The sequence below is a fragment of the Halococcus thailandensis JCM 13552 genome (genome assembly GCF_000336715.1).
Classification (GTDB): domain Archaea; phylum Halobacteriota; class Halobacteria; order Halobacteriales; family Halococcaceae; genus Halococcus; species Halococcus thailandensis.
This window is the reverse complement of the sequence record NZ_AOMF01000155.1, coordinates 1-56,369: the sequence shown is the minus strand read 5'-3', so window position 1 is coordinate 56,369 and position 56,369 is coordinate 1. Positions and strand designations below refer to the sequence as shown.

The 56,369-nt window shown below is 66.2% G+C and carries 55 protein-coding genes and 1 tRNA gene (1 of these 56 running past the window's edge); 34 read left to right on the top strand and 22 right to left on the bottom strand.

Going from position 1 to position 56,369, the window contains the following annotated elements; all coding sequences use genetic code 11:
* The 6 genes from alaS to C451_RS24065 form a co-directional block, all read left to right on the top strand.
* On the top strand, positions 1-2,776 hold the 3' portion of the coding sequence (alaS, locus tag C451_RS10240) for an alanine--tRNA ligase (RefSeq protein ID WP_007740298.1). Its footprint begins 5 nt before the window's first position; the window shows 2,776 of its 2,781 coding nt (coding positions 6-2,781); its start codon lies beyond the left edge, outside the window; the stop codon is at positions 2,774-2,776.
* A gap of 64 nt (positions 2,777-2,840) precedes the next feature.
* Complete coding sequence (locus C451_RS10235; protein ID WP_007740297.1) at positions 2,841-4,352, top strand: NADH-ubiquinone oxidoreductase-F iron-sulfur binding region domain-containing protein; 1,512 nt, start codon at positions 2,841-2,843, stop codon at positions 4,350-4,352.
* A 1-nt stretch (position 4,353) separates the two neighbouring features.
* The gene (locus C451_RS24410; protein WP_007740296.1) at positions 4,354-5,304 is read left to right on the top strand and encodes a 2Fe-2S iron-sulfur cluster-binding protein; all 951 of its coding nucleotides are present in this window, start codon (positions 4,354-4,356) and stop codon (positions 5,302-5,304) included.
* Positions 5,297-7,645 (top strand): formate dehydrogenase subunit alpha, encoded by a 2,349-nt coding sequence (gene fdhF / locus C451_RS10225; RefSeq protein ID WP_007740294.1) that lies wholly within the window; start codon positions 5,297-5,299, stop codon positions 7,643-7,645. Before C451_RS24410 ends, fdhF begins: the two co-directional genes overlap by 8 nt.
* Positions 7,645-7,914 (top strand): hypothetical protein, encoded by a 270-nt coding sequence (locus tag C451_RS10220; protein WP_007740293.1) that lies wholly within the window; start codon positions 7,645-7,647, stop codon positions 7,912-7,914. The genes fdhF and C451_RS10220 overlap by 1 nt, the downstream gene beginning before the upstream one ends.
* Before the next feature lie 55 nt (positions 7,915-7,969).
* Complete coding sequence (locus C451_RS24065; protein WP_007740291.1) at positions 7,970-8,104, top strand: hypothetical protein; 135 nt, start codon at positions 7,970-7,972, stop codon at positions 8,102-8,104.
* An 18-nt stretch (positions 8,105-8,122) separates the two neighbouring features.
* Here the strand turns inward: C451_RS24065 and C451_RS10215 are convergent.
* A tRNA-Gln gene (locus C451_RS10215) sits at positions 8,123-8,195 on the bottom strand.
* Positions 8,196-8,331: 136 nt separating this feature from the next.
* On the opposite strand from C451_RS10215, the gene C451_RS10210 reads away from it, so the two are divergent.
* The 3 genes from C451_RS10210 (at position 8,332) to C451_RS10200 (ending at position 9,859) form a co-directional block, all read left to right on the top strand.
* Positions 8,332-8,538, top strand: a complete 207-nt coding sequence (locus C451_RS10210) for a hypothetical protein (RefSeq protein WP_007740289.1) — start codon at positions 8,332-8,334, stop codon at positions 8,536-8,538.
* 63 nt (positions 8,539-8,601) lie between these two features.
* Entirely contained in the window at positions 8,602-9,174 is a 573-nt protein-coding gene (locus C451_RS10205) for an IMP cyclohydrolase (protein WP_007740288.1), read from the top strand.
* 25 nt (positions 9,175-9,199) lie between these two features.
* On the top strand, positions 9,200-9,859 hold the full coding sequence (locus C451_RS10200) for a metallophosphoesterase family protein (RefSeq protein ID WP_007740287.1): 660 nt from the start codon (positions 9,200-9,202) through the stop codon (positions 9,857-9,859).
* Here C451_RS10200 and C451_RS10195 read toward each other — a convergent pair.
* Positions 9,856-11,034: an aspartate kinase gene (locus C451_RS10195; protein WP_007740285.1), complete on the bottom strand. Its 1,179-nt coding sequence runs from the start codon at positions 11,032-11,034 to the stop codon at positions 9,856-9,858. The two genes, C451_RS10200 and C451_RS10195, sit on opposite strands and share 4 nt — an antisense overlap.
* Positions 11,035-11,189: 155 nt before the next feature.
* On the opposite strand from C451_RS10195, the gene C451_RS10190 reads away from it, so the two are divergent.
* From C451_RS10190 to C451_RS10180, 3 genes are all read left to right on the top strand, one after another.
* Positions 11,190-11,573, top strand: coding sequence for a hypothetical protein (locus C451_RS10190; protein ID WP_007740284.1), 384 nt, complete (start codon positions 11,190-11,192; stop codon positions 11,571-11,573).
* A gap of 260 nt (positions 11,574-11,833) precedes the next feature.
* Positions 11,834-12,211 carry a hypothetical protein gene (locus C451_RS10185; RefSeq protein ID WP_007740281.1) on the top strand — a complete coding sequence of 126 codons (378 nt, stop codon included), beginning with the start codon at positions 11,834-11,836 and terminating at the stop codon, positions 12,209-12,211.
* Position 12,212: 1 nt separating this feature from the next.
* Positions 12,213-12,563, top strand: coding sequence for a hypothetical protein (locus C451_RS10180; protein ID WP_007740280.1), 351 nt, complete (start codon positions 12,213-12,215; stop codon positions 12,561-12,563).
* A gap of 26 nt (positions 12,564-12,589) precedes the next feature.
* Here C451_RS10180 and C451_RS10175 read toward each other — a convergent pair whose 3' ends face one another.
* Positions 12,590-14,140, bottom strand: a complete 1,551-nt coding sequence (locus tag C451_RS10175; protein WP_007740279.1) for a DNA-directed DNA polymerase II small subunit — start codon at positions 14,138-14,140, stop codon at positions 12,590-12,592.
* 84 nt (positions 14,141-14,224) lie between these two features.
* Here C451_RS10175 and C451_RS10170 point away from each other — a divergent pair, with 84 nt between their 5' ends.
* Positions 14,225-15,241 (top strand): S26 family signal peptidase, encoded by a 1,017-nt coding sequence (locus C451_RS10170; protein WP_007740278.1) that lies wholly within the window; start codon positions 14,225-14,227, stop codon positions 15,239-15,241.
* Between the two features lie 9 nt (positions 15,242-15,250).
* Here the strand turns inward: C451_RS10170 and C451_RS10165 are convergent, their stop codons facing one another.
* The gene (locus tag C451_RS10165) at positions 15,251-17,026 is read right to left on the bottom strand and encodes a Cdc6/Cdc18 family protein (RefSeq protein ID WP_007740276.1); all 1,776 of its coding nucleotides are present in this window, start codon (positions 17,024-17,026) and stop codon (positions 15,251-15,253) included.
* An 835-nt stretch (positions 17,027-17,861) separates the two neighbouring features.
* On the opposite strand from C451_RS10165, the gene C451_RS10160 reads away from it, so the two are divergent.
* The 5 genes from C451_RS10160 (at position 17,862) to C451_RS10145 (ending at position 20,602) form a co-directional block, all read left to right on the top strand.
* Positions 17,862-18,494, top strand: coding sequence for an Era-like GTP-binding protein (locus C451_RS10160; protein WP_007740275.1), 633 nt, complete (start codon positions 17,862-17,864; stop codon positions 18,492-18,494).
* Positions 18,494-18,892 carry a DUF2073 domain-containing protein gene (locus tag C451_RS10155; protein ID WP_007740274.1) on the top strand — a complete coding sequence of 133 codons (399 nt, stop codon included), beginning with the start codon at positions 18,494-18,496 and terminating at the stop codon, positions 18,890-18,892. Before C451_RS10160 ends, C451_RS10155 begins: the two co-directional genes overlap by 1 nt.
* A 70-nt stretch (positions 18,893-18,962) precedes the next feature.
* Positions 18,963-19,649, top strand: a complete 687-nt coding sequence (locus tag C451_RS10150; RefSeq protein ID WP_007740271.1) for an OapC/ArvC family zinc-ribbon domain-containing protein — start codon at positions 18,963-18,965, stop codon at positions 19,647-19,649.
* Positions 19,650-19,732: 83 nt separating this feature from the next.
* Positions 19,733-19,822 carry a hypothetical protein gene (locus C451_RS24605; protein ID WP_449271510.1) on the top strand — a complete coding sequence of 30 codons (90 nt, stop codon included), beginning with the start codon at positions 19,733-19,735 and terminating at the stop codon, positions 19,820-19,822.
* On the top strand, positions 19,823-20,602 hold the full coding sequence (locus C451_RS10145) for a DUF7089 family protein (RefSeq protein WP_007740269.1): 780 nt from the start codon (positions 19,823-19,825) through the stop codon (positions 20,600-20,602).
* On the opposite strand, the gene C451_RS10140 is transcribed toward C451_RS10145, so the two are convergent.
* Entirely contained in the window at positions 20,599-21,177 is a 579-nt protein-coding gene (locus tag C451_RS10140; protein ID WP_007740265.1) for a DUF7090 family protein, read from the bottom strand. The two genes, C451_RS10145 and C451_RS10140, sit on opposite strands and share 4 nt — an antisense overlap.
* Before the next feature lie 57 nt (positions 21,178-21,234).
* Complete coding sequence (locus C451_RS10135) at positions 21,235-21,660, bottom strand: DUF2391 family protein (RefSeq protein ID WP_049913075.1); 426 nt, start codon at positions 21,658-21,660, stop codon at positions 21,235-21,237.
* 97 nt (positions 21,661-21,757) lie between these two features.
* Between C451_RS10135 and C451_RS10130 the strand changes: the two genes are divergently transcribed.
* The 3 genes from C451_RS10130 to uvrB all read left to right on the top strand — a co-directional run bounded on the left by C451_RS10130 (position 21,758) and on the right by uvrB (position 25,834).
* Positions 21,758-22,435 (top strand): class I SAM-dependent methyltransferase, encoded by a 678-nt coding sequence (locus C451_RS10130; RefSeq protein ID WP_007740263.1) that lies wholly within the window; start codon positions 21,758-21,760, stop codon positions 22,433-22,435.
* A gap of 238 nt (positions 22,436-22,673) precedes the next feature.
* A complete protein-coding gene (locus C451_RS10125) occupies positions 22,674-23,561 on the top strand; it encodes a sulfurtransferase (RefSeq protein ID WP_007740262.1) in 888 nt (295 codons plus the stop codon).
* Between the two features lie 203 nt (positions 23,562-23,764).
* Positions 23,765-25,834 carry an excinuclease ABC subunit UvrB gene (uvrB, locus tag C451_RS10120; protein ID WP_007740259.1) on the top strand — a complete coding sequence of 690 codons (2,070 nt, stop codon included), beginning with the start codon at positions 23,765-23,767 and terminating at the stop codon, positions 25,832-25,834.
* Here the strand turns inward: uvrB and C451_RS10115 are convergent.
* Complete coding sequence (locus C451_RS10115) at positions 25,831-26,052, bottom strand: hypothetical protein (protein ID WP_007740257.1); 222 nt, start codon at positions 26,050-26,052, stop codon at positions 25,831-25,833. The genes uvrB and C451_RS10115 overlap by 4 nt on opposite strands.
* Before the next feature lie 226 nt (positions 26,053-26,278).
* Between C451_RS10115 and C451_RS10110 the strand changes: the two genes are divergently transcribed.
* The 4 genes from C451_RS10110 (at position 26,279) to C451_RS10095 (ending at position 30,489) form a co-directional block, all read left to right on the top strand.
* Positions 26,279-28,714, top strand: coding sequence for a ribonucleoside-diphosphate reductase subunit alpha (locus C451_RS10110; RefSeq protein ID WP_007740256.1), 2,436 nt, complete (start codon positions 26,279-26,281; stop codon positions 28,712-28,714).
* The gene (locus C451_RS10105) at positions 28,714-29,709 is read left to right on the top strand and encodes a ribonucleotide-diphosphate reductase subunit beta (RefSeq protein ID WP_007740255.1); all 996 of its coding nucleotides are present in this window, start codon (positions 28,714-28,716) and stop codon (positions 29,707-29,709) included. The genes C451_RS10110 and C451_RS10105 overlap by 1 nt, the downstream gene beginning before the upstream one ends.
* 104 nt (positions 29,710-29,813) lie before the next feature.
* Positions 29,814-30,227: an acyl-CoA thioesterase gene (locus C451_RS10100; RefSeq protein ID WP_049913084.1), complete on the top strand. Its 414-nt coding sequence runs from the start codon at positions 29,814-29,816 to the stop codon at positions 30,225-30,227.
* A 40-nt stretch (positions 30,228-30,267) separates the two neighbouring features.
* A complete protein-coding gene (locus C451_RS10095; RefSeq protein ID WP_007740253.1) occupies positions 30,268-30,489 on the top strand; it encodes a hypothetical protein in 222 nt (73 codons plus the stop codon).
* Positions 30,490-30,527: 38 nt separating this feature from the next.
* Here the strand turns inward: C451_RS10095 and C451_RS10090 are convergent, their stop codons facing one another.
* The 3 genes from C451_RS10090 to C451_RS10080 form a co-directional block, all read right to left on the bottom strand.
* Complete coding sequence (locus tag C451_RS10090) at positions 30,528-32,264, bottom strand: excinuclease ABC subunit C (protein WP_007740252.1); 1,737 nt, start codon at positions 32,262-32,264, stop codon at positions 30,528-30,530.
* 103 nt (positions 32,265-32,367) lie between these two features.
* Positions 32,368-33,537 carry a helix-turn-helix transcriptional regulator gene (locus tag C451_RS10085; protein ID WP_007740250.1) on the bottom strand — a complete coding sequence of 390 codons (1,170 nt, stop codon included), beginning with the start codon at positions 33,535-33,537 and terminating at the stop codon, positions 32,368-32,370.
* 209 nt (positions 33,538-33,746) lie between these two features.
* Positions 33,747-34,109: a hypothetical protein gene (locus C451_RS10080; protein WP_080503534.1), complete on the bottom strand. Its 363-nt coding sequence runs from the start codon at positions 34,107-34,109 to the stop codon at positions 33,747-33,749.
* Between the two features lie 427 nt (positions 34,110-34,536).
* Here C451_RS10080 and C451_RS10075 point away from each other — a divergent pair, with 427 nt between their 5' ends.
* Positions 34,537-35,490 carry an ABC transporter ATP-binding protein gene (locus C451_RS10075; RefSeq protein WP_007740247.1) on the top strand — a complete coding sequence of 318 codons (954 nt, stop codon included), beginning with the start codon at positions 34,537-34,539 and terminating at the stop codon, positions 35,488-35,490.
* The gene (locus C451_RS10070; protein ID WP_007740246.1) at positions 35,487-36,326 is read left to right on the top strand and encodes an ABC transporter permease; all 840 of its coding nucleotides are present in this window, start codon (positions 35,487-35,489) and stop codon (positions 36,324-36,326) included. The genes C451_RS10075 and C451_RS10070 overlap by 4 nt, the downstream gene beginning before the upstream one ends.
* Positions 36,327-36,338: 12 nt before the next feature.
* Here C451_RS10070 and ligA read toward each other — a convergent pair whose 3' ends face one another.
* Both ligA and C451_RS10060 read right to left on the bottom strand, forming a co-directional pair.
* Entirely contained in the window at positions 36,339-38,456 is a 2,118-nt protein-coding gene (gene ligA / locus C451_RS10065) for an NAD-dependent DNA ligase LigA (RefSeq protein ID WP_007740245.1), read from the bottom strand.
* Positions 38,457-38,606: 150 nt separating this feature from the next.
* Positions 38,607-39,749 (bottom strand): FAD-dependent monooxygenase, encoded by a 1,143-nt coding sequence (locus C451_RS10060; RefSeq protein ID WP_007740244.1) that lies wholly within the window; start codon positions 39,747-39,749, stop codon positions 38,607-38,609.
* A 131-nt stretch (positions 39,750-39,880) separates the two neighbouring features.
* Here C451_RS10060 and C451_RS10055 point away from each other — a divergent pair, with 131 nt between their 5' ends.
* Positions 39,881-41,047 carry a pyridoxal-phosphate-dependent aminotransferase family protein gene (locus tag C451_RS10055; protein ID WP_007740243.1) on the top strand — a complete coding sequence of 389 codons (1,167 nt, stop codon included), beginning with the start codon at positions 39,881-39,883 and terminating at the stop codon, positions 41,045-41,047.
* Positions 41,048-41,055: 8 nt separating this feature from the next.
* Here the strand turns inward: C451_RS10055 and C451_RS10050 are convergent, their stop codons facing one another.
* Entirely contained in the window at positions 41,056-41,520 is a 465-nt protein-coding gene (locus C451_RS10050; protein WP_007740242.1) for a hypothetical protein, read from the bottom strand.
* 131 nt (positions 41,521-41,651) lie between these two features.
* Between C451_RS10050 and C451_RS10045 the strand changes: the two genes are divergently transcribed.
* Positions 41,652-42,935: an O-acetylhomoserine aminocarboxypropyltransferase/cysteine synthase family protein gene (locus tag C451_RS10045; RefSeq protein ID WP_007740241.1), complete on the top strand. Its 1,284-nt coding sequence runs from the start codon at positions 41,652-41,654 to the stop codon at positions 42,933-42,935.
* On the top strand, positions 42,932-44,140 hold the full coding sequence (metX, locus tag C451_RS10040) for a homoserine O-acetyltransferase MetX (RefSeq protein WP_007740240.1): 1,209 nt from the start codon (positions 42,932-42,934) through the stop codon (positions 44,138-44,140). The genes C451_RS10045 and metX overlap by 4 nt, the downstream gene beginning before the upstream one ends.
* A gap of 1 nt (position 44,141) precedes the next feature.
* Here metX and serB read toward each other — a convergent pair whose 3' ends face one another.
* Positions 44,142-44,774: a phosphoserine phosphatase SerB gene (gene serB / locus C451_RS10035; protein WP_007740239.1), complete on the bottom strand. Its 633-nt coding sequence runs from the start codon at positions 44,772-44,774 to the stop codon at positions 44,142-44,144.
* A 111-nt stretch (positions 44,775-44,885) separates the two neighbouring features.
* On the opposite strand from serB, the gene serA reads away from it, so the two are divergent.
* The 3 genes from serA to C451_RS10020 are packed head-to-tail and all read left to right on the top strand — an operon-like array spanning position 44,886 to position 48,353.
* Entirely contained in the window at positions 44,886-46,472 is a 1,587-nt protein-coding gene (gene serA, locus C451_RS10030; protein ID WP_007740237.1) for a phosphoglycerate dehydrogenase, read from the top strand.
* Positions 46,473-46,518: 46 nt separating this feature from the next.
* Entirely contained in the window at positions 46,519-48,090 is a 1,572-nt protein-coding gene (locus C451_RS10025) for a Na+/H+ antiporter NhaC family protein (protein ID WP_007740234.1), read from the top strand.
* The gene (locus C451_RS10020) at positions 48,087-48,353 is read left to right on the top strand and encodes a DUF7513 family protein (RefSeq protein ID WP_007740233.1); all 267 of its coding nucleotides are present in this window, start codon (positions 48,087-48,089) and stop codon (positions 48,351-48,353) included. Before C451_RS10025 ends, C451_RS10020 begins: the two co-directional genes overlap by 4 nt.
* 37 nt (positions 48,354-48,390) lie before the next feature.
* On the opposite strand, the gene C451_RS10015 is transcribed toward C451_RS10020, so the two are convergent.
* Both C451_RS10015 and thrC read right to left on the bottom strand, forming a co-directional pair.
* Positions 48,391-48,591: a hypothetical protein gene (locus tag C451_RS10015; protein WP_007740231.1), complete on the bottom strand. Its 201-nt coding sequence runs from the start codon at positions 48,589-48,591 to the stop codon at positions 48,391-48,393.
* 111 nt (positions 48,592-48,702) lie between these two features.
* On the bottom strand, positions 48,703-49,956 hold the full coding sequence (gene thrC / locus C451_RS10010) for a threonine synthase (RefSeq protein ID WP_007740230.1): 1,254 nt from the start codon (positions 49,954-49,956) through the stop codon (positions 48,703-48,705).
* An 88-nt stretch (positions 49,957-50,044) separates the two neighbouring features.
* Between thrC and C451_RS10005 the strand changes: the two genes are divergently transcribed.
* A complete protein-coding gene (locus C451_RS10005) occupies positions 50,045-51,136 on the top strand; it encodes a S1C family serine protease (RefSeq protein WP_007740229.1) in 1,092 nt (363 codons plus the stop codon).
* 13 nt (positions 51,137-51,149) lie between these two features.
* Here the strand turns inward: C451_RS10005 and C451_RS10000 are convergent, their stop codons facing one another.
* The 6 genes from C451_RS10000 to argC form a co-directional block, all read right to left on the bottom strand.
* Entirely contained in the window at positions 51,150-51,542 is a 393-nt protein-coding gene (locus tag C451_RS10000) for a helix-turn-helix domain-containing protein (RefSeq protein WP_007740228.1), read from the bottom strand.
* A 62-nt stretch (positions 51,543-51,604) separates the two neighbouring features.
* Complete coding sequence (gene argF / locus C451_RS09995; protein WP_007740226.1) at positions 51,605-52,510, bottom strand: ornithine carbamoyltransferase; 906 nt, start codon at positions 52,508-52,510, stop codon at positions 51,605-51,607.
* Complete coding sequence (locus C451_RS09990; protein ID WP_007740225.1) at positions 52,507-53,568, bottom strand: [LysW]-lysine hydrolase; 1,062 nt, start codon at positions 53,566-53,568, stop codon at positions 52,507-52,509. Before C451_RS09990 ends, argF begins: the two co-directional genes overlap by 4 nt.
* Positions 53,565-54,701: an aspartate aminotransferase family protein gene (locus C451_RS09985; protein WP_007740223.1), complete on the bottom strand. Its 1,137-nt coding sequence runs from the start codon at positions 54,699-54,701 to the stop codon at positions 53,565-53,567. Before C451_RS09985 ends, C451_RS09990 begins: the two co-directional genes overlap by 4 nt.
* The gene (locus C451_RS09980) at positions 54,698-55,531 is read right to left on the bottom strand and encodes an acetylglutamate/acetylaminoadipate kinase (protein WP_007740221.1); all 834 of its coding nucleotides are present in this window, start codon (positions 55,529-55,531) and stop codon (positions 54,698-54,700) included. The genes C451_RS09985 and C451_RS09980 overlap by 4 nt, the downstream gene beginning before the upstream one ends.
* On the bottom strand, positions 55,531-56,369 hold an 839-nt coding region (argC, locus tag C451_RS09975; RefSeq protein WP_049913082.1), incomplete at its 5' end, for an N-acetyl-gamma-glutamyl-phosphate reductase. The genes argC and C451_RS09980, both read right to left, overlap by 1 nt.

The following is a 56,369-nucleotide window of genomic DNA, read 5'->3' as shown; positions in this document are numbered from 1 at the left end:
TACGCTCGAAGCGGAGTACCGACTGCAGTATTTCGAGGAGGAGGGGTTCGTCCGGAAGGAGTGCCCCGACTGCGGCGATTTCTTCTGGACGCGCGATACGGACCGCGAGAACTGCGGCGAACCACCCTGTGCGGAGTACGAGTTCATCGGCAATCCGAGCCTCGACGAGGAGCGGAGTCTGGAGGAGATGCGCGAGGCGTTTCTCTCCTTTTTCGAAGAGCACGATCACGAGCGCATCGAGCCCTACCCCGTCGCGGCGAACCGCTGGCGCGACGACGTCCTGTTGACCCAGGCATCGGTCTACGACTTCCAGCCGCTAGTGACGAGCGGCGCGACGCCGCCGCCGGCGAACCCGCTGACGATCTCCCAGCCCTGCATCCGAATGCAGGACATCGACAACGTGGGCAAGACCGGCCGACACACGATGGCCTTCGAGATGATGGCCCATCACGCCTTCAACGCGCGCGAGGAGCTCGACGATCCCGATCAGTACGCCTACGAGGGCGAGGTCTACTGGAAGGATCAGACTGTGGAATACTGCGACGAATTCTTCGAGGCGATGGGTGCGAACCCCGAAGAGATCACCTACATCGAGGATCCGTGGGTCGGCGGCGGCAACGCCGGCCCGGCGATCGAGGTCATCTACCGCGGCGTCGAACTCGCGACGCTCGTCTTCATGTCGATGGAGCAGGACCCCGACGGCGAGTACGAGCTGAAGGACGGCAACACGTACTCGAAGATGGACACGTACATCGTCGATACGGGCTACGGGCTCGAGCGCTGGACGTGGGTCTCGCAGGGAACGCCCACCGTCTACGAGGCGATCTACCCCGAGATGATCTCCTTTTTGAAAGGGAACGCCGGCATCGACCACACCGACGAACAGGAGGAACTCGTCACGCGTGCAGCGACCCTGGCCGGTCACATGGACATCGACGAAGCCGAGGACGCCGAACGCGCCCGCGGGACGATCGCCGAGCAGCTCGGCGTCGACGTCACCGAGCTCCGCGAGCTGCTCGAGCCGTTGGAGGCGATCTACGCCATCGCCGATCACTGCCGCACCCTGGCCTACATGCTCGGCGACGAGATCGTCCCCTCGAACGTCGGGACCGGGTATCTCGCCCGGATGGTGCTCCGGCGGACGAAACGGCTCTGTGATACGGTGGGTGTGGACGCGCCGCTCGACGAACTGGTCGACATGCAGGCCGAGCGCCTCGACTACGAGAACCGCGACACGATCCGCGATATGGTACGGACGGAGCTCGAGAAGTACCGCGAGACGCTCGAACGCGGCGGGCGACGTGTGCGCCAGCTCGCCGAAGAGTACGCCGAGCGCGACGAGGACATCCCCACTGAAGAACTCATCGAGCTGTACGACTCCCACGGGATCCAGCCCGACATGGTCGCCGACATCGCCCACGAGAAGGGGACCGACGTCTCGGTGCCCGACGACTTCTACAGCCTCGTGGCCGGCCGTCACGGCGAGGGGGACGTCGTCGAGGACGCGGGAGAGGGGACCGACGAGCGCGTCGCCGATCTGCCCGAGACCGAGTTGCTCTACTACGACGACCAGACGCGCATGGCGTTCGAGGCGATGGTGCTCGACACGTTCGAGCGCGATGAGGGCTACGACGTGGTGCTCGACCGAACCCTGTTCTACCCCGAGGGTGGCGGCCAGCCGGCCGACACGGGCACGCTGAGCACCGAGGACACGACCGTCGACGTCGAGGACGTCCACCGCGAGGGCGACGTCGTCGTTCATCACACCGACGGGGACCCCGGAACGGGCGAGTTCGTCCGTGGGCAGATCGACGCCGGGCGACGACGCCAGCTGATGCGCAACCACACCGCGACCCACATCGTGATCCACGCCGCGCGGCAGGTGCTCGGCGAGCACATCAGACAGGCCGGCGCGCAGAAGGGAACGGATCGCTCGCGGATCGACGTGCGCCACTACGACCGCATCGACCGCGAGCAGGTCCGCGAGATCGAACGGATCGCCAACGGGATCGTCACCGACAACGTCTCGGTGGGATCGGAGTGGCCGGACCGACACGACGCCGAGGAGGAGTACGGGTTCGACCTCTATCAGGGTGGGATCCCGCCGGGCGAGCGCATCCGACTGATCCACGTCGCCGACGACGTCCAGGCCTGCGGGGGCACGCATGTCGCCCGGACGGGCGACATCGGCGCGATCAAGATCCTCAACACCGAGCGCGTGCAGGACGGCGTCGAGCGGCTCTCGTTCGCGGCCGGTCCGGCGGCCATCGAGGCGACAGAGGACACCGAGGACGCGCTCGCCGAAGCGGCCGCAACCCTCGACGTCACGCCCGAAGAGGTGCCAGAGACCGCCGCGCGCTTCTTCACCGAGTGGAAGGAGCGCGGCAAGCGCATCGAGGAACTAGAGTCCGAACTCGCCGAGGCGCGCGCCAGCGGCGGCGTCGAGGGCGAGGAGGTCACCGTCGGCGAGGCGAGTGCCGTCGTCCAGCGCATCGACAGCGACATCGAGGAACTCCGCGCGACGGCGAACGCGCTCGCAGAGGGTGGGCAGGTCGCGGTCGTCGCCAGCGGAGCCGACGGCGCGCAGTTCGTCGTCGCCGTGCCCGACGGAGTGGCGATCGACGCCGGCGAGGTCGTCGGCGAACTCGCCGGGCGCGTCGGTGGCGGTGGCGGCGGCCCGGCGGATTTCGCGCAGGGTGGCGGTCCACAGACCGAGGCGCTCGACGAGGCACTCGACGACGCGCCCGACGTGCTGCGGCAGGTGCTGAACGCCTGATCGAGGGGCTCGTGTTCGGTAGCTGTGAACAACCCTTTTGGTTCTCACGGCGAAAGTTCGTCCGATGGTAGGTACCGAAGCAGCAACGACACCGGCGATCCGCGTCGCCGTCGGTTCCGCCGAGTACGACCGTGCGGCCGCCGTGCTCGAAGCGGCGCGCGAGGCGGCGACCGACGTTCGCGTCGTCGAGACCGGCCCGACCGGTGCGGCAGCGCTCGCCCCGGTGGTGCTGGCCACCGCCGACGACCGAACCACCGTCCACGCGAACGTCTCGCCCGACCGTGCGCGAGAACTGGTCGAAACGCTCGACGACGGGGAGCTGGCGACCGACGACGCACACGCGGTCGTCGAGAGCGACGAGGGAGTGTCGATGGCCGAGACGGGACCGCTCGCGATCGGCCAACGACGCGCCCTCGCACGCTGTGGCTGGGCCGCACCGGCAGCGCTCGACGAGTCGCTCGCCGAACGGACGCGCGACGAGCCGGACGATCTCCGCGAGGCTGTGGCCGGCGCAGGCCTACTCGGGCGCGGGCGCGGCGACGGCCACACAGACGAATCGATCGCGGAGGGCTGGGCGACCGCCCGCGAGAGCGATGGCGAGACGGTGGTCGTCGTCAACGGCAACGAGAGCGATCCCGCCGTGGACGGCGATCGACTGCTGCTCGAAAGTCGTCCGGCGGAAGTGCTCGACGGCGCGCTGGCGGTCGCGGCGGCCGTCGAGGCGACCGACGTCGTCGTCTATCTGAACGAGGACGACGAACTCGCGGCACAGCGGGTCCGCGAGGCCGTCGAGAGCGTCGATGCGGACGGGACGGGGATCGACGTCGTCGCCGGGCCGGATCGGTATATCGCCGGCGAGATGACGATGGCGCTCGAAGCGATGGAGGGGGCCGACCGCCTCGAAGCACGCCTCCGCCCGCCGGGACCGAGCGAGGTCGGGCTCTACGGCCGGCCGACGGTCGTCCACACGCCGCGAACGCTTGCACAGATCAGGGCGTTCGCGGCCGCTCCGGACGAGTTCGAGACGAGTGCCGCCGATCCCGGCAGCCGACTGCTCACCGTAACGGGTGACGGTGTGGCCGGGCCGACGACCGTCGAACTGGCCACCGACACCGCGCTCGCGGAGGCGGTCGCCAGTAGTGAATACAAGATGGCCTGCGTCGGCGGTCGGTTCGGCGGGATCACGCGCTCGCTCGACGTACCCGCGAGCGCACCTGCATTGACCGGCGCGCGCCTCGGCACCGAAGGGGGGATCGAACTGTTCGACGGCGCGACGTGCGCGCTCGAGTTCGCCGGCTCGCGCGCGAAGTTCGCCCGCGAGAAAAACTGCGGGCGGTGTGTCCCCTGTCGCGAGGGGTCGAAACAGCTCGTGGACCTGCTGCGCGACGTCTACGAGGGGCAGTTCCAGCCGAGCGAGCTACGCGAGCTGAGTCGTGTCGTCGCGGAATCGAGCACCTGCGAGTTCGGACAGGCCGCCCCGCGGCCGGTGACGACGGCGATCGACACGTTCGAGCGCGAGATCGCCGCCCACGCCGAGGGGCGCTGTCCGAGCGGCGTCTGCACGGAGACCAACTGATATGAGCACCGATCACACAGGACGATCCGAATCGCTCCCGAGCGTGCCGTCGATCGACGATCCGCGGCCACATCCGCCGCTGACCGAGCACTTCAACACGGGCACCGCGACCGATCCCGACGTGGGTGCGCGCGAAACGAGCAGCCTCACCGTCGACGGCGAGGAGGTGAACGTCGGCGAGGAGGCGACGATCATCGACGCACTCGAAGAGGTGGGAGCCGACGAAGACCTGTCGGCGCTGTGCTACTACGACCGCGAGGACACCGACCGAATCGGCCCGCGCAGCGAGTGTCGGACCTGCATGGTCGAGACCGACGAGCACGGGCTGGTGCCCTCCTGTAGCCACCCTGCCGAGGACGGCATGACGGTGCGGACGAACAGTACGGAAGCCGAGGAGGCGCGATCGGTGAATCTCGACCTCGTGCTGTCGGACCACAACCTCCGGTGTACGACCTGCGGGAAGAACGGGAGATGTGAGCTCCAGGACGCCGCCATCGAGGCGGACGTCGAGGTACCCCGGTACGGCGTGTTCGACAACCGCGACGAGTACGAGCCGATCGACGAGTCCTCGCCGTTCATCCAGATCGACCGCAACAAGTGCATCCTCTGTAATCGCTGCGTCGAGGCCTGCAACGACGTCCAGGTCGAGGGCGTGCTGCGCATCGAGGGGAGCGGCCCGGACACGCGCATCGGCTTTCAGAACGGTGCCGACGAGATGATGGACTCGACGTGTGTCTCCTGTGGCCACTGTGCGACGGTCTGTCCCACTGGATCCTTGGTCGAGCAGGATTACACCGACGCGGCGACGATCCCGCTGCCGGGATTCACCCAGGAGAACTCCATCGGGAAGACCATCGGCGAGGACTACGACGGGCAGCCGAACCCGGCGACGCCGATGAAGGGGAACCAGACTTACGAGGACGACGCGCTCGGGGAGGCCGACGATGACTGAACACGAGAGCGGCGGGAACGACGGTGAGGAAAACGAAAAGAAAGGTGTCGCGGGCTTCATGCAGCGCGCACGCGACCAGGCCAGCGCGGCGAGCGAGAGTGACGTGACGAAGACGGCCCCGTTCAAGGCGTTCGAGCACGCGACCGAGTCGGTCGCGCTGAACACGATGACCGAGGGGCGACTGTTCGACGTGGCCGACGCACTCTCGGACTATCGCCTACAAGATGTCGACGTGACCGACACGACCTGTGGCTACTGTGCCGTGGGCTGTCGGTTCGATCTCCACACGAAGGACGGGGAGGTGCTCGGCGCACGACCGACCGATCCCGAGAAAGCGCCGATCAACGGCATCTCGACCTGCGTGAAGGGGAAGTTCAGTTATAATTATGTGAACAGCGACGACCGCCTCACCGAACCGCTCGTCAAGGAGGACGGCGAGTTTCGGGAAGCGTCGTGGGACGAGGCGCTCTCGCGGGTGGTCGACGGGCTCGGCGACATCATCGAGGAAGACGGTCCCGATGCGCTCGGGCTGATCTCCTCGTCGAAGGCGACCAACGAAGACAACTACGCGATGCAGCGGTTCGCCCGTCAGGTGATCGGGACGAACAACGTCGACAACTGCAATCGGCTCTGTCACGCGCCGACGGTCGCGGCGCTCAAACAGACCGTCGGCTACGGCGCGGCCTCGGTGGGAATGGACGATCTCGAGAGCGCCGACTGCTACCTGCTCTCGGGCTCGAACACGACCGAGGCCCACCCTGTGCTGGCGACACGGATCAAACAGAACGTCGCCGACGGGGCCGAGATGGTGGTGTTCGACCCCCGAAAGGTCCAGATCGCCGAGTACGCCGACCAGTATACCAGAACGGAACCGGGCTACGACACGGCCTGGATCAACGGGCTCACTCGGTATATCATCGAAAACGACCTCCACGACGAGGCGTTCATCGAGGAGCGCACCGACGGCTTCGACGATCTGAAGGAACATCTCGATCAGTTCACCCCCGAGTATGTCGAGCGGGTATCGGGAGTGCCACCGGAGGAGCTGGCGTCGGCCGCCGAGACCATCGCCGACGCCGACTCGTGTTGTTTCTGCTGGACGCTCGGGCTGACCGAGCACACCAACGGGACGGAGAACGTCATCTCGATGTCGAACCTCGCGCTCGTCACGGGCAACATCGGCAAGCCCGGCGCGGGGCTGTCGCCGTTCCGCGGGCAGAACAACGTCCAGGGCGGCGGCGGGGATATGGGCCCGCTGCCGAACAACTTCCCGGGCTACCAGCCCGTCACCGACGACGAGATCCGCGAGAAGTTCGAGGAAGCGTACGACACCGAGATCCCGAGCGAGGAGGGCTGGCGGACGACCGAGCAGTTCCTCGCGGCCGACCGGGGCGATCTCCGCGGGATGTACATCATGGGCGAGAACGCCTCGCTCTCGGAACCCGGCGTCGATCACGCCCAGGAGGTCCTGGACGATCTCGACTTCCTCGTGGTGCAGGACATCTTCCTCACCGAGACCGCCGAACACGCTGACGTCGTCCTGCCGGCGACGACCGCCGTCGAATCGAACGGGACGTTCACGAGTTCGAGCCGGCACGTCCAGCTGGTGAAGCGGGCGATCGAGCCGAAGGGCAACACGCGTGGAGACTGGGAGATCCTGCAGGCGCTCGCCGGGCGATTCGGCCACGACTGGGACTTCGACTCGCCCTCCGAGATCATGGACGAGATCGCCGAGCTGACCCCGATCTACGGCGGGATCAGCCACGAACGGCTCGAAAACGGCGCGGAGCTCCAGTGGCCCTGCTGGAACGACGACCATCCGGGCACCACGCGTCTCTACGAGGATGAGTTCAACACCGAAGACGGCAAAGCGTCGCTCATCACGACGGGGCCGAACGAGCCGGCCGAACTCACCGACGACGAGTTCCCGCTGACGATGACCACGGGGCGGGTGCTCTACCAGTACCACACGGGGACGATGACCCACCGCGAGGAGGGGATCATGTCCTACGTCGGCGAGGATTTCGTCGAGATCAACCCGGAGACGGCCGCCAACGCCGGCATCGAGAACGGTGACGACGTCCGCGTCGAATCGCGCCACGGGACGATCCGCGTCACGGCGCAGGTCACCGAGCGACCGGGAACGGACACCGTGTTCGTCCCGATGCACTTCGCCGAGTCGGCCGTGAACACGCTTACCGACGAAAACGACCTCGACACGGCAGCGAAGACGCCCGAGTACAAGGTGACGAGCGTCCGACTCCGACCGGGCGAGGAGAGCGACCCGGCGCGCACGACCCGTGAGAGCGGCGATCGAACGCTCGCGGAGTCCGACGACTGATGACGCTCACACGACGCATCAAGCAGGTGGCGGGGCTCGGCGACGGCGAAATCGGTGTCGAGAGCGATCGCGAACACGACGTCCGGGAGTGTACGGTCTGTGGGGAACGCTTCGACACTGGCAAAACGACGTGTCCAACGTGTGGGAGTCAGCTGAGCCGGACGAAGACGGTCGTCCCGCACGCACTGCTCAACCTCGTCGTGGTGCTCGCGGCGACCGGCCTGCACGCGATCCGGAACGTGCTCACCGGCAACGTCCCGCCGGAGTAGCCGTCGGTTTCGCCCCGGCCAGCGCTCTTATCCGCGTTCCGCTCCAAGAGAAGGTATGACACGCCACGAGGACCAACCGACGCCCGACGGGAGCGACGAGCTGTTCATCTGCCTTGACTGTGGCTACGAGAGCGTCGAGGAAACCGAGAGCTGTCCGAAGTGTGGCGGGGAACTGGCGGTCAAACACTGACAGCGGATCGGAAAGGAGTAGTCCCACCAGGATTCGAACCTGGGTCGAAGCCCCCAGAAGGCTTCAGGATTGGCCACTACCCCATGGGACTGTAGGCGTCAGTAACAGCCGTCTCTACTTATCCCTGTTGGAACGGTTCCGTCCCGAACATCGAGATCGGTGGTTATTCGTCATGATTCCAGCCGTCTCGCCCGAAAGAACAAGCGAACCACCGCCGATGGTCGCGTATGGACACGCTTCGATTCGTCGGCGGGGTCGTAGTGGCGTATCTCGGATTCGTTCTGGTCATGGGTTCGTTCTCGCTCGTCTCGGATGCCGTTCCGGCCATCACCTCGTTCGTCGCAGCGAACGCGACTCATCCGATAGTGCTGTTGAATCTCGGGTTAGTGGGAGCAACGGCTCTCATCGTCGCGCTCGCGTGGCGCAAACAGTGACGAAAGATCGGAACCGATCGGCGATTTCGACGGCTATTTTCGGTTCCACGAGCCAGTGCGGGCATGTACATCGGACGGTTCCTCGTCGTCGGTCCCGACACCGCTGCCTACCGCGTCTCCTCGCGATCGTTCCCGAATCGGCAGATCATCGAGCGCGACGACCGCCTCACCGTGGTGCCGACCGACGCGGCCGACGAGACGGACAACCCCTACGTCTCCTACAACTGCGTGCGACCGGTCGACGATCGGGTCGTCGTCGGCAACGGCTCGCACACCGATCCGATCGCCGAGAAACTCGCGCTGGGCTATCCCGCCCGCGACGCGCTCGCGCTCTCCCTCCTGGCACTCGATTTCGAGAAGGACGACTACGACACGCCGCGCATCGCCGGCGTCGTCGGCCCGGAGAGTTTCGTCGGGACGGTCCGGCGCGACGGGCTCGTCGTCGAGGAGGTGACGGAGCCGACGCTGGTGGCGACCTACGAGAAGGACAGTCCGGAACCGACGGAGATCACAATCGAGAGCGCCGCTGGGGCTGCGAACGCGGTCTACGACGCCGACTTCGAGCACGCGGTCTGTGCGGCCGGCGTCGCGCGGGCGGGCAACGGGTTCGAGACGGCCATCGAGAACGGCGATTGAAGGAGGGCGAGGTCGTAACCGGGGCATGATCGTCGGTGTCATCGCGGATATTCACGGGAATCGAGTCGCGCTCGACGCCGTTCTCGACGACATGCCGCCCGTCGACACGCTGGTCTGTGCCGGCGACGTGGTCGGCTACAACCCGTGGCCTGGCGCGTGCGTCGACGCGCTCCGGGAGCGCGAGGTGCCGACCGTGATGGGCAACCACGACCGCGCGGTGGCGACCGGGACGGATTTTTCGTTCAACAGCATGGCCGGCGCCGGCGTCGCGTACGCCCGCGAGCAGCTCGACGACGAGCAGCTGGCGTGGCTCGCCGGGCTCCCCGACGAGCGCACCGAGTTCGACGGTCGGATGAAGATCGTCCACGGCCATCCCGACGATCCGGACCGCTACACCTACCCCGACATGTTCGCCGCCGACATGCTCGACGACGAGGACGTGCTCGTGCTCGGCCACACGCACGTCCAGCATCACGAGAGCTACGACGACGGGATCGTCCTGAACCCGGGCGGCGTCGGCCAGCCCCGCGACGGCGACCCACGAGCGGCCTACGCGACGCTGGATCTCGATGCGATGAACGTCAATGAGCACCGCGTCGAGTACGACATCGAGCGCGTCGAGCGCGCGGTGAGCGAGGCAGGATTGCCGGAACAGATCGGAAGTCGGCTACGAAAGGGTCGTTAGAAGGTGTCCTGAACGATCGACAGCGCGCGCTCGCGATCGTCCCAGTCGACGAGCACCGCCACCGAGGTCGCGCTCGTGATGACGTCGTGGGCGGTGACGTGCTCGTCGCTGAGCGTCTCGATCATCCCCTGGACGACGCCCGACTGGGTCGGGAGCTCGCCGCCCGAGACACGGAGCGCGGCGAACTCCCCGTCGACGGTCACGCTCGACAGGGCGTCCTCGTCGATGACGCGCTCGTGGAGCACCGTCTCGGCCTCCGTCGCGTCCTCGGTGTAGAGGTAGAACGTGATCGAGTCGAGACCGCTCGCCGCCGCGTCGATGTTGATCCCGACGTCACCGAGCGCGCCCGAGAGCGTCGCGAGAATGCCCGGCCGATTTCTGATCGCCCGCCCGGCGACCGTGAGACAGGACAGCGGCGTCTCCTGGAGATCGATGAGCGTCTCGAAGGTACCCTCGATGCTGGTCCCGCCCTGGAGCAGGTCGCCGTGCTGATAGTGGACGACCCGAACTCCGAGCTCCGGCTCCTTGTAGTTGAGCGCGCTCGGCGCGATGACCTCCGCTCCCCGGAAGGAGAGGTTGCGGAGCTCGTCGACGCTGATCTCGCCGACGTTTCTGGCCCCCTCGACGACCCGGGGATCGCCGGTCATCACGCCCTCGACGTCGGTGACGATGACGACCTCCTCGGCATCCATGTAGTTGCCGAGCATGACGGCGGTCGTGTCGCTGCCACCGCGGCCGAGAGTGGTGACCGAGCCGGCGTGATCCTCGGCGAGAAAGCCCGTCAGGACGGGGACGACCTCGCCCATGCGATCGGCGAGCGCCTGCGCGCGGCGGGTGGTCTCCTCGACGTCGACCTCGCCGTGTGAGTCGGTGATGACCGGCCAGTGCTCGCCACCGGGCTCGACGAACGCGGCGTCGACGCCGCGCGCCGAGAGGGCGGCCTTGACCATCCGGGCGGAGGTGCGCTCGCCCATGCTGACGATCTCGGCCTTGTCGCTCTCGGCGACGTCGAACTGGATCCCGTCGAGGAGGCTGTCGGTCGTCGAACCCATCGCGCTGACGACGACGGCGATCTCGTGGCCGGCCTCGACGGCGGCGGCGATCGAGTCGGCGGCGCGGTTCACCCGATCGCCGCTGCCGAGACTCGTCCCGCCGAACTTCGCTACGACGCGCATCCCTGCCTCCGTCGTCGATACCGCCGCGTGAGAGTGTCGTGCATGGGTAGCGCTGGTATCGCCCGGGGATAACTGCTTTCATCCATTCCATCGGTGACGTGTCGGGCGCAATCGACCGGTCGAAGCTTTAACTGCCTGCATCCCGACGGCGAGGCATGGAGGTGCGCGATGCCGTCGAAGCCGACGCCGGACGGCTGGCCGCGCTCGGCGACGCGCCGGCGGAGACGATGCGGAACCTGGTCCACGACAGGACCGTGCGCGTCGCGGCCGAGGACGACGATCTCGTCGGGTTCGTGAGTTTCGATGCCCGCCGCGACGCGGTCCACGTCACCCAGTTCGACGGCCGACCGGAAGCCGTCGAGCGACTGCTCGACGAGCCGGCACGGTTCGCGCGGAGCGAGGGGATGGCCGCCGAACTGCTCGTCGAGGCGTCGCGGGAAGAACTCAGACGCGCCGCGACCGACGCCGGCTTCCGGGAGGTCGGCCCGGGACCGCGCTTCGACGGCGCACCGACGGTGAAGTTTCGACTCGAAACGTAGGGGTTGCGCAGACGAGTATCACACACTACGATATGAGGATGAGTGGATCGGGACGGTCCCGTCCGGTGGATTTTTCGTTCGCGTTAGGAGAAGAGCGATCGCTCGGATCGTTTCGGATGGAACAATATTCGACGAGGGATGGAGCGTGGTGTCGCCCGAGAAAGGGAAGGCGAAGGGATAATGGAAGCAGTAGACGAAGTGAAGTCGATAGTGGCACGACCAGCACAGCTATATCGATCCGCACCGTACGCACGACAGGCATGCCCATCGATATCGCTGCGTTCGAGCACGATGACCGTCTCGGTGAACCGTCGATCGGCGAGCGGGTCGTCACCTATCTCGCCGCAAACGACGACAAGGCGTTCACGCGCGGCGAGATCGCGGCTGCCATCGATGCCGCACCGAACGCCGTCGGCAGCGCGCTCACGCGGTTGAAGAGTCGGGATCTCGTGCGCCATCGCGAGCGGTACTGGGCCATCACCGACGAGCAGGAGCGGCTCCAGGCCGCTGAGGGGCTGCACGACCTGCTGGAAACGCTCGCCGTCGACGACGAGGAACCGTTCGATCGGGAGGCATGGCTGGCGAACGCGACACCGGTTGGAAGTCGATCTGGCGAAAGTCGATCGGACGGGGAGTGAGATGGACGACGCAGCCGGAATCGGTCGTGGTCATGTTCTCTGGGCAGCCGACCCGTTCAAGCGCGCAGCCGACACGGAGCGTCCATTCGTCGTTTTGAACGACGATACGCACCCGTTTGCCGACGAGCAATGGATCGCCGCCGCCGTTTCGACCACACCGCGGCCACACGCACTCGAAATCACTGAGGAGAACTGGACACACGGCACCCTTCCACAGCAGAGCCACGCGTACCCGTGGGCCATCGTCTCGCCCCGAATCGAAACGATCGATTACGTCGTCGGAAGCGTGACGAACGGGTTCGTGAACGAGCTCGTCGCCGAGGTGGGTAGCTACATCGGACTGGACGAGTGAGTCGGCCGTGAGACGGAAACGCCCGCTCAGTAGAACTTCTGGATCGTCAGATCGAGCGTGTCGAGATCGACGATCGGTGCGTAGCCCACGTCGGGATCGATGTTGACGCTCTGCTGGAAACTCGTCTGTTCCTGCCAGCAGCCCGAGTTGAGCGCGAGCACGTTGTGATACTTGCCGTAGCCGAGTTTGTGGACGTGACCGGTGTGGAAGATATCCGGCACCTCCTCCATCACGAGGTAGTCGCGCTCCTCGGGCGCGATGCGCGTGTGACCGCCGTACTGGGGCGCGACGTGGCGCTTCTTGAGGAGCTGATACATCGGTTTGTGCGGCTCGTCGTAGCTGGCCTTCTCCTCCGGGAGTTCGGCGATAACCTCGTCGAGGCTCACGCCGTGGTACATCAGGATCGAGACACCCTCGATCGTCACGGTCGAAGGGTTGCCCGAGATGCGCGCGTCGTGGACGTCCATGATCTCCCGGAGGTCGTCGTCGAACCCGGGCTGGGGTTCGGCGAGGCGGACGGCGTCGTGGTTACCCGGGATCAGGAGGATCTCCATGTCGCCGGGTACTTCCTTCAGATACTCCGAAAACTGCTCGTACTGTTCGTAGATATCGACGATGTCGAGCTCCTCGTCCTGGTTCGGGTAGACGCCCACACCCTCGACCATATCGCCCGCGACGAGGAGATACTCGACGGCGCTCGCCTCCTCGGTGTGGAGCCAGTCGGCGAACGCCGACCACGCGTCGGCGGCGAACTCCTGGCTGCCGACGTGGACGTCCGAGATGAGCGCCGCGCGGACGTGGCGATCGGCCGTCGAGGGCGTGTACGTGCGGGGCACGTCGGGGAAGTGGAGATCGTCGACGAACAGGATGCCGCCGTCGCCCGCGAGCGTCCCCTCGACCGCAATGACCTCGTCGAGCAGGAGTTCGTCGACGACGCTCGCGAGATCGCGATCCTTCATGATGAGACACGGGAAGGTGCCGGTGGTGTCCTCGAGTTCGACCAGCCAGTGGCCGTTGGCCGTCGAGCGGATGTCCGAGATCATCCCGACGATGGCTGCGTCGCTGCCGCCGGCCATCGCCTCGACGGCCTCGGTGGGACGGTGGTTGATCCGCGAACGGAGCAGTTTCGAGAGCCGTTCGTATCGGTCGCGGAAGGTCCGCACGAAGTCGGCGTACTCGCCCGTCCCGGTCGAGCGCCCCGTGATGTCGCCCGCGATGGCCAGCGAACGGAGCTCGGGATCGACCGAGCGCTCAGGTTGGTCGGTCGTCCCGCCGTCGGCATCTCCGGACCCCTTCGTTTCGACTGGAGCGTCGGGTTCGGTATCGGGTCGTGTGTCGGGGTCTCCACCCGAAACAGAGGGGTTGTGAGTCGCTGTCGTGGCGTCGTTCGCGTCGATGCTCCGTCGGACGTGTTCGGCCGAGAGCGTGAGTGCGTCATCGGAGACCGACTCGACGACGCGCTCGATGGCGCGCTCGGGATCGTTCGCCCCGGCGATGAGCGTGACGGCCTCGCGCTCGGCGTTGTAGCCGCGGCTAGCGAGTTCGGTGACGATGCGGACGGAGCTCGAACGCGGCACGGAGACGGATTCCACGGCGGGAACCAAAAGGATAGCGGAGGTGGGAAGGAAACGTTGAAACGACCGCCGGCGGTATGGGTGTCAATGGATTCCGGAGACGGTGACGAGGGATGGCCCGGACGCTGGGACGACCGGGAATCCGACTCCGGAACGGACGAAACGACCGACAGCAGCGCGACCCCCGGAGACGAAACCGGGGCCCGTGACGACGGGAACGTTTCGGGTGGAGACGATACGAACGGGAGTGATTCGGGTGCAGGCGGTTCGAGCGCGAACGATCCGAGTGCGGGCGATTCGACCGGCGGGGAACCGCTCGCACGCGTGCGCTGGTTCATGAACACCGACGAGGAGTGGGTCGCGTTCGTCCGCGAGGTACTCTCGAGCGTCGCGGTCGTGGCGATCGTCGGCCTCCTCCTGTTCGCGATCAGCGGGCTCTGGCCGCCGATGGTCGCCATCGAGAGTCCGAGCATGGAGCCACACATGGAACGTGGCGATCTCGTCTTCCTGATGGAGGAGCACCGCTTCCCCGGCGGGGCGGCCTACGACGGAACCGGTGTCGTCCCCTATCAGGCGGGCGCTGCAGCCGACTACAAGGAGTTCAGCGAGTACGGTGACGTCATCGTCTACCAGCCCGACGGCAGTACGCAGGAGACGCCGATCATCCACCGCGCGCGCTTCTGGGTGAACGACAGCGAGAACTGGTACACGAAGGCCAACGAGGAGTATCTCGGTGGGGCCGACAGCTGCGAAGAATTGGCGAACTGTCCGGCTCCCCACGCCGGGTTCATCACCAAGGGCGACAACAACGGGCTCTACGATCAGGTGGATACCGGTGCCGGACCGATCAGCAGCCCCGTCAAATCCGACTGGGTCACCGGGACCGCCGAACTCAGGATCCCGTGGCTCGGCCGGATCCGGCTGCTGTTCGGGACGGTCGGGACCGGTGATCTCGGTTCGCCTGCGGGTTCCGTCTCGGCCGCGAACACCGCTGTACCCGGGAGTGCCGCCGGAGGCGCCAGTTGGCAGGCGGGTCCCGCCGCTGTCGGAGCCGGGATTGGCCTCGGAATCGGCGGTGGGAACGGAAACGGTGTCGGCGGCTGAAAAGGCGAATCAGCTGTCGAAGCGTGCCTGGACGAACGGTTGGACGTCTTCGATATCGCCCAGTCGGGAGTCACTCGTCAGGACGGCTTCGGTGTCGTCGATCGGGACGGAGAGGTTCATCTCCTTGGTGCGGCCGTATCTCCCCTTCGAGACGACGACCGCGTTGACGATGCCGAGCATGTCGAGTTCGGAGATGAGATCGGTGACGCGGCGCTGAGTCAGCACGTCGGCGTCGATCTCCTCGCAGAGCCGGCGATAGATGTTGTAGACTTCACCGGTGTTGATGTTCTGTGCACCGTTGCGTTCGAGCAGGATCACGGCGAAGAGGACGACTTTCGATTGGGTGGGAAGCGTGCGGACGACCTCCACGACTCTGTCGAGTTCGATCTTCTCCTGAGCATCGCGAACGTGATCCTCGCCGACGCGCTCGGTCTGGCCGCGCTCGGCGAGTTCACCGGCAGTACGGAGGAGATCGAGCGCGCGCCGGGCGTCGCCGTGTTCCTGGGCGGCGAACGCAGCACAGAGCGGGATGACGTCCTCCGAGAGGGCGTTTTCGACGAAGGCGATGTCCGCGCGCGCCGAGAGGATGTCCCGGAGCTGGGTCGCGTCGTACGGCGGGAAGACGATCTCCTCCTCGCCCAGGGAGGATTTGACCCGCGGATCGAGGAACTCGGTGAACTTGAGATCGTTCGAGATGCCGAGAATCGAGACGCGCGAGTTCTCCAGTTCGGAGTTCATCCGCGAGAGGTTGTAGAGCGTGTCGTCACCGCTCTTCTCGACGAGTTTGTCGATCTCGTCGAGCATGATGACGACGACGCGCTCGTGGTAGTCGACCGCCTCGAAGAAGGTGGAGTAGACGCGATCGGTCGGCCAGCCGGTCATCGGCACGGGTTCGAACTCGTCGAGATCGGCTTCGAGCTGTTCGATGCGGCGTTCGATCTCGTCGACGGAGTCGAACTCGACGGCAGGGGAGTCGGCATCGTCGGGTTCGGCATCGTCAGGTGCGGCGTTGCCGGGTTCGATGTCGTCGAGATCGGTGTCAGCGAACGCGGCACCGTTGGGGTCGAGGTCGTCGAGCATTCCCGGATCGGAGCGGGCACGCTCGGCGAGATCGCGGAGCTCGGCGAGGCGCTCCTCGATATGTCGTTCGTTGGCGTCGATGAACGTGTTCGCGAGCTGGGCGAGCACGCGATACTGAGTATCCGTCACCTCGCAGTTGATGTATTCGACCTCGCAGGGGACGGTGTACTTCTGTGAGGTGGTTTCGAGTTCGTTACTGACGAACTTCGCGCTCGCGGTCTTGCCCGTGCCGGTCTTCCCGTAGATCAGGATGTTCGATGGAGTTTCGCCGCGGAGTGCGCCGACGAGCACCGTCGCCATGTTGTTTATCTGCTCGTTGCGATGGGGGAGTCGTTCGGGCGTGTACGAAGGTCTGAGGACGTCCTTGTTCTCGAAGATCGGCTCGCCGCTGAGGAGATCGTCGAACAGTCCCGGTGCGGCGTCGGTTCGCGATTCGTCCGCGTCCGCGGGCGCGTCGGTATCGGTAGTGGCGGTGGCGTCCGTCGCGTCTGTCTCGTCTCTCGCATTGTCACTGTCCGGTACCCCGCCATCACTGTCGGCATCGGTCGAGACGGTTGCCCGGCCGGTGATCGGGTCTGTCGAGACACTGTCGTCAGTGTCGACGGCGTCATCGGTACCGACGGTATCGTCGGAATCAGCGCTGTCTGGCGGTGCCGACGAATCGTCGGCGGTTCGGTCGTCGGATGATCGATCGTTTCCTGTCATTGCCGTTCGGTTCCCGCATTCCGACCCCTTCCTTTCGGATGGAAGAGTTCCCGCACACCAGCGAAGAATGGCGTATATCCCCGAGAGAAGGCAGCTACGTCGATATAGGACGATGGTGTGCGTGGGTCTGCTCTGTTAATCGTGCAGCGGAACCAGAGGTTGGGTATATATTAATTTGTTGATTCGGGCGGCAACGGGGAGGAAACGAACGACGGTTGCGACCTGACCAGAACAAAACAGGTCGTCGAGGAACCAGTGATGAGGATAGTCACACCAACCTTCCACCTCTCCACCCCCCCACCCCTTCGTTTCAGGTGGAACGGCTGGGAGGGGTGGGTAGGGGACGAGAGGTGCGTCTAGATTAGGAAACTATTAAGTAAAGAGGCTGAGAACAACATCCGAAGAGTAGAGAAAACACTCTATAGACGACATNTTCTTCACTGACGATGCATGTTATTCTAGCACATCCTAGATGATTCATCGTCCTGTCGTGGCTTCGTTCGCCGTCTCGTCCCACGAGATCCACCTCGCCACACACCGCCCTATCCCTGTTCCACTCGAAACGAAGGGGTGGGGGTACGGAAGAATGTGCTAGAATAACATGCATCGTCAGTGAAGAAAGGAAGAGAGAAGAAAGGGAGAGTGGAGTGGAGGAAGAAGCGGCGATCGATCGACGGTCGGTACGATGAGAACAATCGTCGATCGGACTGTGTGAGCTCGGACAGGGCGACCGTTCGATCGAATCAGCAAGCCTGATACGTGTCTGACGTGGGTTTAAGTGTATGCGATATCGTTGTACGTCCGGATTCGCCCGGCGGGCGGGTGGGAGAGAATAATGGGACTATTCGCAGGACTCAGAAAAAGCATCTCGAACCTCTTTTCGAGCGGGCAGCAACAGCAGCGAATCGGTATCTACGGGCCGCCGAACGCCGGCAAGACGACGCTCGCGAACCGCATCGCACGCGATTGGACCGGCGATGCCGTGGGGCCGGAGAGCCATATCCCCCACGAGACGCGGCGTGCGCGCCGGAAGGAAGACATCGAGATCGAGCGCAACGGCAAGTCGGTGAACATCGACATCGTCGACACGCCCGGCGTCGCGACCAAGGTCGACTACGAGGAGTTCATCGAACACGACATGGAGAAGGACGACGCCGTGCGCCGCTCGCGCGAGGCCACCGAGGGCGTCGCCGAGGCGATGCACTGGCTGCGCGAGGACGTCGACGGCGTCATCTACGTGCTCGATTCCGCCGAGGATCCCTTCACGCAGGTGAACACGATGCTCGTCGGCATCATCGAGAGTCAGGATCTCCCCGTCCTGATCTTCGCCAACAAGATCGATCTCGAGGACGCGAGCATCCAGCGCATCAAGAACGCCTTCCCCCAGCACGAGACGGTCCCGCTGTCGGCGCTCGAAGGTGAGAACATGGACGAAGTCTACGAGAAAATCGCGGAGTACTTCGGCTGATGTCCGAAGCAGACGACTCCACCGGCGACGCCGACGGCAGCGGCGTCCAGCTGGACATGATCAGCGGCGAGCGGATGGACCAGCTCGCGAGCATGGAGAAGATCCGCCTGATCCTCGACAGCGTCCACGACGGCAACATCGTCATTCTGGAGGAAGGGCTCGACCCGGAAGAGGAGTCGAAGCTCATCGAGGTGACGATGACCGAGATCAGCCCCGACGAGTTCACCGGCATCGAGATCGAGACCTATCCCGGTTCGTCGAAATCGAGCGGCGGGTTCTTCGACCGACTGATGGGCCGCGAGACGGAGACGAAGCTCACCGTCATCGGGCCGGCCAACCGCCTCGAAACGCTCCACAAGGACGAGACGCTCATCTCGGCGCTCGTCACTCGTACGTGACCGTACCGACCATCCTTTCCCCTGCAACGCCGCCGACGCCCTCTTTGCACTCGGCGGCCACGTCCCGCTAATGCCCCACCAGTGTACGGAGTGCGGCCACACGTTCCCCGACGGCTCGAAGGAGATGCTGTCGGGCTGTCCGGACTGTGGCGGCAACAAGTTCAAATTCGAACCGGCGGCCGATGCGCGCGAAGCGAGCGCCGCTCGGTCGGCGGACGAACGCACCGACGCAGCAGCCACGGACCACCCTCCCGACGATCCAGCAGCCACACAGCCACCGCCGGCCACCGATGGGCCGAACGACGCACCGCCCGACGGACCGCCGACTACCGACTCCGATGCTCCCGCTGCAGTCGAAACCGAGGACGGCGCACAGGCGAACGCCCGTCGCGACGTGGCGTCGTCGGACGATCCCGCAGTGGGTGCGGCCCCGAACTCCGAGCACACACCGGCCAGCGACGACTCCGCCACTAGCGACGACTCCGCCACTCTCTCCGCAGGCGAAACGGACCCCTCCGCCGATCCCACCGATCCCGCTGACGACGGCGATGCCAGCGACGCCGACGGTGCGGACGATGCAGAGATGGCGGCGCTCCGGCAGGAGCTCGACGACCAGTTCGAGAGCATCAAGATCCTCGAACCCGGCCAGTACGAGCTCAATCTGATGGAGCTGTACAACCGCGAGGAGTACATCATCGCCCTCCAGGAGGACGGTCAGTACGTGATCGACGTGCCCGGCTCCTGGCACGGTGAGTGACCACAAAAGAATCGGCGAACAAACCGTCCGGCGAGCCGCGACAATTGAAGCACTTAACAGGGGGCCGCGAGAAGCAACTCCCCATGAGTCAGGCAACCAAAATCGTGCTGGGAACGGTCGGTCTCTCCGCGCTGCTCGCCGTGGGGATCATCGTCGCGCTCGCGCTCGTGTAGATGTTCGATCGTCGAGCACTCTCGGACGATCTCGCGGCGGTCCGCGACGAGCACGCCCCCGACGCGCTGGTCCTCGACACCGAACGTGACTTCGAGACGCTCGATCCGGCGGTCGCCGAGTCGCTCGGCCCGCTCTGTGAGTCGCTCGATCCGGTCTCCCATCCCGCCGAGTGGCTGCCGGCCGACGCGCCCGAGATCCTCGCGAACTACGCCAGCGACTCGTTCACGATCGGTATGCCCGGCGACGGCGGCGTCGCGTGGACAACCCAGACCGTGCCGTCCACGGTACTGGTCAAACCCCGTCTCGCGGGCTCGCCCGAGCCGTTCATCGAGTTTCTGATCGCCGAAGCACTCGTCGAGATCGGGTTCGACGAGCCAGAACAGTTCCTCGGCTTCTTCGGCGAGCGCTACCGCGATCTCGACGAGGCGACCTCGCTCGGCTCGGCGGGCACGTATCAGCTCGCCGCCGCACTCTACGACGCTTTTCTCGGTCGTGCGACCCGCGATGTCTTCGCCGATTGGGACGACGACCACCCGGATCTCCACGCCGCGTGGGTCGATGCGGGCGAGCGCCTCACGCCCCGACTCACGAACCTGTCGAGCGAGATCGCCACCGGCGAGACCACCTTCGCGGCGGCCGCCGAACTCGCCTGTAGCGCCGTCAAACACGATCTCGACATCCCAACTCCCTTCGGCGCGCTCGACACGCGCGCCTACCGCGAGTACGGTCCCGAGTACGCCGTCGAGTGGGCCGAGAAGACCTTCGCCGAACTCGATTAGAACTCGCCGCGCACTTCGCCGTCGACGTCGAGCGAGATGATGCCGTCGAACAGTTCGCGGTACTCCTCGACGACCGACTCGTCGTGGACCTCCTCGGCGAGATGGAACAGACCGACGGCGTCGTGTTCGGCGAGCAGTTCGAGCAGTGCGTCGACGGTCTCGCGGGCGCGCTCCTCGTCGGCGTAGTAGGCCATCTCCGTGACCGAATCGAGGCTCACGCGGAGCTTGCCGTCGTTCTCCTCCAGGAACTCCGCGACGGTGTCGACGATGCCGTCGACGTCGTCCGGCGCGGCGACGTAGTGGACGCCCTCGCCGGAGCGTCGCGAGTAGCCGCGTTCGATACTCAGCGTGTCGAGGATCGTCGCCTTCTCGCGGTCGACGTCGTAGTGTTCGAGTTTCTGTTCGACCTCGCGGGCGGTCGTCCGCGTCGAGACCACGAGCAGGCTGTCGGTGTCGGTGTTGAGGAAGTCGGTGTCGATCCGATCGGTTTCGCCGGTGCTCGGGTGTATCAAGAGTATGCCGGTCCCACCGGGAATCGTCTCGGGGGTATCCTCGACCGTGAGCGCATAATCCATGCCCGAAGCGCGGCGGCAGGCATCTTAATCCCTGCGACACGCCAGACGGTCAGGATGTCAGAAGACGCTGTCGGCGGTGGCCGCGCCGACGACGCTGAACAGCGCCCCGACCGACACCGCCTGTAGTGTCGTCACGAACCGCTCCATCGGTGCCATGGATTCGAGAAACGTCTCCGGTGCGTCGAACATCACCGCGAGGATCACCACCGAGCCGAAGGAGATGGCCATCAGCGAGACGAACCGCACCGGCACCCCGGCGACGGCCCGCTCGTGGTCGGGGTTGCGCTCGTCGTCGGCTTTGTAGAGTGCGCCGTAGCCGATCGCGAGGACGACGGCGACGGTCAGCACGGCGTTGATCGTCTCCATGTTCGTCGCGAGCGTCCAGACCTCCTCGGTGACGACGAACGGTCCGGCGAGCAGGAAGCCGCCGACGACCTGCTGGGCGATGTCCGCCACCTGGAAGTGGGGTCTCCATCTCGTCATGTCGACCGCTCGCCGCCGGCGAACAAGACGCCTGCGCTCGGGTGAGGTCGGCCCGGTGGCCCGAACGGGTTTTCACCTCGGCACCGTTTCCCCCGATATGACCGTCAAAGAGGAGTTCGACGCATGGGCTGCAGAGGGGCGCGATCGCGGGATGGAGGATCGTCACTGGCACACCGCCAAACACGCTCTCGCGCGTATGCCCGTCGAGGCGGGCGATCGCGTGCTCGATCTCGGTACCGGCAGCGGCTACGCCGGCCGGGCGATCAACGACACGACCGGCGCGCTCGTCTGTGGGCTCGACGGCTCGCCCGAGATGGCCCGAAACGCGCGCTCGTACACCGACTCGGATAGCATCGAATTTCTCGTCGGCGATTTCGATCACCTCCCGTTCGCCGACGACAGCTTCGATCACGCTTTCTCGATGGAGGCGTTCTACTACGCCGCCGATCCGCACGAGGCACTCGCCGAACTTCGGCGCACGCTCCGTCCGGGCGGCACGTTCTACTGCGCGGTCAACTACTACGAGGAGAACGTCCACAGCCACGACTGGCAGGACTCCATCTCCATCGAGATGACCCGCTGGGACATGGACGAGTATCGCGACGCGTTCCGCGCGGCGGGCTTTCACGTCGCCGCTCAGGACACGGTTCCCGATCGCGAGACCGAGATCCCGGCCGAAAGCGAGTTCCCGACCGACGAGTTCGCGACCCGCGAGGCGATGGTCGACCGCTACCGCACCTTCGGCACGCTGCTGACCGTCGGCGTCGTCCCCTGAGTCGTTCCCGACACCGCTCGATCGGTCTTCCTCTCCCTCCCCTCCTGCCGATACCAGCAACGGTGTCCTCCTTTCTCGTCTCCAGTCGAAGCAACGCCGGCCTCATCCCCGGTCTGGCTCTGTGGAACCACCCCGACTCGAACGAAAGAGGCAACAAACTCCGCAAACTGCGCAGTAGTGGCGGAACCTGCCGAATGTATCGGTAATATATGCCCCCGCATCGTAGTTGCGAGCGGCCATGAGTGATTACGCGAACGACGTGCTCGTTTCGGCCGACTGGGTCGACGAGCATCTCGACGAGTTCCAGAGCGACGATCCCGACTATCGACTGCTCGAAGTAAACAATCCGACCGTGACCGCGGATTCGGAGTACACCGCCTACGAGGAGGGTCACGCCCCGGGTGCGGTCTTTCTCGACTGGGAAGAGGACTTCACCGATCAGACGACTCGCGACATCCTCTCGAAGGATACCTTCGAGGAGACGATGGGCGAAGCGGGCGTCTCCGAGGACAGTACAGTCGTCTTCTACGGCGGCGGCCGCGTTCCCAACTGGTTCGCGCTGTTCGCCTACTGGCAGTTCAAATACTACGGTCACGAGGACGTCCGCGTGCTGAACGGTGGGAAGGACTACTGGGTCGCGAACGACTACCCGCTCACCGACGAGGAGCCCGACTTCCCGAGTCAGGACTACTCCGCACGCGGGCCGTTCGAGAGCATCCGCGCGTACCGCCAGGACGTCGAGCAGGCCGTCGAGGGTGGGCTGCCGATGGTCGACGTGCGCTCGCCCGAGGAGTTCAAAGGCGAGATCATCGCGCCCGAGGGGCTTCAGGAGACCGCCCAGCGCGGCGGCCACATCCCGGGTGCGAGCAACGTCCCGACCGCCACGGTGCTCAACGACGACGGTACCTTCAAGACCGCCGACGAACTCAGCGAACTCTACGCCGATGCGGGTATCACCGAGGACCAGTCGGTCGTCACCTACTGCCGGGTCGGCGAGCGCTCCTCGATCGCGTGGTTCGCGCTCGTCGAACTGCTGGGCTTCGACGACGTGCAGAACTACGACGGCTCGTGGACCGAGTGGGGCAACATCATCCGCTCGCCCATCGAGAAGGGCGAAGCGGAGTAGGCACCACGAACCCCGCCTCGTAGCGGAGCAGCGAGTAGCCGCGAGCCGCGAAGCAAAACGAGGGCGATCGAGGAAGCGAATCCTCGTCACGACGGACGAACCCACATCGAATTCTCGATTTTTCACGCCGGAAGTCACGCCACTGTTCCGTTGCGAAACCGACAGGCGAGCGCGTCAAGTGGCTTCAGCCCCTGCAATCCACAATGAGCGACACCCAGTCCGGCCCGCTCCAGCCGGACCGTCCAGGCAAGGAGATCCCGTTTCGTGTCGAAGCACCGTTCGATCCCGCGGGCGATCAGCCAGAAGCCATCGAACAGCTCGCGGCGGGGTTCGAGCAGGGGATGGACGCCCAGACGCTGCTCGGGGTCACGGGGTCGGGCAAGACCAACACCGTCTCGTGGGTCGTCGAGGAGATTCAAAAACCGACGCTCGTCATCGCGCACAACAAGACCCTGGCGGCACAGCTCTACGAGGAATTTCGAAATCTCTTCCCGGACAACGCCGTCGAGTATTTCGTCTCCTACTACGACTACTACCAGCCGGAGGCCTACGTCGAAGCCTCGGACACCTACATCGACAAGGACGCCTCGATCAACGACGAGATCGACAGGCTGCGACACTCGGCGACGCGCTCGTTGCTCACCCGCGACGACGTGATCGTGGTCGCCTCCGTCTCCGCGATCTACGGGCTCGGCGACCCGAAGAACTACATCGACATGAGCCTCGAACTGGAGGTCGGTCAGGAGATCGATCGCGACGAACTGCTCAAGGGACTCGTCGATCTGAACTACGAGCGCAACGATGTCGATTTCACCCAGGGCACGTTTCGGGTCCGGGGCGACACGGTGGAGATCTTCCCGATGTACGGGCGGTACGCCGTCCGGGTGGAGTTCTGGGGCGACGAGATCGATCGCCTGACGAAACTCGATCCCCTGGCGGGCGAGGTCAAAAGCGAGGAACCGGCCGTCCTCGTCCACCCGGCGGAACACTACTCGATCCCCGAGAACCGTCTCGACACGGCCATCGAGGAGATCGAGGAGCTGATGGACGAACGGGTCTCGTACTTCGAGCGCGAGGGCGATCTCGTCGCCGCCCAGCGCATCGAGGAGCGCACCACCTTCGATCTCGAGATGCTGCGCGAGACGGGCTACTGCTCGGGGATCGAGAACTACTCGGTGCATCTCTCCGACCGCGACTCTGGCGACGCGCCGTTCACCCTCCTGGACTACTTTCCCGACGATTTCCTCACGGTGATCGACGAATCCCATCAGACCGTGCCCCAGATCAGGGGCCAGTTCGCGGGCGACAAATCCCGCAAGGACTCGCTCGTCGGCAACGGGTTTCGCCTGCCGACGGCCTACGACAACCGTCCGCTGCGCCATCCCGAGTTCGCCGAAAAGACCGGCCAGACCCTCTACGTCAGCGCGACGCCCGCCGACTACGAGCGCGAGAACTCCGAACAGATCGTCGAGCAGATCGTTCGCCCCACTCATCTCGTCGATCCCGCGGTCGAACTCTCGCCCGTGGACGGCCAGATCGACGATCTCCTCGAACGGATCGACGGGCGCATCGAGCGCGACGAGCGGATCCTCGTCACCACGCTCACCAAGCGGATGGCAGAGGACCTCACCGAGTATCTCGAAGAGGCCGGGATCGCCGTCGAGTACATGCACGACGAGACCGACACACTCGAACGCCACGAACTCGTCCGCGGGCTCCGACTCGGCGAGTTCGACGTGCTCGTGGGCATCAACCTGCTCCGCGAGGGTCTCGACATCCCCGAAGTATCTTTGGTGGCGATCCTCGACGCCGATCAGGAGGGGTTCCTCCGATCCGAGACCACGCTCGTCCAGACGATGGGTCGCGCCGCCCGGAACGTCAACGGCGAGGTCGTGCTCTACGCCGACGACGTGACCGACTCGATGGAGTCGGCGATCGACGAGACCCAGCGCCGCCGCGAGATCCAGCAGGAGTACAACGCCGAGCACGGCTTCGAGCCGCGAACGATCGAGAAGGAGGTCGGCGAGACGAACCTCCCCGGATCGGAGACCGACACCGGCGGGACGGCCACCCTCGAACCCGACTCGACCGAGGGGGCTAGGGAACTCGTCACCGATCTCGAAGACCGGATGGACGAGGCCGCCGGCAACCTGGAGTTCGAGCTCGCGGCGGACATCCGCGACCGCATCCGTGAACTCCGCGACGAGTTCGAACTCGAAGACGAAGGGGGCGTCCCACCCGAGGAGGGCGTGCCGCCGGAAGCGGAGTTCTAACCGGCCGTCCGCTCCGTCGATCCGTTCTCGACGAACCCGGTCAGCATCCGGTAGAACCCGTACAGCGAGAGCAGAGCGGCGACGACGGCGCTCGCGAGGAGCTCCGTATCGATCGCAACGACGCCATAGCCCGCGACGACCATGATCCCCGACGAGACGGCGAAGACGAGCAGGAAGACGACCGCCACGCCGAGTCGGTAGCCCTTCCGATCGAACATCGCTGATTCGACCTTCGATTGCCGTCTTCATATCTCTTTGGCGCACCGACGACCACCGACCGGGAACCGGTAAAACAAGTATATTTGTATTACTGAAAGCAGCATTGGAAAGGTTTATGCGAGTTCCGCGTGCTCGTTCGGTACGGCCGCGGTTCCCAGCCGACGGGAACCGCCGGACAGCGAACCGATAGCGAGTCACAACTATGCGCCGACAGCCAGCCACATCATGAGCGAAGGAGCACAGGCAACCCAGACGGACGTCGTTCGTCGAGCACTCGATCGAGCGCGCCCGAACGACGAGGAGATCATCACCGAGAGCGCCGCCGCGGACGTCGTCGCCGCGACCGAACGCGACCTCTACGCGGGCGCGACCGATGCGGAAGCCCGCGAGGCGCTCGTCGGGGTGCTGACCGCCCGCATCGAGCGCGAGCCACGATACAAACGACTCGCCGCCGCGGTGTTTCGCCACCAGCACTACCGCGACGTCGTGGGCGAGGAACCCGGACTGGAGGGGATCCCCGAAACTGGCTATCGCGAGACGTTCCGTACGGGTATCGAGCGCGGCGTCGAAGAAAATCTCCTCGACGAGCGGATGGGCGAGTTCGATCTCGACGCACTCGCCGACCACCTCGATCCTGCGCGCGACGACCGACTCGAATACATGGCGATGACGACGCTCGCCCAGCGCTACTTCCTCGCCATCGACGACGAACCGATCGAACTCCCGCAGGCGTTCTGGATGCGCGTCGCGATGGGCATCGCGCTCGCCGAACCCGACGACGAGCGCCTCGCGCACGCGAAGGAGTTCTACGACCAGCTCTCCACCCTCCGCTTCGTCTTCTCGACACCGACGCTGTTCCACGCCGGGACGACCCACCCGCAGCTCTCCTCGTGTTATCTCACGACCGTGCCGGACGATCTGGAGGGGATCTTCGACTCGTACAAGGCCCACGCGAAACTCTCGAAGTGGTCGGGCGGGCTCGGCAACGACTGGACGAACGTCCGGGCGGCGGGTGCGCGGATCTCCTCGACGGGCGTCGAGTCCACGGGTACGGTCCCATTTCTCAATATCTCGAACGACGTGACCGCGGCGATCAACCGATCAGGAAAACGTCGCGGTGCGGCCTGTGCCTACCTCGAACCGTGGCATCTCGATTTCCCGGCTTTCCTCGATCTGAAGCGCAACACGGGCGACGAGCGCCGGCGCACTCACGAGATGAACACCGCGGCGTGGGTGCCCGATCTGTTCATGAAGCGCGTCGAGAACGACGAACAGTGGACGCTGTTCTCGCCCGACGAAACGCCCGATCTCCACGGAACCTACGGCGAGGAGTTCGAGCAACGCTATTGCGAATACGAACGACAGGCCGACGAGGGCGAGATCGACCAGTACGAGCGTCGTGACGCCACGGAGCTCTGGCGGACGATGCTCACCCGGCTGTTCGAGACCGGTCATCCGTGGCTCACGTTCAAGGACGCCTGTAACGTCCGCTCGCCCCAGGACCACACGGGCGTCGTCAACTCCTCGAACCTCTGTACCGAGATCACGCTCAACACCTCCGACGAGGAGACCGCGGTCTGCAACCTCGGCTCGGTGAACCTCGCTCGCCACGTCGGCGAGGACGGGATCGACCGCGAGCGCCTCGCCGACACGATCGAGACGGCGATGCGGATGCTCGACAACGTCGTGGATCTCAACTTCTACCCCACTGACCGCGCCGAGCGCTCGAACACCCGCCACCGACCCGTCGGCCTCGGGATGATGGGATTCCACGAGGCGCTGATCGAACAGGACATTCCGATGGCGAGCGACGAGGCCATCGACTTCGCCGATCGCATCGCGGAGTTCCACTCCTATCACGCTATTTTGAACTCCTCGCGCCTCGCCGCGGAACGCGGCCCCTACGACTCCTACGAGGGGTCGAAGTGGGATCGCGATCTCTTCCCGCAGGACACCGTCCCGTTGCTGGAGGCCGAACGCGACCGCGAGATCCCGATCGACGTAACCGAACGCCTCGACTGGGAACCCGTCCGCGAGCACGTCGCCGAGCACGGGATGCGCAACTCGAACACGATGGCGATCGCGCCGACGGCGACGATCTCGACGATCGCCGGTACCACCCCCTCGATCGAACCGCGCTACTCCAACCTCTACGTCAAATCGAACATGAGCGGCGAGTTCACCGTGGTCAACGATCGCCTCGTCGCCGATCTCGACGAGCACGACCTCTGGAACGAGGAGATGCTCGATCGGATCAAATACCACGACGGCTCGATCCAGGAGATCCGCGAAATTCCCGAGGCGATCCGCGAGCGCCACCGCGGTGCGTTCGAGATCGACCCGCGCCACCAGCTCGAACTCGCCGCTCACAGGGGGATTTGGCTCGACCAGAGCCAGTCGGTGAACGTCTTCTTCCCCTCGACGGACGGCTCGCTGCTCGACGATGTCTACCGAACGGCATGGGAACTCGGGCTGAAGACGACCTACTATCTCCGTACGCTGGGCGCGAGCCAGTTCGAGAAGTCCACCATCGACATGGCCGAGTACGGCCGAACGCAGACGCGCGATGTCGAAGATGGAAACACCGATAGCACGGACGACAACGACGACGAAACCGACCTTCCGACGGTCGAGGACCCGACCTGCGAGGCCTGCCAGTAATGCCGATCACGTACACCACCGACGCCGACGGACACGACCCGAACAAGATCCTGCCGATCGACTACGAGTGGGCACGCGAATACTACCGCGACGGCGTGGCGAACAACTGGACGCCCGAGGAGATCCCGATGGGTGAGGACGTCCGCCAATGGAACGAGGGCGAACTCAGCGACGCCGAACGCCAGCTCGTTGAGTGGAACCTCGGCTTCTTCTCGACCGCCGAATCGCTGACCGCGAACAACATCGTGCTCGCGGTGTACGATCACGTCACCGCCCCCGAGTGTCGCCAGTATCTCCTCCGCCAGGCATACGAGGAGGCCGTCCACACGGACACGTTCATCTACTGCTGTGATAGTCTGGGCTTCGATCCGGACTATCTCTACGGGATGTACGACCGCATCCCCGCTATCGAGGAGAAAGACGAGTTCGTGGTCGATCTCACCAGAGTGATCGATCGCGACGACTTCGAGATCCGGAGTCAGGAGGACGTTCGAGCGTTCATGCGCGACCTGATCGGCTTCTACGTCATCATGGAGGGGATCTTCTTCTACGCCGGCTTCGCGATGATGCTCGGGCTCAAACGCCAGGGGAAGATGACCGGTGTCGGCCAGCAGTTCGAGTATATCATGCGCGACGAGTCGCTCCATCTGGGCTTCGGCGTCGATCTCATCGACGCCATCCGCACCGAGACCGGCGCGTGGACCGCCGACTTCGGGCGGGAGGTCCGCGATCTCGTCACCGAGGCGGTCGATCTCGAACGCCGGTACGCCCGCGAGGCCTGTCCCGACGAGATCCTCGGGATGGGTCCCGACCAGTTCGCCGACTACGTCGAGTACGTCGCCGACCGCCGGCTCGGCCAGCTCGATCTCGACCCCGAGTACGGGACCGACAACCCGTTCCCGTGGCTCTCGGCAGCCGCCGATCTCAACAAGGAGAAGAACTTCTTCGAGACCCAGGTGACGGAGTACCGCACCGGCGGCTCGCTGGAGTGGTGAGCGTGGCCGAAGCGAACGCCGCGGCCGATCCGACCGCCGATGGTCCGGCTGACGCTGGCGAGGCAACCCTCGGCGCATCGTACACGGAGACGAGCGAGATCCTGATGCCGACCGACACCAACAACCTCGGGCGCGCGCTCGGCGGCCGGATGCTCCACTGGATGGATATCTGCGCGGCGATCGCCTCGCGGCGGTTCTCGGGCGGGCTGACCGTCACCGCCGCGATGGAGGGCGTCGAGTTCCTCGCACCGATCGAGCAGGGCGAGATCGTCACGCTCTCGGGCTACGTCTTCGCGACGGGACGGACGAGCATGGACGTGAAAGTCACCGTCACGGCCGAACGCCCGGCGGCCGACGAACGCCGCGAGACGACGACCTCGTTCTTCACGTTCGTCGCCGTCGACGGTTCGCACGGCACGCGACCGGTGCCCGACCTCGCCTGCGCGAGCGGTCACCAGCACGCGCTCCGCGAGCGTGCTCTGGAACAGCGCCGGGAGCACCACAAACGGACAGGATAGGTCGTCCCGCCGAAAACGGAGTTTTAGCTCAGTACGGAAGGTGAATTCTGCAATCACGGAGGATCCGTCCTCGCCGGAAACCGAACGCACGTCCGGATTCGCGTTCGAGACTCGTTCGCAGCTCGACCTGCTCGTCTTTCTCGTCGCACTCATCGGTGCCGGCGTGACTCTTGGCCCCACGATCGGCTTTCTGGCCGGACTGGTCTGTGTCGGCATCGCCGTCATCACGCTCGGGCGGCTCTACCGTCGGGAGTTCCGGTGACGTGGTATTCCATCCGCGAACGGTCCAGCGCCGCGAACTCAGAGCCGCCCCTGGATCGTCGTGGCGGTCTTCTCGCCCACTCCGGAGACCGACTGGAGTTCGTCGGGCGAGGCCGCGCGCACCCCGTCGACGCTGCCGAAGCGCCGGAGCAGGCGCTTTCTGGTCTGGGGACCGATACCGGGAACGTCGTCGAGAACGGTCGAGACGTCGTCGCGCAGCGTCTGGTGGTACTGGACCGCGAACCGATGGGACTCGTCGCGAACGCGCTGGAGCAGGTGGCGCTCGGGCGCGTCGTCGGGCCACGCGAAACTCCCATCGGGGGTGACGACGCGCTCTTCGGCCTTCGCCAGCCCGATCGCGGGGACGTCCCAGCCGACTTCGGAGAGCGCATCGCGTGCGGCGGTCAACTGCCCCTCGCCGCCGTCGATGAGCAGTAAGTCGGGATCCGGCCTGTCATCTCGACCCTCGACCGCTCTGCGTGCGCGCCATGCCACGAGCGCGTGCATGTTGGCGTAGTCGTCGTTCTCGTCGTCGAGTTTCTTCCGTCGATAGTCGGATTTCTCGGGACTGCCGTCGACGAACGTCACGTCGCTGCCGACGGCGGCCCGGCCCTGCGCGTGGCTCACGTCGAACCCCTCGATCCTGTTCGTGCGCTCGATGCCGAGGCGGTCGGCGAGCGCCGCCGTCCCGTCGGCCTTTCCGCGTCCGCGACGGGCGTTCTTGAGCGCCAGCTCCACGAGAGTCGCTTCGCGTCCCGCACCGGGGACGCGCACCGCGACGCCCTCGCCGTCGAGCCAGTCGTCGAGTTCGTCGTCGGTGAACCGTTCGGAGAGCAGCAGTGCGTCGGGCAGCGAGCGCTCGGCGTAATACTGGACGATGAACGCCGCGAGCACGCTCCCCACTCCCTCCTCGCCGTCGTCGGGCACCGAGAGCGTGTGGCGGTCGCGCTCGACGAGCTGGCCGCCCTCGCTGTGTAATTTGGCGACCGTCGCGCGCTCGCCTTCGACGACCGCACCGAGTACGTCGACCCACTCCTCGCTGGTGGGGGCCGACACGGCCTCGCCGCCACCCTCGTGGAACGACTCCACGACCTGGAGCTTGTCGCGCAGGTTCGCGGCCCGCTCGAAGTTCTGCTCCGCCGTGGCCCGCTCCATCTCACGGCGCAACGGGTCGGCGAGCAGCCCTGGACTCCCCTCGAAAAAGCGCTCGACGGACTCGACGTCGGCGATGTACTCCTCTCCACCGATCTCGCCGGTACACGGCGCGGTGCAGAGCCCGAGATCGTGATCGAGACAGGGTCGATCGCGCCCGGAAAACTTGTGATCGGAACAGCCCCGCACGCCGTAGGTCTCCCGGAGCGCCTTCACGACGGTCTCGACGCGCCCGCGCTCGGTGTAGGGTCCGAACGCCACCGCCCCGGGGTTGGGGTCGCGCGTGATCTCGATGCGCGGGAACTCGTGATCGGTGAGCTGGACGAGCGGATAGGACTTGTCGTCCTTCAGACGGACGTTGTAGCGCGGCTGATGGCGTTTGATCAGGTTCGCTTCGAGCAGGAGTGCCTGCGTCTCGGTGTCAGTGACCGCACATTCGATCTCCTCGGCGCGCTCGACCATCCTCGCGATGCGCCGCGAGCGCGGGTCGGCGTACGAGCGCACCCGATCGCGGATATCGACGGCCTTGCCGACGTAGAGCGTCGTCTCACCCTCCTGGAACTGATAGACGCCAGGTTCGCGTGGGAGCTCGCCGGCGTGCTCACGGACGTGCGCTGCGTCCATCAGCTACTGAAGGCACGCGAGGTGTTTGATACTGTCGATCAGAGCCATTGCACGCGCCGATCGCGTTCACGGCTCCAGCGATCACGATACGTCCGATCGACGATCAGTCGGACGGGTTCTCCTCGTGTGGCGAGCGCGCGGCCTCCGGGCCGTGGCCATCGAGGCTGATGATGTTCTCGCGCCCGATCGAGAGCTTCTCGACGCTGCCGTCCTCGTTCATCGACGAGAGCAGTCGGCTCACCTTCGCCTTCGACCACTCGGTTCGCTCGACGATCTGTGACTGTTTCATCCGCCCGCCATGATCGCGCAGCAGCGCCAGTACGCGGTCCTCGTCGGTCATCGGCATCGGCTCGGCGATCTCGGTCGTGGGCTCCGTATCGGTGGCTGCATCCCCATCGTCCGCCGGCTCGGTCGCCGGCTCATCCGAATCCGAGCCCAGCTGTAGCAGGCTGCCGTCGCGTTCGCGCCACCGACGACGGACGAACGCGGCGACGGCCACGACGACGGCGACGACGAGGAGCGCGCCGACGACGAGCCAGATCGGTGTCAGATCGTTGGTCGGGTTCGTTCCGAGCATCGCTTCGAGATCGTCGTCGAGCCCGTCGCCGTCGGTGTCGCTCGCGGTCGGATCGGTGCCGCGCTGGACTTCGATCCCGTCGCGGATGCCGTCACCGTCGCTGTCGGGGTCCTGCGGGTCGGAGCCGTACTGGTTGACCTCCGCGCCGTCGGTCAGTCCGTCGGCATCCATGTCCGGGTTCGAGACGTTGTAGCCCGCCTCGACCTCGCGGGCGTTCGTCAACCCGTCGCCGTCGAAGTCACCCTGTCGACGGAGCACCGTCACGGGGACGGTCGTGCGGTCGAGCACCGTCGCGTTGCTCGCGTTCGAGAGCTTCTGGAGCTCGACGGCGAGTCTCTGCTCGCCGGTGGCGTTCTGCGGCCACGTGACGTTGGTGAACTCGGCGGTGCCGTTGGTGCCGTTCGGCAGCGCTTCGAGCCCACAGTCGAGCGTTCGCGTCGCTCCCTTCCGATCGGCACCGAGACAGACGCGGTAGTTACGGGCGTCCGGTTGGTCGGCGAAGCCGACGCTGACGTTGAGCGACTCGTCGCTCCAGAGATACGTCGAGCTGTTTGCGGGATCGTTGGTGATGACGCCGCTGCCCGAGACCTCGATCGTGCCGATGCCGTCGTTCGACTGCGCGACGGCCGGGACGGCGGCGCTGGCGAGTACCACCAGACAGAGCACTCCTGCCAAGATACGCACGCCGTCGCTCATCCTTCGCCTATCTTCTGCGTGCGCTCGGTATTATACTGTCGGTCAGTCGGTAGCTGCACATATCCCGCCCGATCGATCTCTCCTATCGGCTGTCGGACCGACACAGCGCCATCAGCACGGCGATATCGCTATCGACGAATGTGGTCGATAAAAACGAACGGTCGGCAGCACCGACCGCGTATCGGTTTTGAGAGGGCTGGGGACCGAATTTAGGCCGCAGCTTCGGTCGTCGTGTTGCCCATCGTCTCGGTACCTTCCATCTCCGTACCCATGTCGGTACCTTCCATCATGGTCTCTTCCTCGCCCATCATGGTCGTCTCTTCGCCGTCTTCCATCATGGTCTCCTCACCGTCTTCCATCATCGTCGTCTCTTCGGCCATGCCGCCGTCTTCCATCATGGTGGTTTCCTCGGCAGCACCGCCGTCCATCGCAGTCGTTCCTTCGCTACTGTTGTTACCGCCACCGCCGCCCATACAGCCAGCGAAGACGAGCAGCGCGGCAACGAGACCGACCGCCAGAACGCGCCGTGAGGGGAGCCGCTCCCCGAGCGCGTCGAATGGTTTGCTTGTCATGCGTTCTGCACTCGACACCAGCAGCCTCGACCACATAAATAGCCCGTCCTGTTCCGACTGTTGCGGACCGTTACAGCCGCTGAGAAGCCGATTCACGCGCTTTTCTTCATGTTCGAACAACACGTGTCTGACGCTTGGCTGACGACTGTCCGCCACGTGCGCCCCGCGCCAGCCGGCTCGCGAGCCGATCGCCGTCGCCCGCGGCCAACGGTCCCTTTTCGAGCGCCACGTACTGCACGAAACGACGATTTCAATTCCGATATCCAACCGTTTCACACCCGAAACGGTTGGTTTTACGTTGTTTTTCTCGCCCGATCGCCGTTTCTCGCGGTGGTCAATCGAGGGCCGGCGGGCGCCCTCGGTGTGGATCCGTCGTTGAGCGCGACGAAGGGGAAAGCACATACTACGGTGTCGAAAACACCCCCACATGGCAGCCATCGAACTCGATGGAGTGACCAAGCGCTACGACGGCGGGCTCGGGCTCCCGGGCCGATCGAGCGATCCCGTCGAGGCGCTTTCGGATCTCGACCTGACGGTCCGAGAGGGCGACATCTACGGCTTTCTCGGGCCGAACGGGGCGGGGAAATCGACGACGATCAACGTGCTGCTCGATTTCGTTCGGCCGACGGCGGGGAGCGCGCGCGTGCTCGATCTCGACGCCCGCACCGAGAGCCAGCAGGTGCGCGAGCGCGTCGGGGTGCTTCCGGAGGGGTTCTCGCCGTACGACCGCCTGACCGGCCGCCAGCATCTCGATTTCGCCATCGAGTCGAAGGACGCCGCCGATAGCCCATCCGAAATCGCCGAACGAGTGGGGATCGCCGACGCGCTCGACCGGAAGGCCGGCGGCTACTCGAAAGGGATGGCCCAGCGCCTCGTCCTCGGGATGGCGCTCGTCGGCCAGCCTGACCTGCTGATCCTCGACGAACCCTCGACGGGTCTCGATCCGAACGGCGCGCGCGAGATGCGCGACATCGTCCGTGCCGAGCGCGATCGCGGCGCGACGGTGTTCTTCTCCAGTCACGTCCTCGGGCAGGTCGAACCGGTCTGTGATCGGGTCGGCATCCTCCGGGACGGCGAACTCGTCGCCGAGGACACCGTCGAGGGGCTGCGCGAGGCCGCCGGCGGCGAGACGACGCTCACGATCGACGTCGAGCGCCTGCCCGACGACGCGGTGACGGCGGTCCGCGCGCTCGACGGCGTCTCGACGGTCCGTGCGGACGGACAGCGACTGACCGTCGACTGTGCGGACGGCGCGAAGACCACGGTGTTGTCGACGCTCGAGGATAACGGCGCGCCGGTGGCCGATTTCGACACGACGGGGGCCTCGCTCGAAGAGGTCTTCGCGAGCTACACCACCGGCGAGCCGGAGGTCCGCGCGTGAGCACGCTCGCGGTCGCGCGCAAGGACTTTCAGGACGCGATCCGCTCGCGGGTGCTGCTCGGGCTGACAGGTCTGTTCGTGCTGTTCGTCGCGGGCGCATCGTATTTCTTCGCGCGCATCCAGCCAGCACCGGGTGGCGGCGATCCGACGGCGCTGGTGCTCATCTTCTCGCTGCTGACGCCCGCGAGCCTGCTCGTGCCGATCATCGGGCTGGCGCTCGGCTACAAGGCCGTCGCCGGCGAGCGCGAGAGCGGACGCATCAAGCTGCTGCTCTCGCTGCCCCACTCCCGGCTCGACGTCGTGCTCGGGAAGACGCTCGGCCGCACGAGCGTGCTCGTCGTCCCGATCATCGTCGGGTTCGCCGTCGGCGCGGCGGTGATCTTCTGGCAGTCGAGTCGTTTCACGCCGGTGAACTATCTCGCGTTCGCGTTCGTGACCGTCCTGCTTGGACTGGCCTATATCGCGATCGGCGTCGCGATCTCCTCGGCGACGACTTCGACGTTTCGCGCGCTCATCGGCGGCATCTCGCTGCTCGCCGTCCTGGAGTTCCTCTGGCAACAGGTGCTCATCGCGGTCGTCTACCTCGTGAACGGGCTCAGCCTGCCCCAGCAGCCGCCCGGCGACTGGTACTACTTCCTGCAGAACCTCCCTCCGGGCAGCGCGTACAGCAGCGCCGCACGGTCGCTGCTCCCCCAGAACCCGACGACGCTCGCCATCACCGGGCCGACCCCCGACGCGTTCTATCTCCAGGACTGGTTCGGGTTCGTGATCCTCGCGGTCTGGATCGTCGTCCCGCTCGTACTGGGCTATCTCCGTTTCGAGGGGACCGACCTCTAAGATCCACTCCCGTCAGAGATCGATCCCGCGTTCGTCGAGCAGCGCCACGAACTCCTCCTCGGTGAGTTCGGGCACCTCCTCCTGTGCGGCATCGTCGCGCTTCGTCTGCCCGGGGTTTTCGCCGACCACCAGGTAGTCGGTGTTGCCCGAGACGCTTCCTGTGCTACTCGCCCCGTGCTGTTCGACGAGGCTTTCGGCCTCCTCACGCGTCAGTTCCGACAACCCGCCCGTGAACACGAACGTCTCGTCGGCGAGTGCGTCGCCGCGCTCGCGCTCAACCGACTCGGGTTCGACGCCGCGCTCGCGCAGGCCGGCGACCGTTTCCCGGTTCTGCTCGCTGTCGAAGAACTCGCGGATCTCGCTCGCGACGCGCGGGCCGATGTCCGGTACTTCGCGGAGATCCTCCTCGCTCGCGTCCATCAGTGCGTCTAGCGTCCCAAACTCGTAGGCGAGGCTCTCGGCGGTCGTCGATCCCACTTCGGGGACGCCGAGTGCGGTGAGGAACACCGGGAGCGGGGGTTCTTTCGCCGCATCGAGCTCCGCCCGGAGGTTCGCCGCACTCTTCTCGCCCCACCCATTCAGGCGGGCGAGATCCGCCTCCCGGAGATCGTAGAGATCGGGGATCGACTCGACCAGCTCCGCGTCCAGCAGCTGATCGATGCGCTCCTCGCCCAGCCCCTCGATGTCGAGACCCTCGCGGCTGGCGTAGTGTTCGAGCGCGCGCTGGAGCTGTGCGGGACAGGCCACTCCGCCCGTACAGAACGCGAGCGGGCCGTCACGCTCGATCACACTCTCGCAGATCGGACAGCGATCGGGGAACTCGAAGGTGCCCTCGCCGCCATCCTCGACGACCTCGACGACGTACGGGATCACGTCGCCCGCGCGCTGGAGGCGCACCCGATCGCCGGTGTTCACGCCGAGTTCTTCAACCTCACCGGGGTTGTGCAGCGTCGCCCGCGAGACCTCGACGCCGCCGACCTCGACGGGATCGAGCAGCGCGACCGGCGTCGCCCGCCCCGTCCGACCGATCTGCACGGTGATTTCGGTGATTCGTGTGATCTCGCTCCGCGCGGGGAACTTGTAGGCGTAGGCCCAGCGCGGCGCACGCGCGGTCGTCCCGAGCCGCTCGCAGGCCGCGAGATCGTTCACCTTGAACACCGTCCCGTCGATCTCGTAGTTCAGCTCCTCGCGCGCCTCGCCGAGGCGATTCCGGTAGTCGATGGCCTCTTCGATGCTCCCGACGACGTCCATCCGGTCGTTGACGGGCAGCCCCCACTCCGGCAGTTTCCGGTACTGTTCGTCGTGGCTCGCGAACGCGTAGCTCGTTTCGAGCACGCCGAAGAAGAAACACGCGAGCGGGCGCTCGGCGGTGATGGCGGGGTCGAGCTGGCGGAGCGTGCCCGCGGCCGCGTTTCTCGGGTTCGCGAACGGGTCGTCGCCACGCTCGACGCGCTCGCGGTTGTGCTCGGCGAAGGCGTCGCGCGGCATGTAGACCTCGCCGCGCACGGCCAGATAGTCGGGATACTCCCCTCGGAGACGCTGGGGAACCGAGCCGATGGTGCGGACGTTCTGGGTCACGTCGTCGCCCTCGCGACCGTCTCCACGGGTCGCGGCGCGCTCGTAGACGCCGTCCTCGTAGACGACCTCGATCGAGAGCCCGTCGAACTTCGGCTCGCAGACGTACTCGATCCCGTCACCTCCATCTTTGAACTCCGTGAGCGACTGCTGGCCGCCCGTCTCTCCGAGTTCGCGACGCACGCGCTCGTCGAACTCCCGAACCTCCTCGGGATCGCCGCTGGAGTCGATCGAGAGCATCGGCGCGACGTGGTCCACGGTCGCGAGCTCGTCGAGCGGTTCGCCGCCGATGCGCCGGGTCGGGCTCGTCTCGGTCGCGATGTCGAAGGCGTCTTCGAGCGATTCGAGTCGGGAGAAGAGCGCGTCGTAGGTCCGATCCGGAACCTGCGGGTCGGCCTCGATGTAGTACCGGTGATCGTGTCGACGGATCGCCTCGCGCAGCTGCTCGGCCTGCTCGCGCGCCTGCTCCTCGTCGAGCGTTGCGAGGTCGTCGAACTCCGTCGGCGGATCGCGGAGATAGGGGTTGTCCGCGTCCGCGGTGTCCGAGGCGGTCATTGCCCAAGCTATTCCGGGACTCCGCTTAGGTGGTTCGCCTCGGCGCAATCCCGGTCAAACTCTCCTCTCTTGCTCGTGCGGGTCGATTGATCATTGGTCATTTGTGGGTACAGTTCGTGCGCTCAGTAATACATTCCTTCGAAGGATAGTTCAGAAATCCATATCAATCAGTGATTCCGTTTGCTTCTGCAGTAGTAAGGACGGTGCATATCTGAGTGCGGCATTCCGAAACCTCGCCACAATTGGATGTTTGATTTGCGCCAGTCTACCCTGGATTCGTGACTGACGACACACGGATTCCGCTCGCTCTTTGCGACGAGCTTCGTAGTCCGCGAGCGCACGACGGGTGGTCCCGTGAGTGGCTATGGAATCGGCAAGAACGATAGCGTCCTCCATCGCTTGTGCACTTCCTTGCGCGAGATTTGGTGTCATCGCATGCGCAGCATCACCGAGGAGAGCAACGCGGCCGCTGGTCCAGTGGGTGAGTCGTGGCAGATCGGTCAGTGGTGTGCGGAGCAGCGTCTCGTCGTTGGTTCTGGCGATGAGGTCTGGAATGGGATCGACGAATTTTCGATATCGCTCGGCGAGTTTACTGGCGGTGGCTTCGGGTGCTGTCTCGGTGGGTGACGCCACGATCGAGGCAAACCAGTACACCTGCTTGTCACCGACCGGAAAATAGCCAAAACGCAATCCTTGACCCCAAAACTCCATTCCTTTCGGACTGATGTCATCGGGAACTGTTACATCAACGAGGCCTCGATAGGCCACTTCACCAACGTATCGTGGCTGATTGCCTGGAAAGACGTGCTCTCGAACGGTCGAGTCGATACCATCGGCACCGATAACGAGGTTTGCCGTTTTTTCGTTTCCAGCAGCGAACTGAATCGCGGGCTGCTCCGAGCCGATTCCCTCACATTCCATCCCGAGTCGCAGCCGTTCTTTGGAGAGTCGTTCGACGAGGATGGACTGAAGATCCGCCCGGTGGATAGCTATCATGACATGATCGAGCCCGAGTCGGTTTGCAGGGGCACGAAAATCCATCGGCATGAGCAACTGCCCTTCTTCGGTTCGTAGCTCGATCCGATCCAGAACGACGCCCTGCTCGATAACGGCATCGGCGACACCGAGTTCGTTGAGCGCTTGCATTCCGTTCGGACCGATTCCGATTCCGAACCCAACGGGGCGAAGTTCGTTCGTCCTCTCGAACACGATTGGATCGAAGCCGCGGTTCTGTAGTCCAATAGCTGTGCAGAGTCCGCCGATCCCGGCACCGATGATTGCGACATCAGCCATCCGTACGATCGAGTAACTGTGCCGGCCACTTGACGATCCACCTTCTTCGAATCGTTGATCGCCCTCACCGCTACCGTGGCAAGTACGGCGATAACGCCGGGGCTTATGTGAGCCGAGGCGGATACACGGCCATGAGCGACGACTTTCTCCTGCTGAACCCCGGGCCGGTGCCGATCACCGATGCGGTCCGCGAGGCGATGGACGCACCGATGGTCTCGCACCGCTCGGCCGAGTTCGAGGCGGTCTACGAGCGTGCCCAGGACGGCCTGGAGTACGTCTTCGAACACTCGACGCCGGAAGAAGAGGCGACCAGCGCCGGCGGCACCGGTCTGGTTCTCAACGGGACGGCGACGATGGGGATGGAGGCCGCCGTCGCCAACCTCACGGACGCCGAGAGCGAGGTCGTCGCGCTCGTCAACGGGAAGTTCGGCCGGCGGTTCAAGCGCATCGCCGAGCGCTACGCCCGCGTGACGCCGGTCGACGTCACGTGGGGCGAGGCGTTCGACCTCGATACGGTCGCCGAGCACGTCACCGACGACACCGATCTCGTGACGATGGTCCACAACGAGACCAGCACCGGCATCCTGAACCCCGTCGCCGAGGTCGGCGAGATCGCGACGGAGCACGACGCCCGGTTCGTCGTCGACGGCGTCACCTCGATCGGCGGCGACGTCTTCCGGATCGACGACTGGAACGTCGACGTCGCCATCACGGACTCACAGAAGGCGCTCGCCGCACCACCGGGGATCAGCGCGCTGTACGTGGCCGACCGCGCGGTCGAACATCTGGACGGCGAGCGCGCGCCCTTCTACGCCGACCTGGAGTGGCATCTCCGCAAGGCCACCGACCACCAGACGCCGTTCACGAGCGCCGTCCCGCTGTTCCGCGCGCTCGCGATCGCTGTCGAGGCAATCGAGGCCGAGGGGATGGACAGCCGCATCGGCCGCCATCGCCGGCAGGCCGCCGCCTTCCGTGCCGGGTTCGCCGCGATGGGGCTCGAGAGCTTTCCGACGCTCGACGACGCCAGCGAGCGCTCGAACACCGTCACGGCGATCGAACTGCCCGAGTCCGTGCGCGAAAACCCCGAGGAGTTCTTCGATGCCGTCGCCGAGCGCAACGTCTCGATCAGCGGCGGCCAGGCCCATCTCGGCGGGGAGATCTTCCGGGTGAGCAACATGGGGCAGCTCGCCGACGAGCAAGTGCTCCGCGGTGTCGAGACGGTCGGCGAAGCGCTCGCCGACGTCGGCTACGACGCTGATCCTGCGGCGGGCCGCGATGCCGCGCGCACCGAACTCTAAATCGGGTTCTACTCTTCGTCCGCGTCCTCGACGTCGATCTCGGTCCAGTCGGCGTCCGTCTCGTCCGTCGGTCCGAACGCCATCTCCGTTCCCCGGACTGCGTCGCCGAGCCCCTCACCGAGCCGTTCGCTGTCGCCGATCGTCCGGACCTGCTCGGCGAGCGCGTCGATGTCGACGTTCTCGACGAGCGCCACCGCGGCCGCCTCGCCGACGCGACCGCCGACCTCGCTGCCGGCCGACTCCTTCACGACGCGGCCGAGCAGCCCGCTGCTGCTCGCGCCCTTGGCGGCCAGCCGCCCGACGAGCGCGCCGAGGACCTTCCCGAGTCGTTCGTACTCGACGGCGTCGTCGAGCGCCGCGCCATCGGCGAGCGCGTCGAGGTCGATGCCCTCGATCAGCTCCGTGATGGCATCGCCCGCGTAGTACGCTTCCATGCCGCGCTCGATCGCCTCTTCGGGGGTATCGTCGTCCATTATCGAAGCCTATCGCGGCCGACGGATATGACTGTTCCCAGCAGATGCAGCGGTGCTCGATCACCATCGCCGACGGCGACATTTGCCGTAACTCGTGGTTATAGATGGGACGCGATATATGCACCACGTACATGACCGACGCAGAGGGGCGCGGGTTCGGTACGCGCTGCGTCCACGCCGGCCAGACGGCGGACGCGGCGACCGGTGCCCGTGCACCGCCGCTCTACCAAACGACCTCCTACGCCTTCGAGGACGCCGATCGGGCTGCTGATCTCTACGCGCTCGACGCCGAGGGCGACGTTTATTCGCGGATCTCGAACCCGACAGTTCAGATGCTCGAAAACCGCCTGGCGGATCTCGAAAACGGCACCGATGCGCTCTGCACTGCATCGGGAATGGCCGCCCTCGACGCCGCGACGCTCGTCCTCGCCGGGACCGGTGACAACGTGGTGAGCGCCGCTTCTATCTACGGTGGCACGCACACCTATCTCAGCGACACCGCCGCCCGCCGCGGGATCGAGGCTCGGTTCGTCGACACGCTCGATCCCGCAGCCTACGCCGACGCGATCGACGAGCACACGGCGTACGTCCACTGCGAGACGATCGGCAACCCCTCGCTCGTCACGCCGGAGATCGAGGAAGTCGCCGACGTGGCCCACGATCACGGTGTGCCCTTGCTGGTGGACAACACGTTCGCCACGCCCGCTCTCTGTCGCCCGCTCGATCACGGCGCGGACCTCGTCTGGGAGTCGACGACGAAGTGGCTCCACGGTGCGGGCACGACGATCGGCGGCGCGCTCGTCGACGGCGGCTCGTTCCCGTGGGCCGACCATCCCGAGAAATATCCAGAGATCGGCGGCCCGAACCCCGCCTTCCACGGACTGAACTTCGCCGAACAGTTCGGCGAGCGCGCGTTCACCGCCGCCGCCCGCCAGCGTGGCCTCCGCAGCCTCGGCGGGAGTCAGTCGCCGTTCGACGCCTGGCTCACCCTCCAGGGGCTCGAAACCCTCCATCTCAGAATGGAGCGCCACGCCGAGAACGCCCTCCGGGTGGCCGAGTATCTCGCCGACCACGATTCGGTCGCGTGGGTCGCCTATCCGGGACTCGAAGAGCACGAAACACACGCGAACGCCCGCGCGTATCTCGACGGCGGGTTCGGCGGCATGATCGCGTTCGGCCTCTCAGGGGGGTACGAGGCCGGGAAACGCCTCTGTGAGGACGTCGAACTCGCCAGCTTTCTGGCGAACGTCGGCGACGCGAAGACCCTCGTGATCCATCCGGCGAGCACGACCCACGCTCAACTCTCGGAGGCCGACCAGCGTGCCTCGGGCGTCACACCCGATCTCGTGCGGCTCTCGGTCGGCATCGAGGACGCGGCGGACATCGTCGCCGATCTGGAGGCGGCGATCGAATGACGACGCGCGACGTTCGCTCCCTCGGCGAGTTCACCTTCGAGTGTGGCGAGTCCATCCCGGAGCTCGAACTGGCCTACGAGACCCACGGCGAGTTCACCGGCGATAATGCCATACTGGTCTGTCACGCGCTCACCGGCAGTCACCACGTTGCCAGCGGTGGAAGGGGCGACTGGGCGACCGAAACGGACGGCCAGGCCCGCGCGTGGTGGGACGACATCGTCGGTCCCGGCAAGGCCATCGACACCACCGAGCAGTTCGTCGTCTGCGTGAACATTCCTGGCTCCTGCTACGGCTCGACGGGACCCGCTTCGACGAACCCCGAAACCGGCGAACCATACGGCACCGACTTCCCGCCGGTCACGGTCGCCGACTGGGCGCGCGCCCAGCGCCGCCTGCTCGACGATCTCGGGATCACGACGCTCGCGGCGGTCGTCGGCGGCAGCGTGGGAGGCATGAACGTGCTCGAATGGATCAAGCGCTATCCCGACCGCGTCGAGCGTGCGGTTCCCGTCGCGGCCGCTGCCCGCCTCGACGCCCAGTGCGTCGCGCTCGACGGTATCGCCCGCCGCGCGATCACGACCGACGCGAACTGGGCGGGCGGCGACTACTACGGCGGGACCGAACCCGACGACGGCCTGGCGCTCGCGCGCCAGCTCGGCCACCTGATGTATCTCTCGAAGGACTCGATGGCACGGAAGTTCGGCCGCCGAGCCGCCGGCCGCGACGCCGCCCGCGACGACTTCCCGGTCGACCCCGCGGCGGGCTTCTTCCCGTATCGCGACGTCGAGTCGTATCTCGACTACAACGCCGGCAAGTTCGTCGACCGTTTCGACGCGAACAGCTACCTCTATCTCACGCGCGCGATGGACGACTACGATCTCGCCGCCGGCCACACCTCGGATGCGGACGCGCTCCGGGCTTTCGACGGCGAAGTGCTCGTGATGAGTTTCACCGGCGACTGGCACTTCACGACCGAACAGTCGGAATCGCTCGCCGAGGCGTGTCGCACGGCGGGCGTCGACGTCGCCCACCACGTCGTCGACTCCGATCACGGCCACGACGCCTTCCTGGTCGAACCGGAGAACGTCGGTCCGCCGATCGCCGACTTCCTCGCTCACGGCACCGCCGGCCGCGCCGTGACCGACACCACTACCGACACGGGCGAGTCGTTCGCGCCCGTCCACGCCAGCCTGTTCGGCGACTGAATCAGTCGAGCCGCTCGGCGAGCAGTGCCTGCAGCTCTTCCATCGATTCGACCACGGCGTCACAGTGCGGCTCGACCGCCGGTTTCGGCTCGTAGCCCACAGCGAACCCCGCAGTCCGGAGCATCGGCAGGTCGTTCGCGCCGTCGCCGACGGCGATCGTCTCCTCGATGTCGATACCGGCGTTGTTCGCCACTGCCCGGAGCGCGTCGTCCTTCGTCCCCTCGACGAGCGGGCCCGATACCTCGCCGGTGAGGCGTCGTTCCTCGAACTCGAGCTGGTTGGCAACGATCGCGTCGACGGGCGTCTCCGACCGCGCGAGCACGCTCTCGACGCCGCGGCCGAACCCGCCCGTGACGATCGCGGTCACGACGCCAGCGTCGTTCAGCTCCTGGATCAGATCGCTCGCTCCGGAGCGCAGCACGACGTTCTCGACGCCCGCCTCGACGCCTTCGACCGGGAGGCCCTCCAGCAACGAGACGCGCTCGCGGAGACTCTCGGCGTACTCGATCTCGTCGTTCATCGCCCGCTCGGTGATCGTCGCCATCTCCTCGGCGACGCCGTACTGTTCGCCGAGCAGCACGCTCATCTCCGAGTCCGAGAGGGTGCCGTCGAAGTCGAACGCGACCAGTTTCATACCCGCCCATCGGCCCGCCGGGTTCAAAACGTTCGCATCCGTGCCGCCCGATCGGCCGGCGAGACGTGCCAGTGAAGAAAGGGTTAACCCTCCTGCGTCGGAGGGTTCGACATGAAGGTACTCGTCACGGACCCCATCGCCGAGCCGGGCCTCACGCGCCTGCGCGAGGCCGGCCACACCGTCGAAACGGCCTACGACGCCGAAGGTGACACCCTCCTCGAAGCGATCGCCGACGCGAGCGCGCTCGTCGTCCGCTCGGGCACCGAAGTCACGGCCGAACTGCTCGACGCCGCTCCCGATCTCGCGATCGTCGGCCGGGCGGGCATCGGCGTCGACAACATCGACATCGACGCCGCCACCGAACGGGGCGTCATCGTCGCCAACGCCCCCGAGGGCAACGTCCGCGCGGCCGCCGAGCACACCGTCGCGATGACGTTCGCCGCCGCGCGCTCGATCCCGCAGGCCCACGCCCGCCTCAAGACTGGCGAGTGGGCCAAAGGCGACTATCTGGGGACGGAACTCGACGGCGCGACGCTCGGCATCGTCGGCTTCGGCCGCGTCGGCCAGGAGGTCGCGAAGAAACTCGACAGCCTCGGCATGGAACTCGTCGCCTACGACCCCTACATCTCCGAGGAGCGTGCCGCGAACCTCGGTGCGGAGCTCGTCGAACTCGACGACTGTCTCGCGCGCGCGGACGTTCTGACGATGCACACGCCGCTGACGCCCGAGACGGAGGATCTCGTCGGCGAGGAAGAGTTGGAGCGGCTCGGCGACGGCTATCTCGTCAACTGCGCACGCGGCGGCGTCGTCGACGAGCGCGCGCTCGCGGCCGCCGTCGACGACGGGACGCTGGCGGGCGCGGCGATCGACGTCTTCGCCGACGAACCGCTCGACGCCGACAGCCCGCTCCTGCGCGTCGACGACGTGATCGTGACGCCCCATCTCGGCGCGAGCACGCACGCCGCCCAGAAGAACGTCGCCACCGACATCGCCGATCAGGTGCTCTCGGCGATCCGCGGCGAGCCGGTGATGAACGCGCTCAACGCGCCCTCGATGGACGCGAGCGCGTTCCCCCGCGTCGAGCCGTATCTCGACATCGCCTCCACGGCGGGGAAGATCGCCACCCAACTGCTCGACGGGCGCGTCGAGGGCGTCGAAGTCACCTACGCGGGCGACATCGCCGGCGAGGAGGTCGATCTCGTGACCGCGAGCGCCCTTCAAGGGGTCTTCGAACCGCTCGAATGGCAGGTCAACGCCGTCAACGCACCGCGCATCGCCGAAGAGCGCGGCATCGACGTGACCGAATCGAAGACCCACACCGCCGCCGACTTCCAGTCGCTCGTGACCGTCACGGTCCGGAACGGCGGCACGGAGATCGGCGTCTGTGGCACGCTGTTCGCCGGCGAGGACCCCCGGATCGTCCGCATCGACGGCTTCCGCGTCGACGCGATCCCGTCGGGTCACATGCTCGTCGCGCGCAACGAGGACGAGCCGGGTCTGATCGGCTTCATCGGCACTGTCCTCGGGGACGCGGACGTCAACATCGCGGGCATGTTCAACGCCCGCGAGACGATCGGCGGCGAGGCGCTGTCGGTCTACAACCTCGACGAACCGGTCACCGACGAGCTGCGCGAGCGCCTCGAAGCCGACGAGCGCGTCATCGACACGACCTATATCGCGCTCAACGGCACGGAGTGATCTCGACCACAACTATATAATGGTCGTTCCGTGTAGTGGCTGAAGTATGAGTACTGACGGGGGGAGCCCCGGCGATCCGACCGACGAGTACGACGAGGGATTGGCCGACAGCAGCGACGACGAGCGCAGCATCGAGTTCTACGGCGGGCGCTGGCTGAGCGCGCTCCCGCTCGCGATCTTCGTCGTCTGGGCGGTCTTTCAGAGCGGCGTCCTCCAGATCGGCGACACGCAGGGGTTGGTCGCGGGGATGCTCATCGCCCTCATCGTCGGGATGTTCTTCGTCAAGGGCGACTGGAAGCAGTACGCGAACACCATCTTCGAGGGGATGACCCAACCCGTGGCGGCGACGGCCATCGTCGCCTGGCTCTGGGCCGGCATGTTCGCCGACACCCTCCAGGCCGGCGGGTTCGTCGACGGCCTCATCTGGGCGGCGACCGCCCTCGATATCGGTGCGGCGCTGTTCCCGGCGGCGGCCTACATCCTCGCGGGCCTGCTTGCGACCGGTATCGGCACCGGCTACGGGACGGTCGTCGCGTTCACGACGCTGTTCTTCCCGGCGGGCGTGCTGCTCGGGGCGAACCCGGTGCTCACGTTCGCGGCGATCCTCTCGGGGGCTGTCTTCGGCGACAACCTCGCTCCGGTGAGCGACACGACGATCGTCAGCGCCGTCACGCAGGATTCGGACATCGGCGGCGTCGTCTCCTCACGGTTCAAATACGCCGCCGTCGCGGCGATCATCGCGCTGCCGGCCTACATCGTCGCCGGGAGCCTGATGGACGGCGTCGACGTCGCCCAGCAGGCCGGCGGCCTGCTCACCGAGAACAGCAACCCGCTCGGTCTCGTCCATCTCCTCTCGGTCGCGGTCGTCATCGGCACGGCGATCAGCGGCCGTCACATCGTCGAGGCGATCTCGTGGGGACTGATCACCTCGGCGGTGCTGAACGTCGTCACCGGGCTGGCGAGCGTGAGCGATATGCTCGTCTTTCAGGCCCCACAGGGCTCCGGCATCGCGCAATCGCTCTCCGGCCTCCCGTTCATCGAACTCGTCCAGAGTTCGGAGACGGGTGTCGCCGGCAGCATCTACAGCGGTGCGGTCGGTTTCTTCCCGCTGATCGTCCTCACGCTCCTGATCGTCGCCGGCGCGCAGATCCTCGTCCGCGGCGGCGGTTTCGAGGCGATGCAGGACTTCCTGCTCGGCTCGGTCGCGACGAGCCTCCGCCGGGCCGAGACCACGATGGTGCTCGGAACCGCCGCGATCAACGCGATGATCACGATCAACACGGCCGCCGAGATCGCCATCGCGCCGTATATCGCCCGCATCGGCGAGCGGTTCAACATCAACGGCTACCGCCGTGCGAACATCCTCGACGCGAACACCTCGGCGCTCGGCTACATCTTCCCGTGGGGCGGCGGCCTGCTCGCTGGCTACACGGCCATGCTGGGACTGCCCGAGCAGTACGGCTGGTTTACCCAGTCGATGCTGGTCAACCCGGCGGAGGTCTGGCCGTTCGTCTTCCACGGCTGGCTGCTGTTCTTCGTCTTCATCATTGCTGCCCTGACCGGCTTCGGGCTCGAGTACACGTCCGACCGCGAGACGGGTGAGGTGGCACGCGTATGAGCCGTCTCGCTGCGTTCACCGAAGGGCTCAAATTCCGGACGAGCAAGCCCAGTTATGACCCCGGCACGGAGTTCCGGGCGTTCGTCACCGGCTACGAGAACGGGACCGCGCTCGTTCGCCTCGGCGACAGCGTGCTCCACATTCCGGACGCCCCGCCGAACCTGCTCGACACGCAGGTACCCATCCGCGTCGAATCGTTCGACGACAACGACCACACGGGACAGGCGTCGCTGCTCGACGGCTTCGACGACGAAGGGAACTGAGCGGCGTCCGCGTTCGACCACTTCCGAGCGTGCGCGCTCACTCGCGGGCGAGTTTTTCGTAGGTCTCCGCGTGAATCTCGCGATCGATCTCCGCGAGTCGCAGCACTGCTTCGCGTCGCTCGGCTTCTGATTCGGGGTTTCGAACCCGCTCGCGGAGTTCCGCACGCTCGTCCCGGTAGCTCGATGGAGTGGTCTGTGCCATCATCTCGCTCACCGATACGTCGGCCCCGGTATTCACTCCTTGGCCGATAAATGGACGGTAGAAAACAGTCTCACAAACGGTGTCTTTCCGTGCATAGCGAGCACGGCCTGAACCGTTGCATCGGACGAGGCCCGATCGTCCGGCCGTCTAGTCGCTCAGGTGATCCAGGATCGCTTCGGTATCGTTCGCCACCGGCTCCGGCTCGGCCCCCGCGGCGGCGGCCGCATCGGGGTCCTTCAGCAGGTGGCCGGTCGTCAGACAGACCACGTCCTCGCTCTCGTCGACGACGCCCTCCTCGCGGAGTTTGCGCAGACCGGCGACGCTGGCCGCGCTCGCGGGTTCGACGCCGACGCCCTCCTCGGCGAGCGCGCGCTGGGCGTCGGTGATCTCGTCGTCGGCGACCGCGACCGCGGTGCCGCCGGTCGCCCGGATACCGGGGAGGGCCTTCGGCGCGTTGACCGGGTTGCCGATCCGGATGGCCGTCGCACGCGTCTCGACGTCCTCCCAGCGCTCGGTGTCCGCGTACCCCTCCTCGATGGCCTCGACCATCGGTGCGGCCCCCGCGGCCTGGACGCCGGTCAGCATCGGCACCTCGTCCTCGGCGAGCGCGCCCGCTTGGACGAGCTCGCGGAAGGCCTTGTAGAGCGCCGCCGTGTTGCCGGCGTTGCCGACGGGGAGGACGATCCGATCCGGGACCCGTCCGTAGTCGTCGCGGAACGCTTCGAGGATCTCGAAGCCGATCGTCTTCTGGCCCTCAAGCCGGAAGGGGTTGAGCGAGTTGAGCAGGTAGGCCTCGCCGCGGTCGGCGAGTTCGCTCACGATGTCGAGACAGGCGTCGAAGTTGCCGTCGACTTCCAGAATGCGTGCGCCGTGGAGGGCGGCCTGGGCCACTTTGCCGGCGGCGACCTTGCCCGCGGGGAGCAGGACGAGCGTCTCCAGGTCGGCGCGTCCGCCGTAGGCCGCGAGCGCGGCGCTCGTGTTGCCCGTCGAGGCACAGGCCAGCCGCGAGACGCCGAGCTCCTCGGCGACCCGCACTCCGACGGTCATCCCTCGATCCTTGAAGCTACCCGTCGGGTTCATCCCCTCGTGTTTGACGCGCAGGCTCCGTACTCCGACGTCGGCTTCGAGTCGGGGGACCTCGTGGAGCGGCGTGTCGCCCTCGGGCAGCGAGACACCGTGATCGAAGGGTAACGCCGCGTCGTAGCGCCAGACGCCACGACCCGAGAACTCCTCGAACGTCGGATACTGCTCGTAGCGCGCTTCGAGCAGCCCGCCGCAGTCGGGACAGCGGTAGGTCGGTTCGTCGAACGGTGCGAGCTGTTCGCCGCACTCGATACAGGTGAGCCAGACGCCGCCGTCGGCGCAGTCGGGGGTGGCCGCGGCGAGGCTGAGGTCGGACATGTGCGCGCCTCGGGGGCAGCGGGCAAAAGTCGGCTGGTTCGCACACAACAAGCGTGGTGCTTACCCACGCGTGGCCCCAACCACGGACATGAGTCAGCGGACGACGCGTCGGCGGTATCTCGGCGCGCTCGGGACGACGCTTGCCGCCTCGATTGCCGGCTGTTCCGGCGTCCTCGGCGGCGAGAACACGACGAACGGATCGTCGACGACAGGGACGCCGTCGGGGACCGCGACGAACGCCAACCGCTCCGCGCCGAGTCCGTACACGCAGGTCTACCGCGACACGATCGACTCAGTCGTTCTCATCAGCGTCACCAGTCGATCGGGTCAGGGTGGACAGGGCTCGGGATTCGTTTTCCGTGGGGACCACGTCGTCACGAACGCCCACGTCGTCAGCGATGCGAGCGACGTCCAGGTTCGATTCTCCAAGGGGCAGTGGCGCTCGGCGTCGGTCGTCGGCACGGACCCGTCGAGCGATCTCGCCGTCGTCGAGGTACGGAACAGGCCTCAGTACGCCGACCCGCTTTCGCTGGTCGAGTCGGAGCCTGCCATCGGTACGGAGGCGGTCGCCATCGGCAACCCGTTCGGGCTGGAAGGCTCGGTTACGTCGGGACTCGTCAGCGGCGTCGATCGCTCGATCCCCGCGCCGAACGGCTACATGATCCCCGACGCGATCCAGACCGGCGCGCCGGTCAACCCGGGCAACTCGGGCGGCCCGCTCGTCGATCTCGACGGCCGGGTCATCGGCGTCATCAGCTCCGGCGGCGGCGAGAACCTCGCCTTCGCCATCTCGGCGGCGCTCGTCGAGCGCGTCGTGCCGTCGCTCATCGAGAACGGTGAGTACGAGCACGCCTACATGGGCGTCGGGCTGCAGACCGTCACGCCTGACCTCGCCGATCGGGTGGGTCTCGATCGCCCACGTGGCGTGGCCGTCACACAGGTCAGTCAGGATGGCCCGTCGGACGGCACGCTCAAGCAGGGCGATGTCATCGTCGGTCTCGGCGGCGAGAAGATCGCCGGCCGCCAGCAGCTCTCCTCGTATCTCGCGCTCCAGGCGTCGCCGGGCGACACGGTCGACGTCACGGTGTTGCGAAACGGCGAGCGCCGGACGCTCTCACTCACGCTCGGCAGCCGGCCGGAACAGCCCGGTGCGTTCGAGCGCACGCCCGAATCGGGCTAGCTCGCCCGCACGCCTATTCGAGCGCTTCGTCGCCGAACTCGTCGATACGCGAGTGGACGTAGGCGGTCCACTCGTCGAGCGTCTCGTGCATCAGTTCTTTCGCCTCGGGCAGCGGCGTCGCGGTGTACTGATAGACGTGGCCGCCGCCGTCGAGCAGTCGGCGACCGCGTTCGGCGAGGCCTTTCTCCCGCAGCGTCGACAGGGATCTGTTGACGTTCGAGCGATCACGATCCAGCTCCTCGGCGAGCTCCGCGACCGTGCTCTCCGGGCGATCGCACAGCGTCCGATAGGTCCGTGTCTCGTGGCGCTGGATGTCGAAGACACAGATCATCACCTCCGCGAATCCCGGCTCGGAGTCGACCATCAGATCGCGAAATCGCTGCGGGTCCGGGTCGGAGTCGGCCATGCGAACCGTTTGGCGAGCCGGGAAATAAATATCCGCCCGCGGTCGTTCCACTACTATGGGAACTAACGCGCGTCGAGCAGGAAGGCCAGCAGCCCTTTCTGGGCGTGTAGGCGGTTTTCGGCCTGTCGCCAGACGAGCGAGCGCTCGCTCTCGATCACCGTGTCGGTGATCTCCTCGCCGCGGTGGGCCGGCAGGCAGTGCAGCACGCGCGCGTCGGTCCCTGCGAGCAGCTGCTCGCTCAGCTGGAAGCCGCTCTCCTGGAAGGCGATGCGCTTCTCCGCACCACCCGTCTCGCCCATGCTCACCAAGACGTCGGTGTAGACCGCGTCGGCATCGGTGACTGCCCGCTCGGGATCGTCGGTCGTCGTCGGCCGCGCACCGAGTTCGGCCGCTCGCTCCAGTACATCGTCGTCGATCCCGTATCCCTCGGGCGTCGCCACGGTGAGATCGATGCCGGCGAGTGCACAGCCCAGCACGAACGATTGAGCGACGTTGTTGCCGTCGCCGACCCACGCGATCCGTGAGTCGAAACCGACCGTCTCGCGGATCGTGAGCAGGTCGGCGAGCGTCTGGCAGGGGTGGGCGTCGTCGGTCAGACCGTTGACGATCGGAACGGTGGCGTGGGCGGCGAGCTCTTCGAGGTCCGCGTGGTCGAACAGCCGCACCATCGCGCAGTCGACGAAGCCCGAGAGCGTGCGCGCGGTGTCCTTCAGGGGTTCGCGCTCGCCGAGCCCGATGTCCTCCGGGCCGAGGAAGATGGCGTGGCCGCCGAGTTGGGTCATTCCGGTCTCGAAGGAGATGCGCGTCCGCGCGCTCGGTTTCTCGAAGACCATGCCCAACGTCTGTCGTTCGAGCAGCGGCTCGCGCTCGCCGCGATTGACCTGTGCTTTGAGCTCACTCGCCGTGTCGAGCACTGTCGTCAGTTCGTCCGCCGAGAGATCGTCGATATCGGTGAAATGCCGGGTCATGTCTCCCCCGTGATCCGTTCGGCGACGGTACAGAGCACCTCGACGCTCGTGTCGAACTCCGCGAGCGGGAGGCGCTCGTCGGGCGCGTGATCGAAGTCCGAATCGCCCGGCCCGTAGGTGATCATCGGGCAATCCCAGGCGCGATAGATGTTCATATCGCTGGTGCCCGTCTTGCGGAGGCTGCGCGGCTCGCCGTCTTCTTCCCGGATCGCCGCGCGGAACGCGCTCGCGAGCGGCGTCCTTGGGCTCGACATCACGGGATCGACGCTGTCGTGCCAGCGAACAGTACCTGTATCGAGCTCGCCATCGGCCATCTCACGTACCTCGTCGACGGTGAGGCTCGGCGGCACGCGCAGCTGGACGTCCATCGTCGCCTCGACCGAGAGCCCGTCGTCACTCACGCCGCCCGCGATCGCGGTGGCCTTCGGCGTGACGCGCTCGAAGACGGGTGTCCACTCCTCGCCCTCGTCGACGGTCGCCTTCACTCGTGCCCACCACTCCATCGCGTCCTCGATGGCGTTGTTCTCGGGGCGTGAGGTGTGGCCGGACTCGCTCGTGGCGACGTAGGTGCCCGCGAGCAGGCCCCGGTAGCCGAAGGTGACGCCGTCCCAGCCCGAGGGCTCGCCGTTGATCACCGCTTCGGGAGGCTCGCGCGTCGAAACGAGATGGCGCGCGCCGTCGGAATCGGTCTCCTCGCCGACGACGCCCGCGAAACTCACTCCCGTGCGCACGGCCGCGACCGCCATCGCCGCGAGCGGGCCGGTCGCGTCGACGCTGCCGCGCCCCCAGAGGACTTCCTCGTCGCCATCCGCCTCGACCCGAACCGGGATCTCGCCGGGCACGGTGTCGATGTGGGAGGTCAGCAGTACGGTGTCGTCCGCGGGCGCGCGAACGTTGCCGACCGCGTCGATCGTCGCTTCGCGCCCGTGTGCTTCGAAGAAATCGACGAGGCGCTCCGCGCAGGCGCGCTCCTCGCCGGTCGGCGAGGGAGTTTCGACGAGCGAGACGAGCAGGTCGCGCGCCCGTCTCGCCGAGACGCTTGCGACGCTCTCGCTCACGATTCCCCTCCTAGGACGGACGCGAGCGCGTCGACCACCCGGTCGGCGTCCGCTTCGTCCATCACCAGCGGCGGGAGCAGTCTGACGACCGACCGGCCGGCCGGCAGCGCCAGGATCGAGTGATCGAGCGCGAGATCGCGGAGAAGTCGGTTGGCCCCGCGCTTGACCTCGATGCCGACCATCAGTCCCATGCCACGGATCTCGCGGACGTCGTCGCCGACCGCCGCCCGGAGTTCGGTTTCGAGATAGTCGCCCACGTCTCCGGCGTGTGCTGGGATCTCCTCTTCGACCAGCGTCGAGAGGGTTGCGTCGATGGCGGCGCTCACGACCGGTCCCCCGCTAAACGTCGAGTTGTGCGAGCCGTGGCTCTCGGCGATCCAGTCCGCACAGAGCGCCGCGCCGGCGGGCAGGCCGTTCGCCAGCCCCTTCGCCGTCGTGAGCACGTCGGGCGTCACACCCTCGTGCTCGCAGGCCCACAGTTTCCCTGTTCTTCCCATCCCGGTCTGCACTTCGTCGAGGATCAGGGCTGCGTCCGCGCGCTCGGTGTGTTCTCGCGCTGCCGCGAGATAGCCCTCGGGCGGGCGATTGATGCCCCCCTCACCCTGGACGGGTTCGAGGATCAGCGCGGCCGTCTCCTCGTCGACCGCATCCGCGAGCGCCTCGCTATCCCCGTAGGGAACGAACTCGACGTCGCCGATCAGCGGCTCGTAGGGGTCGCGATACTCGTTCTTCCACGTGGTCGCGAGCGCGCCCATCGTCCGCCCGTGGAACCCCTGCATCGTGGCGACGATCTTCGATTTTCCAGTCGCACTCCGGGCGAACTTCAGCGCTGCTTCGTTCGCCTCCGTACCAGAGTTACAGAGCCAGACGTTCTCCAGTCCCCCGGGCGCGGCGGCTTCGAGCGCCGCGTTCGCCCGTTCGCGCGCCGCGACGGGATAGGAGGCTTGCACGAACGTCAACCGTTCCAGCTGTTCGCGGATCGCCTCGGTCACTGCCGGATGGGTGTGGCCGAGCGGTGCGCAGGCGTAGCTCGCCCCGCAGTCGAGATACTCGTCGTCGTTCTCGCCGTAGAGGTGGACGCCTTCGCCGCGTTCGAGACGGATCGGTTTCTCGGCGTGGACGAAGCCGCTCATGCCTCGACCTCCCCGAGTACGCCGGGCAGGAGCTGCGTCCCGCCGCCATCGAGCGCCGATCGAATGGGATTCTCGGCATTGGCGTCGGCGACGACGACCGACGCCGCACCGCCGTCGAGCGCCTCCGTGGCCGCCATCACCTTCTTGCCCATGAACCCCTCGGCGACCGACTCGACCCGTTCGAGCTCTTGGGGTGTTGTCGCCCGCTCGATGAGCGTTTCCGGGTCGTCCGGATCGTCGAGCACGCCCGGGACGTCGGTCAGCACGATCAGGGTCGCGTCGAGCGCGCCGGCGACCGCCGCGGCCGCGCGGTCGGCGTCTGCATTAACGGGCGTCCCGTCGTCAGCTACCATCGGTACCGTCACGACCGGCGTGTAGCCGTCAGCGAGCAGCGATTCGAGCAGGTCGTCGTTGACCGACTCGATCTTGCCGGAGTGCTCGCCGCGGCGGATCTTCGTTTTTCCATCCTCGACGACCTTCACCGCGGACTTCCGCGGCCCGGTCAGCAGTCCGCCGTCGACGCCGGACAGTCCGAGCGCGTCCACACCGTTCGCCCGCAACTGCGCGGTGAGATCGGTGTTCAGCTTTCCGGGGAGCACCATCTCGAAGACCTCCATCGTACGCTCGTCGGTGAACCGCCCGACCACACCACTGGGCGTCTCGACGTATTCGGGTTCGTCGCCCAACTCTTCGAGCGTCTCGTCGACCGCCGTCGAGCCACCGTGGACGACGACGCAGTCCTCGCCCCCGTCGACGAGCGCCGCCACGTCCGCAACCGCACCCGCGGGATTCACTGCTCGCGCGCCGCCGACTTTCACGACGACGGTCATCAGGGCGCCCCCACGGGGTGTAGCCCCTGAAAGTCGAGTCCGGCGGTCTCCTCGAACCCGCAGGAAATATTTGCCGCGTGGACGGCCTGGCCCGCCGAGCCCTTCATCATGTTGTCGATCGCCGAAAAGACGACGATGCGTTCGTTGCTCGGATCGAGCTCGAACCCGACCTCTGCGTAGTTGGTGCCCGCTACTGCTTTCGGCTCGGGGTAGCGATAGACGCCCGTGCCGCCGGCCACGAGCCTGACGAACGGTTCGTCATCGTAGGTCTCGCGAAAGGCTCCCCAGAGATCGCCGGTCGTCACCGGTTCGTTCGGGAAGACGTGGCAGGTCGCCGCTGCGCCACGGGTCATGTCGACCGCGTGGGCCGAAAACGCCGTCTCGCAGCCGAACTCGGCCTGGATTTCGGCCTCGTGGCGGTGGCCCGTCGGCGCGTACGGCCTGACGACGCCCGAGCGCTCGGCGTGCGAGGACGCCTTCGAGCTTCCGGCACCGCCCTCCGACGAGCCGACCTTCACGTCCACCACCAGCTGCTCGCTCCCGTCCAAAATGCCGCCGTCGAACAGCGGTGCGAGCCCGAGGATGGTGGCGGTCGCGTTGCAGCCACCCGCCGCGATCAGCGACGCACCCGACAGTTCGTCACGGTTGCGCTCGGGGAGCGCGTACACCGATTCCTCCAGGAGTTCGGGCCGGCTGTGGCCGTCGTACCACTCGTCGTACTCGGCCTCGCTATCCAGTCTGAAGTCGGCGCTCAGATCGACGACCGTGTCGGCCGCCTCCCGGAAGGCGTCGATATGCTCCATCGAAACTCCATGAGGAGTGGCAGCGAACAGCGCGT

Bases quoted from the DNA above. Each gene is read 5' to 3' on its own strand.
- C451_RS10235 (WP_007740297.1), top strand. From the start codon at position 2,841: ATGGTAGGTACCGAAGCAGCAACGACACCGGCGATCCGCGTCGCCGTC.
- C451_RS24410 (WP_007740296.1), top strand. From the start codon at position 4,354: ATGAGCACCGATCACACAGGACGATCCGAATCGCTCCCGAGCGTGCCG.
- fdhF (WP_007740294.1), top strand. From the start codon at position 5,297: ATGACTGAACACGAGAGCGGCGGGAACGACGGTGAGGAAAACGAAAAG.
- C451_RS10220 (WP_007740293.1), top strand. From the start codon at position 7,645: ATGACGCTCACACGACGCATCAAGCAGGTGGCGGGGCTCGGCGACGGC.
- C451_RS24065 (WP_007740291.1), top strand. From the start codon at position 7,970: ATGACACGCCACGAGGACCAACCGACGCCCGACGGGAGCGACGAGCTG.
- C451_RS10210 (WP_007740289.1), top strand. From the start codon at position 8,332: ATGGACACGCTTCGATTCGTCGGCGGGGTCGTAGTGGCGTATCTCGGA.
- C451_RS10205 (WP_007740288.1), top strand. From the start codon at position 8,602: ATGTACATCGGACGGTTCCTCGTCGTCGGTCCCGACACCGCTGCCTAC.
- C451_RS10200 (WP_007740287.1), top strand. From the start codon at position 9,200: ATGATCGTCGGTGTCATCGCGGATATTCACGGGAATCGAGTCGCGCTC.
- C451_RS10195 (WP_007740285.1), bottom strand. From the start codon at position 11,034: ATGCGCGTCGTAGCGAAGTTCGGCGGGACGAGTCTCGGCAGCGGCGAT.
- C451_RS10190 (WP_007740284.1), top strand. From the start codon at position 11,190: ATGGAGGTGCGCGATGCCGTCGAAGCCGACGCCGGACGGCTGGCCGCG.
- C451_RS10185 (WP_007740281.1), top strand. From the start codon at position 11,834: ATGCCCATCGATATCGCTGCGTTCGAGCACGATGACCGTCTCGGTGAA.
- C451_RS10180 (WP_007740280.1), top strand. From the start codon at position 12,213: ATGGACGACGCAGCCGGAATCGGTCGTGGTCATGTTCTCTGGGCAGCC.
- C451_RS10170 (WP_007740278.1), top strand. From the start codon at position 14,225: ATGGATTCCGGAGACGGTGACGAGGGATGGCCCGGACGCTGGGACGAC.
- C451_RS10165 (WP_007740276.1), bottom strand. From the start codon at position 17,026: ATGACAGGAAACGATCGATCATCCGACGACCGAACCGCCGACGATTCG.
- C451_RS10160 (WP_007740275.1), top strand. From the start codon at position 17,862: ATGGGACTATTCGCAGGACTCAGAAAAAGCATCTCGAACCTCTTTTCG.
- C451_RS10155 (WP_007740274.1), top strand. From the start codon at position 18,494: ATGTCCGAAGCAGACGACTCCACCGGCGACGCCGACGGCAGCGGCGTC.
- C451_RS10150 (WP_007740271.1), top strand. From the start codon at position 18,963: ATGCCCCACCAGTGTACGGAGTGCGGCCACACGTTCCCCGACGGCTCG.
- C451_RS24605 (WP_449271510.1), top strand. From the start codon at position 19,733: ATGAGTCAGGCAACCAAAATCGTGCTGGGAACGGTCGGTCTCTCCGCG.
- C451_RS10145 (WP_007740269.1), top strand. From the start codon at position 19,823: ATGTTCGATCGTCGAGCACTCTCGGACGATCTCGCGGCGGTCCGCGAC.
- C451_RS10140 (WP_007740265.1), bottom strand. From the start codon at position 21,177: ATGGATTATGCGCTCACGGTCGAGGATACCCCCGAGACGATTCCCGGT.
- C451_RS10135 (WP_049913075.1), bottom strand. From the start codon at position 21,660: ATGACGAGATGGAGACCCCACTTCCAGGTGGCGGACATCGCCCAGCAG.
- C451_RS10130 (WP_007740263.1), top strand. From the start codon at position 21,758: ATGACCGTCAAAGAGGAGTTCGACGCATGGGCTGCAGAGGGGCGCGAT.
- C451_RS10125 (WP_007740262.1), top strand. From the start codon at position 22,674: ATGAGTGATTACGCGAACGACGTGCTCGTTTCGGCCGACTGGGTCGAC.
- uvrB (WP_007740259.1), top strand. From the start codon at position 23,765: ATGAGCGACACCCAGTCCGGCCCGCTCCAGCCGGACCGTCCAGGCAAG.
- C451_RS10115 (WP_007740257.1), bottom strand. From the start codon at position 26,052: ATGTTCGATCGGAAGGGCTACCGACTCGGCGTGGCGGTCGTCTTCCTG.
- C451_RS10110 (WP_007740256.1), top strand. From the start codon at position 26,279: ATGAGCGAAGGAGCACAGGCAACCCAGACGGACGTCGTTCGTCGAGCA.
- C451_RS10105 (WP_007740255.1), top strand. From the start codon at position 28,714: ATGCCGATCACGTACACCACCGACGCCGACGGACACGACCCGAACAAG.
- C451_RS10100 (WP_049913084.1), top strand. From the start codon at position 29,814: ATGCCGACCGACACCAACAACCTCGGGCGCGCGCTCGGCGGCCGGATG.
- C451_RS10090 (WP_007740252.1), bottom strand. From the start codon at position 32,264: ATGGACGCAGCGCACGTCCGTGAGCACGCCGGCGAGCTCCCACGCGAA.
- C451_RS10085 (WP_007740250.1), bottom strand. From the start codon at position 33,537: ATGAGCGACGGCGTGCGTATCTTGGCAGGAGTGCTCTGTCTGGTGGTA.
- C451_RS10080 (WP_080503534.1), bottom strand. From the start codon at position 34,109: ATGACAAGCAAACCATTCGACGCGCTCGGGGAGCGGCTCCCCTCACGG.
- C451_RS10075 (WP_007740247.1), top strand. From the start codon at position 34,537: ATGGCAGCCATCGAACTCGATGGAGTGACCAAGCGCTACGACGGCGGG.
- ligA (WP_007740245.1), bottom strand. From the start codon at position 38,456: ATGACCGCCTCGGACACCGCGGACGCGGACAACCCCTATCTCCGCGAT.
- C451_RS10060 (WP_007740244.1), bottom strand. From the start codon at position 39,749: ATGGCTGATGTCGCAATCATCGGTGCCGGGATCGGCGGACTCTGCACA.
- C451_RS10055 (WP_007740243.1), top strand. From the start codon at position 39,881: ATGAGCGACGACTTTCTCCTGCTGAACCCCGGGCCGGTGCCGATCACC.
- C451_RS10050 (WP_007740242.1), bottom strand. From the start codon at position 41,520: ATGGACGACGATACCCCCGAAGAGGCGATCGAGCGCGGCATGGAAGCG.
- C451_RS10045 (WP_007740241.1), top strand. From the start codon at position 41,652: ATGACCGACGCAGAGGGGCGCGGGTTCGGTACGCGCTGCGTCCACGCC.
- metX (WP_007740240.1), top strand. From the start codon at position 42,932: ATGACGACGCGCGACGTTCGCTCCCTCGGCGAGTTCACCTTCGAGTGT.
- serB (WP_007740239.1), bottom strand. From the start codon at position 44,774: ATGAAACTGGTCGCGTTCGACTTCGACGGCACCCTCTCGGACTCGGAG.
- serA (WP_007740237.1), top strand. From the start codon at position 44,886: ATGAAGGTACTCGTCACGGACCCCATCGCCGAGCCGGGCCTCACGCGC.
- C451_RS10025 (WP_007740234.1), top strand. From the start codon at position 46,519: ATGAGTACTGACGGGGGGAGCCCCGGCGATCCGACCGACGAGTACGAC.
- C451_RS10020 (WP_007740233.1), top strand. From the start codon at position 48,087: ATGAGCCGTCTCGCTGCGTTCACCGAAGGGCTCAAATTCCGGACGAGC.
- thrC (WP_007740230.1), bottom strand. From the start codon at position 49,956: ATGTCCGACCTCAGCCTCGCCGCGGCCACCCCCGACTGCGCCGACGGC.
- C451_RS10005 (WP_007740229.1), top strand. From the start codon at position 50,045: ATGAGTCAGCGGACGACGCGTCGGCGGTATCTCGGCGCGCTCGGGACG.
- C451_RS10000 (WP_007740228.1), bottom strand. From the start codon at position 51,542: ATGGCCGACTCCGACCCGGACCCGCAGCGATTTCGCGATCTGATGGTC.
- argF (WP_007740226.1), bottom strand. From the start codon at position 52,510: ATGACCCGGCATTTCACCGATATCGACGATCTCTCGGCGGACGAACTG.
- C451_RS09985 (WP_007740223.1), bottom strand. From the start codon at position 54,701: ATGAGCGGCTTCGTCCACGCCGAGAAACCGATCCGTCTCGAACGCGGC.
- C451_RS09980 (WP_007740221.1), bottom strand. From the start codon at position 55,531: ATGACCGTCGTCGTGAAAGTCGGCGGCGCGCGAGCAGTGAATCCCGCG.